General features: G+C 46.9%; 53 protein-coding genes, 1 other RNA gene, 1 pseudogene and 1 riboswitch (1 of these 56 only partly in view). Of the genes and pseudogenes, 43 read left to right on the top strand and 12 right to left on the bottom strand.

The genetic code is table 11. The features are described from left to right. The 12 genes from DXD02_RS10325 to DXD02_RS10380 all read left to right on the top strand — a co-directional run. Window positions 1–84 carry the end of a M55 family metallopeptidase gene (locus tag DXD02_RS10325; protein ID WP_117509917.1) on the top strand. Its footprint begins 717 nt before the window's first position, so the window shows 84 of its 801 coding nt (coding positions 718–801); its start codon lies off the left edge, out of view; its stop codon occupies window positions 82–84. A gap of 43 nt (window positions 85–127) precedes the next feature. Further along, window positions 128–1219 (top strand): M42 family metallopeptidase, encoded by a 1092-nt coding sequence (locus DXD02_RS10330; RefSeq protein ID WP_118666818.1) that lies wholly within the window; start codon window positions 128–130, stop codon window positions 1217–1219. 96 nt (window positions 1220–1315) lie between these two features. Beyond that, window positions 1316–2056 carry a gamma-glutamyl-gamma-aminobutyrate hydrolase family protein gene (locus tag DXD02_RS10335; protein ID WP_055219249.1) on the top strand — a complete coding sequence of 247 codons (741 nt, stop codon included), beginning with the start codon at window positions 1316–1318 and terminating at the stop codon, window positions 2054–2056. Between the two features lie 129 nt (window positions 2057–2185). Continuing rightward, a complete protein-coding gene (locus DXD02_RS10340) occupies window positions 2186–3496 on the top strand; it encodes a CapA family protein (protein WP_119188878.1) in 1311 nt (436 codons plus the stop codon). After that, the gene (locus DXD02_RS10345; RefSeq protein WP_158554999.1) at window positions 3489–5186 is read left to right on the top strand and encodes a M20/M25/M40 family metallo-hydrolase; all 1698 of its coding nucleotides are present in this window, start codon (window positions 3489–3491) and stop codon (window positions 5184–5186) included. Before DXD02_RS10340 ends, DXD02_RS10345 begins: the two co-directional genes overlap by 8 nt. A gap of 72 nt (window positions 5187–5258) precedes the next feature. Beyond that, window positions 5259–6743: a C69 family dipeptidase gene (locus DXD02_RS10350; protein ID WP_117509913.1), complete on the top strand. Its 1485-nt coding sequence runs from the start codon at window positions 5259–5261 to the stop codon at window positions 6741–6743. Between the two features lie 343 nt (window positions 6744–7086). Continuing rightward, window positions 7087–7236, top strand: a complete 150-nt coding sequence (gene rpmG / locus DXD02_RS10355) for a 50S ribosomal protein L33 (RefSeq protein WP_055219257.1) — start codon at window positions 7087–7089, stop codon at window positions 7234–7236. A 21-nt stretch (window positions 7237–7257) separates the two neighbouring features. Continuing rightward, complete coding sequence (gene secE / locus DXD02_RS10360; RefSeq protein WP_022463243.1) at window positions 7258–7458, top strand: preprotein translocase subunit SecE; 201 nt, start codon at window positions 7258–7260, stop codon at window positions 7456–7458. 16 nt (window positions 7459–7474) lie between these two features. Then, window positions 7475–7996, top strand: a complete 522-nt coding sequence (gene nusG, locus DXD02_RS10365; protein WP_022463244.1) for a transcription termination/antitermination protein NusG — start codon at window positions 7475–7477, stop codon at window positions 7994–7996. Between the two features lie 72 nt (window positions 7997–8068). Beyond that, window positions 8069–8494, top strand: a complete 426-nt coding sequence (gene rplK, locus DXD02_RS10370) for a 50S ribosomal protein L11 (RefSeq protein ID WP_022463245.1) — start codon at window positions 8069–8071, stop codon at window positions 8492–8494. A gap of 79 nt (window positions 8495–8573) precedes the next feature. Further along, window positions 8574–9266, top strand: coding sequence for a 50S ribosomal protein L1 (rplA, locus tag DXD02_RS10375; protein ID WP_022463246.1), 693 nt, complete (start codon window positions 8574–8576; stop codon window positions 9264–9266). 274 nt (window positions 9267–9540) lie between these two features. Further along, complete coding sequence (locus DXD02_RS10380; protein WP_117509912.1) at window positions 9541–11541, top strand: glycoside hydrolase family 31 protein; 2001 nt, start codon at window positions 9541–9543, stop codon at window positions 11539–11541. 303 nt (window positions 11542–11844) lie between these two features. On the opposite strand, the gene DXD02_RS10385 is transcribed toward DXD02_RS10380, so the two are convergent. Further along, window positions 11845–12765, bottom strand: coding sequence for an aldo/keto reductase (locus DXD02_RS10385; RefSeq protein ID WP_117509911.1), 921 nt, complete (start codon window positions 12763–12765; stop codon window positions 11845–11847). Window positions 12766–13116: 351 nt separating this feature from the next. Between DXD02_RS10385 and DXD02_RS10390 the strand changes: the two genes are divergently transcribed. Next, window positions 13117–13890, top strand: coding sequence for an SGNH/GDSL hydrolase family protein (locus DXD02_RS10390; protein WP_117509910.1), 774 nt, complete (start codon window positions 13117–13119; stop codon window positions 13888–13890). Between the two features lie 205 nt (window positions 13891–14095). On the opposite strand, the gene DXD02_RS10395 is transcribed toward DXD02_RS10390, so the two are convergent. Continuing rightward, a complete protein-coding gene (locus DXD02_RS10395; protein WP_117509909.1) occupies window positions 14096–14755 on the bottom strand; it encodes a TetR/AcrR family transcriptional regulator in 660 nt (219 codons plus the stop codon). Between the two features lie 350 nt (window positions 14756–15105). Here DXD02_RS10395 and DXD02_RS10400 point away from each other — a divergent pair, with 350 nt between their 5' ends. Further along, window positions 15106–18204, top strand: a complete 3099-nt coding sequence (locus tag DXD02_RS10400) for a hypothetical protein (RefSeq protein ID WP_117509908.1) — start codon at window positions 15106–15108, stop codon at window positions 18202–18204. A 362-nt stretch (window positions 18205–18566) separates the two neighbouring features. On the opposite strand, the gene DXD02_RS10405 is transcribed toward DXD02_RS10400, so the two are convergent. Then, window positions 18567–19499, bottom strand: coding sequence for an AraC family transcriptional regulator (locus tag DXD02_RS10405; protein WP_117509907.1), 933 nt, complete (start codon window positions 19497–19499; stop codon window positions 18567–18569). A gap of 189 nt (window positions 19500–19688) precedes the next feature. Here DXD02_RS10405 and DXD02_RS10410 point away from each other — a divergent pair, with 189 nt between their 5' ends. Further along, the gene (locus tag DXD02_RS10410; protein ID WP_117509906.1) at window positions 19689–21698 is read left to right on the top strand and encodes a glycoside hydrolase family 127 protein; all 2010 of its coding nucleotides are present in this window, start codon (window positions 19689–19691) and stop codon (window positions 21696–21698) included. Window positions 21699–21850: 152 nt separating this feature from the next. On the opposite strand, the gene DXD02_RS10415 is transcribed toward DXD02_RS10410, so the two are convergent. Together DXD02_RS10415 and DXD02_RS10420 are read right to left on the bottom strand one after the other, a co-directional pair. Next, complete coding sequence (locus tag DXD02_RS10415) at window positions 21851–22462, bottom strand: ECF transporter S component (RefSeq protein ID WP_022463255.1); 612 nt, start codon at window positions 22460–22462, stop codon at window positions 21851–21853. After that, on the bottom strand, window positions 22459–23505 hold the full coding sequence (locus tag DXD02_RS10420; RefSeq protein WP_117509905.1) for a nucleoside hydrolase: 1047 nt from the start codon (window positions 23503–23505) through the stop codon (window positions 22459–22461). The genes DXD02_RS10415 and DXD02_RS10420 overlap by 4 nt, the downstream gene beginning before the upstream one ends. A gap of 28 nt (window positions 23506–23533) precedes the next feature. Continuing rightward, window positions 23534–23578, bottom strand: a riboswitch (PreQ1 riboswitch). A 199-nt stretch (window positions 23579–23777) separates the two neighbouring features. Between DXD02_RS10420 and DXD02_RS10425 the strand changes: the two genes are divergently transcribed. The 5 genes from DXD02_RS10425 to tuf all read left to right on the top strand — a co-directional run bounded on the left by DXD02_RS10425 (window position 23778) and on the right by tuf (window position 29238). After that, a complete protein-coding gene (locus tag DXD02_RS10425) occupies window positions 23778–24245 on the top strand; it encodes a hypothetical protein (protein ID WP_117802594.1) in 468 nt (155 codons plus the stop codon). Window positions 24246–24653: 408 nt separating this feature from the next. Further along, window positions 24654–25070, top strand: a complete 417-nt coding sequence (gene rpsL, locus DXD02_RS10430) for a 30S ribosomal protein S12 (protein WP_118666819.1) — start codon at window positions 24654–24656, stop codon at window positions 25068–25070. Window positions 25071–25242: 172 nt separating this feature from the next. Then, entirely contained in the window at window positions 25243–25713 is a 471-nt protein-coding gene (rpsG, locus tag DXD02_RS10435) for a 30S ribosomal protein S7 (protein ID WP_022463259.1), read from the top strand. Window positions 25714–25728: 15 nt separating this feature from the next. Beyond that, entirely contained in the window at window positions 25729–27846 is a 2118-nt protein-coding gene (fusA, locus tag DXD02_RS10440; protein WP_117509903.1) for an elongation factor G, read from the top strand. 198 nt (window positions 27847–28044) lie between these two features. Next, a complete protein-coding gene (gene tuf, locus DXD02_RS10445; RefSeq protein ID WP_118666820.1) occupies window positions 28045–29238 on the top strand; it encodes an elongation factor Tu in 1194 nt (397 codons plus the stop codon). 257 nt (window positions 29239–29495) lie between these two features. Here the strand turns inward: tuf and DXD02_RS10450 are convergent, their stop codons facing one another. Continuing rightward, a complete protein-coding gene (locus tag DXD02_RS10450) occupies window positions 29496–29978 on the bottom strand; it encodes a helix-turn-helix domain-containing protein (protein WP_008790928.1) in 483 nt (160 codons plus the stop codon). 232 nt (window positions 29979–30210) lie between these two features. On the opposite strand from DXD02_RS10450, the gene DXD02_RS10455 reads away from it, so the two are divergent. From DXD02_RS10455 to DXD02_RS10490, 7 genes are all read left to right on the top strand, one after another. Beyond that, window positions 30211–30405: a hypothetical protein gene (locus DXD02_RS10455; protein WP_008373537.1), complete on the top strand. Its 195-nt coding sequence runs from the start codon at window positions 30211–30213 to the stop codon at window positions 30403–30405. Window positions 30406–30416: 11 nt separating this feature from the next. After that, a complete protein-coding gene (locus tag DXD02_RS10460; protein WP_004850597.1) occupies window positions 30417–31508 on the top strand; it encodes a site-specific integrase in 1092 nt (363 codons plus the stop codon). Window positions 31509–31677: 169 nt separating this feature from the next. After that, window positions 31678–32760, top strand: coding sequence for an AAA family ATPase (locus DXD02_RS10465; protein WP_055152729.1), 1083 nt, complete (start codon window positions 31678–31680; stop codon window positions 32758–32760). A gap of 67 nt (window positions 32761–32827) precedes the next feature. After that, window positions 32828–33067, top strand: coding sequence for a hypothetical protein (locus tag DXD02_RS16265; protein ID WP_008793133.1), 240 nt, complete (start codon window positions 32828–32830; stop codon window positions 33065–33067). A gap of 174 nt (window positions 33068–33241) precedes the next feature. Continuing rightward, on the top strand, window positions 33242–33469 hold the full coding sequence (locus DXD02_RS10475; protein WP_008373546.1) for a DUF5348 domain-containing protein: 228 nt from the start codon (window positions 33242–33244) through the stop codon (window positions 33467–33469). A gap of 201 nt (window positions 33470–33670) precedes the next feature. Continuing rightward, window positions 33671–35086 (top strand): plasmid recombination protein, encoded by a 1416-nt coding sequence (locus DXD02_RS10485; protein ID WP_015541741.1) that lies wholly within the window; start codon window positions 33671–33673, stop codon window positions 35084–35086. A gap of 4 nt (window positions 35087–35090) precedes the next feature. Then, window positions 35091–35567: a TnpV protein gene (locus tag DXD02_RS10490; protein WP_008793036.1), complete on the top strand. Its 477-nt coding sequence runs from the start codon at window positions 35091–35093 to the stop codon at window positions 35565–35567. A gap of 464 nt (window positions 35568–36031) precedes the next feature. On the opposite strand, the gene rlmN is transcribed toward DXD02_RS10490, so the two are convergent. Then, the gene (gene rlmN / locus DXD02_RS10500; RefSeq protein WP_002569187.1) at window positions 36032–37021 is read right to left on the bottom strand and encodes a 23S rRNA (adenine(2503)-C(2))-methyltransferase RlmN; all 990 of its coding nucleotides are present in this window, start codon (window positions 37019–37021) and stop codon (window positions 36032–36034) included. A 23-nt stretch (window positions 37022–37044) separates the two neighbouring features. Beyond that, entirely contained in the window at window positions 37045–37224 is a 180-nt protein-coding gene (locus tag DXD02_RS10505; RefSeq protein WP_002588768.1) for a cysteine-rich KTR domain-containing protein, read from the bottom strand. 384 nt (window positions 37225–37608) lie between these two features. Here DXD02_RS10505 and DXD02_RS10510 point away from each other — a divergent pair. From DXD02_RS10510 to DXD02_RS10520, 3 genes and pseudogenes are all read left to right on the top strand, one after another. Next, window positions 37609–37824, top strand: a pseudogene (locus DXD02_RS10510) (helix-turn-helix domain-containing protein); the annotation flags it as partial. Window positions 37825–37856: 32 nt separating this feature from the next. Further along, complete coding sequence (locus tag DXD02_RS10515; RefSeq protein WP_226799365.1) at window positions 37857–38741, top strand: XRE family transcriptional regulator; 885 nt, start codon at window positions 37857–37859, stop codon at window positions 38739–38741. Window positions 38742–39514: 773 nt separating this feature from the next. Then, on the top strand, window positions 39515–39805 hold the full coding sequence (locus tag DXD02_RS10520) for a hypothetical protein (protein ID WP_147399076.1): 291 nt from the start codon (window positions 39515–39517) through the stop codon (window positions 39803–39805). Between the two features lie 111 nt (window positions 39806–39916). Here the strand turns inward: DXD02_RS10520 and asnA are convergent, their stop codons facing one another. The 3 genes from asnA to DXD02_RS10535 form a co-directional block, all read right to left on the bottom strand. Beyond that, window positions 39917–40930 (bottom strand): aspartate--ammonia ligase, encoded by a 1014-nt coding sequence (asnA, locus tag DXD02_RS10525; protein WP_118666822.1) that lies wholly within the window; start codon window positions 40928–40930, stop codon window positions 39917–39919. A 214-nt stretch (window positions 40931–41144) separates the two neighbouring features. After that, the gene (locus DXD02_RS10530; RefSeq protein WP_022463265.1) at window positions 41145–41996 is read right to left on the bottom strand and encodes a sugar phosphate isomerase/epimerase family protein; all 852 of its coding nucleotides are present in this window, start codon (window positions 41994–41996) and stop codon (window positions 41145–41147) included. 133 nt (window positions 41997–42129) lie between these two features. Continuing rightward, window positions 42130–42873, bottom strand: coding sequence for a ThuA domain-containing protein (locus tag DXD02_RS10535; protein ID WP_118666823.1), 744 nt, complete (start codon window positions 42871–42873; stop codon window positions 42130–42132). Window positions 42874–43087: 214 nt separating this feature from the next. On the opposite strand from DXD02_RS10535, the gene ffs reads away from it, so the two are divergent. From ffs to DXD02_RS10580, 9 genes are all read left to right on the top strand, one after another. Continuing rightward, window positions 43088–43350: signal recognition particle sRNA large type (gene ffs / locus DXD02_RS10540), an RNA gene on the top strand. Between the two features lie 194 nt (window positions 43351–43544). Continuing rightward, window positions 43545–44624: a 6-phosphofructokinase gene (locus DXD02_RS10545; RefSeq protein WP_022463267.1), complete on the top strand. Its 1080-nt coding sequence runs from the start codon at window positions 43545–43547 to the stop codon at window positions 44622–44624. A 143-nt stretch (window positions 44625–44767) separates the two neighbouring features. Continuing rightward, the gene (gene dnaX / locus DXD02_RS10550) at window positions 44768–46417 is read left to right on the top strand and encodes a DNA polymerase III subunit gamma/tau (protein WP_055226854.1); all 1650 of its coding nucleotides are present in this window, start codon (window positions 44768–44770) and stop codon (window positions 46415–46417) included. A 33-nt stretch (window positions 46418–46450) separates the two neighbouring features. Further along, on the top strand, window positions 46451–46804 hold the full coding sequence (locus tag DXD02_RS10555; RefSeq protein WP_022463269.1) for a YbaB/EbfC family nucleoid-associated protein: 354 nt from the start codon (window positions 46451–46453) through the stop codon (window positions 46802–46804). Continuing rightward, window positions 46804–47400, top strand: a complete 597-nt coding sequence (gene recR, locus DXD02_RS10560; RefSeq protein ID WP_022463270.1) for a recombination mediator RecR — start codon at window positions 46804–46806, stop codon at window positions 47398–47400. The genes DXD02_RS10555 and recR overlap by 1 nt, the downstream gene beginning before the upstream one ends. 2 nt (window positions 47401–47402) lie before the next feature. After that, window positions 47403–48506, top strand: coding sequence for a LacI family DNA-binding transcriptional regulator (locus DXD02_RS10565; protein WP_022463271.1), 1104 nt, complete (start codon window positions 47403–47405; stop codon window positions 48504–48506). A 280-nt stretch (window positions 48507–48786) separates the two neighbouring features. Continuing rightward, window positions 48787–49440: a fructose-6-phosphate aldolase gene (fsa, locus tag DXD02_RS10570; RefSeq protein ID WP_022463272.1), complete on the top strand. Its 654-nt coding sequence runs from the start codon at window positions 48787–48789 to the stop codon at window positions 49438–49440. Between the two features lie 109 nt (window positions 49441–49549). Further along, window positions 49550–50389 (top strand): transketolase, encoded by an 840-nt coding sequence (locus DXD02_RS10575; protein WP_118666824.1) that lies wholly within the window; start codon window positions 49550–49552, stop codon window positions 50387–50389. Next, window positions 50377–51318 carry a transketolase family protein gene (locus DXD02_RS10580; protein ID WP_055219295.1) on the top strand — a complete coding sequence of 314 codons (942 nt, stop codon included), beginning with the start codon at window positions 50377–50379 and terminating at the stop codon, window positions 51316–51318. The genes DXD02_RS10575 and DXD02_RS10580 overlap by 13 nt, the downstream gene beginning before the upstream one ends. 91 nt (window positions 51319–51409) lie before the next feature. On the opposite strand, the gene yyaC is transcribed toward DXD02_RS10580, so the two are convergent. Then, the gene (gene yyaC, locus DXD02_RS10585) at window positions 51410–51997 is read right to left on the bottom strand and encodes a spore protease YyaC (RefSeq protein WP_055226856.1); all 588 of its coding nucleotides are present in this window, start codon (window positions 51995–51997) and stop codon (window positions 51410–51412) included. A gap of 200 nt (window positions 51998–52197) precedes the next feature. Here yyaC and DXD02_RS10590 point away from each other — a divergent pair, with 200 nt between their 5' ends. The 4 genes from DXD02_RS10590 (at window position 52198) to DXD02_RS10605 (ending at window position 57314) form a co-directional block, all read left to right on the top strand. Then, complete coding sequence (locus DXD02_RS10590) at window positions 52198–53505, top strand: LysM peptidoglycan-binding domain-containing protein (protein ID WP_055226858.1); 1308 nt, start codon at window positions 52198–52200, stop codon at window positions 53503–53505. A gap of 88 nt (window positions 53506–53593) precedes the next feature. Continuing rightward, window positions 53594–54790, top strand: coding sequence for a DUF5711 family protein (locus DXD02_RS10595; protein ID WP_055226860.1), 1197 nt, complete (start codon window positions 53594–53596; stop codon window positions 54788–54790). A 12-nt stretch (window positions 54791–54802) separates the two neighbouring features. Further along, window positions 54803–55492 carry a CvpA family protein gene (locus DXD02_RS10600; RefSeq protein WP_118666825.1) on the top strand — a complete coding sequence of 230 codons (690 nt, stop codon included), beginning with the start codon at window positions 54803–54805 and terminating at the stop codon, window positions 55490–55492. 682 nt (window positions 55493–56174) lie between these two features. Beyond that, the gene (locus DXD02_RS10605) at window positions 56175–57314 is read left to right on the top strand and encodes a hypothetical protein (protein ID WP_055226864.1); all 1140 of its coding nucleotides are present in this window, start codon (window positions 56175–56177) and stop codon (window positions 57312–57314) included. Window positions 57315–57671: the final 357 nt, after the last annotated feature.

Genomic DNA, 57671 nt, shown 5'->3' on the forward strand with positions numbered 1-57671 from the left:
CAGAAGGTAGATACCTTCACAAATAAGCTGGAGACAGATCGCTGGATGGATATTGTCACAGCACATTGCTTTGTTGTATATTAAGAATATAAATCTGACAGAAACCCAAAGAAAAGAGGATAAAACAATGGATATAGAAATGTTTGGTAAGCTTTCCGATGCATTTGGACCAAGTGGATTCGAGGAGGATGTCATCCGTACCATAGCAGATTACTGCAAAGAATTTGATGTAGAAAATGACGCAATGAATAACCTGTATGTGCGGATGCCGGGAACAGAGAAGGATTCCCGTCCGGTCATCCAGCTGGATGCCCATCTGGACGCATGCGGTTTCATGGTACAGAATATCCAGGACAACGGATGCCTTGGCATTATCATGCTTGGCGGCTTTCATCTGACCAGCCTTCCGGCACATGCGGTATGGATCCGCACCAGATCCGGAAAAATGGTACATGGTATTATCTGTGCAAAACCGGTTCATTTCATGACAACAGCGGAACGCAACAGTCAGACTCTGGAAATTGAAAAAATGTATGTGGATGTCGGAGCAACCAGCCGCGAGGAGGTTGAAAACGTTTTCGGAATCCATATCGGTGATCCGATGATGCCGGATGTAACCTTTGAATACGATGCAGAGCATGAAATCTGCTTCGGAAAAGCATTTGACAACCGTGCCGGCTGCGCGTGCATCGTAGATACGATGAAACAGCTGGAAAAGGAGCAGGCTTCTCTTGCAGTTAATGTTGTTGGTGCCTTTGCGGCGCAGGAGGAGGTCGGAACTCGCGGTGCTGTGGTAACGAGCCAGATTGTAAAACCGGATCTTGCCATTGTATTTGAAGGATCTCCTTCCGATGACTTTTTCATCAGCGCAGGACAGGCACAGGGCTGCATGAAGAAGGGTGTTCAGATTCGTATCCTGGACAACAGCTATATTTCCAATACGCAGTTTATTTCACTGGCCGAGGAAGTGGCAGCAAAATGCGGAATCAAATACCAGGAGAGTGTAAGAAGAGGCGGAAGTACAAACGCAGCAAAAATCAGCGTGACAGGAAAAGCAGTTCCGTGTCTGGTGCTTGGTGTTCCATCCCGCTATGCGCACAGCCATTACAATTTCTGCGCAAAAGAAGACCTGGAGGCAGCAAGCGCAATGGCAGCCAATGTCATTCGTGCTTTAGATGAGGAAAAGATCCGTCATATCTGCCATCAGGATGTACTGTAAAATATTCGATAACGAAAGAAAAAGCATGCCGGAAGCGGGTTCACAGGAAAGGTGAAGCCGTTTTCGGCATATCTGGTAAAAAAGGAGAGTTTACAAGTGAGAAAACCGATCATTGGAATCTTGGGAAATACGTATAAAACACAGCCGGGACTTTTTTCAAGTGCGGAGAGAATGTATGTCAACAGCGATTATATCGAATCAGTTCTGAATAACGGCGGAATTCCTATGGCAATTCCGGCAGTTGCCATGAAAGCGGATCCGGAAGGCATACTTGCTGTGTGCGACGGAATTCTGGTTCCCGGTGGAGAGGACTTAAATCCGTGGTATTATGGGGAAGAGCCAAAACCGCAGATCCAGACCATCCGCCCGGAGATCGACGAGGCATGGTTTGCACTTGGACGGGCAGCAAAAGAGATGGGAATGCCTATGCTTGGCATCTGCAAAGGAATTCAGTTTTTAAATGTCCTGTGCGGCGGTGATCTGTACCAGGATATCTATACACAGAAGGAAACTACAATTCTGCATCTGCAGTCCCTGGAGCGGTCGTATCTGCATCACCATGTAGAAATTAAAGAGGGAACCCATCTGGCAGAAATCCTTGGGGCGGGAACCCATGCGGTAAACTCCATGCATCATCAGGCAGTGCGTACGCCGGGAGAGGACATCGTGGTTTCAGCAACGGCGCCGGATGGAACCATCGAGGCGATAGAAAGCCGCAACGGACAGATTGTGGCCGTACAGTGGCATCCGGAAGGGCTGATCCACTCAGCGCCGGAGATGAACCGCCTTTTTGCGGATCTGGTAGAAAGAAGCAGCAGATACAGAGAGAAAAAGTAACGATTTGGAACCATGTAAAAGGAAAGAAAAACCGGGATGGGACTTTTGAACCGTTACGAAAAAATAAGAATGGATAAAGATGCGATTCTAAAAGCAGAGAGCAGGAATCGTTCGGGAGGCAAAAAAAGAATGAACAGAACAATAAGAGTATCGGCGGCGGGTGATATTCTGATTATGAAACGGCTTCTGCCGGGATATCAGGATGTTTTGCCGATTCGCGAATTTCTGATGCAGGGAGAGGTTCGGATGGCGAATCTGGAAACAACGATATCGGACGGCAGCTGTTACGCATCGGCGTATTCCGGCGGAACATGGCTGACTGCAGATGCGAAGTGTCTGGAAGATACCCTGCGTTACGGTTTTAATTTTCTTGGGATTTCGAATAATCATACGATGGATTATTCCTACGAAGGACTTGCATCTACGATCAGCGAACTGAAAAAAAAGGATGTGGCATATGCCGGAGCAGGCAAAAATCTTTACGAAGCATCGCGTCCTGCTATTCTGGACACAACAGCGGGACAGATTGCGGTGATTGATATCTGTTCTACCTTTGAAAATGCAGCCAGGGCGGGAAGCCAGACGGAACGGCAGCCTGGCAGGCCGGGCTTAAATCCGCTGCGCTTTTCGGAAAAATATACCATTACGGAGAAACATGCGCAGGATCTTGCAAAGATTGCAGAGGTGACCGGAATCAACGGACTGCGGGATCTGCACCGGCAGGAGGGATTTATCGCTCCGCTTCCCGAGGGTATCATGGAATTTGGCGGGAAAATGTTTGAAATCAGCAAGGACGGAACAGAGGGAAGAAGCTCCAGCCCGAATCCGATCGATGTGAAACGCACCGTCGATGCAATCCGGGAAGCGAAGATGACATGTGAGGCAGTCCTGGTTATGGTACATTCCCATGAAATCCGTAAGGACAATGACGAGGAAGCGGATTATTTTCTGGAGGAATTTGCACACGCCTGTATCGATGCGGGCGCCAGCGCGGTGATCGGGGGCGGAACGCATCAGCTGAAGGGAATCGAACTGTATCATGACTGTCCGATTTTCTACTGCCTCGGAAATTTTATTTTTGAAAATCAGTATGTACGCCTTCTGCCTGCGGACTACATGGAAAAATATGGTCTGAATATTCACACGGCAGCATCCATCGGAATCGCCAGGCGGCAGGAGCAGTCCTCACATTCCCTCTACGAAATTCCGGAGGTCTATCGGAGTGTGCTGCCGTATTTCGAGATCTGTCAGGGGAAATGCACACATTTGGAGCTTCTGCCGGTCGAGCTTGGTATGGACAGGGAAAACGCAGAAAAAAATATTCCGTACGTAGCAGACGAAAAAACAGCAGAAAAAATTGCAGAATATCTCACCCGCGTGAGCAAGAGATATGGAACAGAATGGGAATACAAAGAAGGAAGGATTGTACTTCATGCGTAAAAAATGGGAAATAGAAGAGGAATACCGAAACTTTTGCCGGAACAACAAAGAACTTGCGCTGCAGACGCTGCGGGAGCTGACACTGACCCCGACGGAAACGGGAAAAGAAGATCAGAGAATCGCATATTGCATGGAATGGATGAAACAGCAGGGCATGGAGTCGGTTCATACGGATGAGCTTGGAAATGTAATCTGGGAGTATCGGCCGGAACAGGAAAAGAAGGTTCTGTATACGGCGCATCTGGACACCGTGTTTTCGCTGGAGGAGCCGCTGGAGATCAAAGAAGACGGAATGATCTGGCGTTGTCCCGGCATCACAGACGATACCGTGAATGTTGTGATGCTTCTGATGGCGGCAAAATACGTTCATGAGACAGAGCCGGAGCTTCCATGCGGTCTGATTTTTGCAGCGGATCTTGGAGAAGAAGGGCTTGGCAATCTGTGCGGAGTTCGCGCGCTTGTCGACCATTATGAAAAAAATCTGTGCGGAATGGCAGCCTTTGATCTGTATCGGGATAAAATGTATCCCATCTGCATCGGGTCTGTCCGGTATCGGATTTCGGCAAAAACAAAGGGCGGTCATTCCTTCCTGAATTTCGGAAGAAAAAATGCTATTGCAGAGCTTGCGGGCCTGATCGGAGAGCTTTACCGTTTTCAGACGGATGCAGCATCTCATACAACATACAATGTGGGAAAAATAGAGGGAGGAACCTCTGTTAATACGATTGCGCAGGATGCCTCCATGCTGTTTGAATTCCGTTCGGAGGATTACAGGAGCCTGGAAGCCTGCGAAACATATCTGGAGGAGACCATAGCAGCACGCCAGAGTGAGGAGGTACAGTATTCCTGCAAGCTCGTCGGAAAGCGGCCGTGCGCAAGAGAAACCGATCCTGTCCAGATGGCACGTATGACGCGGTGCGCACAGAAAACGCTGAAGGCAGCCGATGGGGAAGAGGCGGTATGCTCTGAAGCATCCACAGACTGTAATATCCCATTGTCGCGGCATATTCCTGCTATCTGCGTCGGTTTCTGCCGGGGCGGGGGAGCGCATACCAGAGAAGAATGGCTCGATGCCGCCAGCGTAGAAGATGGCATGTGTGCAGCCGTAGCACTCGTATGCCGGCTTCCGTGGATGTGCTGCGAGAGCAGAGTCGTTGTAAGGGACGGGATAGAGGATCGAAAAGAGAAAGAGGAAATCCGGCAGCTGCTGGAGCTGTGCGATCAGGATTTCGTTCCGCCGCTTTCCCACCGCAACAGTACATCCCAGACGAACTGGGCCGAGACAGAAGAAAAGACGGATGGAATTGCAGAATATCTGGAGAATATCTGCAGTCAGCATGTGGTGCTGTGGAAGGAAGAGGGAGTCGTGCGGGCCTTTATGACCTGGAAGGATCACTTTAACTGTGAGAATCTGGAAGCATATCCGGATTCCTGCTATCTGACCACCCTCTGCGTCTGGCCGGATTACCGCGGACAGGGAATTTCGGAGGTAATGTATGCAGAAGCAGAAAAGGATATCGCAGCAAAATTTCCGGGAAGCCGGATTACTCTCCGTACCTGGTCCACGAACGGGGCCCAGGAGCATATCCTGGACAAGCTGGGATATAGTCTTGTCCGGCGGCTGAAGGATGACAGGGGAGAAGGAATTGATACGGTTTATTTTGTGAAAAAGGAAGAAAACGACAGATAACATGGTGCTTGCAAATCGCAGCTGAAGATGTCATAATCGGAAGCATAAGACAGCAAAAGGAGGGCTATAGCTATGCCTTGTACAACCATTTTAGTTGGAAAGAAAGCATCGTATGACGGTTCCACCATGATCGCGCGAAACGACGATTCTGGTGCAGGCCATTATACATCGAAAAAATTTGTAGTGATTCACCCGGAGGAGCAGCCGAGAACCTATAAAACCGAGATTTCTCATCTGACCATTGAGCTTCCGGACAATCCGATGCGGTACACTGCAGTGCCAAACGCAGAAAAAGGCGAGGGTGTCTGGGCGGCAAGCGGCGTGAATGCAGCGCAGGTCGGCATGACTGCGACCGAGACAATCACATCGAATCCGCGTGTGCTGGGTGCTGATCCGCTTGTCGTTTATCAGCCGGCGGAAGACGGAAAAGAAGAGGTTCCGGGCGGAATCGGCGAGGAGGACCTCGTTTATATTGTTCTTCCTTATATTAAAAGCGCCAGAGAAGGTGTCAAAAGACTTGGCAGCCTGCTGGAGCAGTACGGTACATACGAGATGAACGGCATTGCATTTCAGGACCACGATGAGATCTGGTGGCTGGAGACGATCGGCGGCCATCACTGGATGGCAGTGAAAGTGCCGGATGACCATTATGTGGCCATGCCGAACCAGCTTGGCATCGACCATTTTGATCTGGAGGATGCACTCGGCGAACAGAAGGAATATATGTGCTCAGCAGACTTGAAAGAATTTATTGAAACATATCATCTGGATCTTTCTATGGATGGAAATTTTAATCCGCGCGATGCCTTCGGAAGCCACGATGATTCCGATCACGTTTACAATACACCGCGTGCCTGGTTCATGGAGCGCTGTCTGAACCCGCACACGAAAAAATGGGACGGACCGGATGCCGATTACACACCGGTATCCGACGATATTCCGTGGATGATGGTTCCGGAGAAGAAGATCACCGTAGAGGATGTGAAATACGTACTGTCCTCCCACTATCAGGGAACACCGTACGACCCGTATGCCGCATACGGCGATAAATCGTGGAAGGGAGCATATCGCTCCATCGGTGTCAACCGGACCGATTTCCTTTCTGTCATCCAGATGCGCCCGGATCACAAAGGAGACAACGGCATTTTGCAGTGGATTGCATTTGCGTCAAATACATTCAATGTGCTGGTTCCGTTCTACACCGATGTGACGACAACACCGGAGTATCTTTCCAACACAACGGGAGAGGTTTCCACAGATAATTTCTACTGGGCAAGCCGCATGATAGCAGCAATGGCAGATGCGTCCTATAAGTCTTCTATCTTCCACATTGAACGGTATCAGGAAAAGGTGATGGCAAAAGGCCATGCACTGATCCATCAGTACGATGCGCTGCTTGCAGGGGAGACAGACGAAACAAAACAGACACAATTGAGAGAAGAAGCAAACAACAAAATGGCTGAAATGCTGAAAAAAGAGACGGGTGCAACACTGCACAAGGTACTCTTTGAACTCAGCAACCAGATGAAAAACGCGTATTCCAGATCGGATGCGTAAGGCTTTTTAAGGGAAAGAATAAGAGAATGGTTCTGCGCGCAGGAAAAATTGCGCGCAGAATCATTTCCTGTCCGGAACCGCCTCGAACAAACAGGGTGTTACAGTTCGCCGGACACCGGTGAACGATACGATCCTGATAAAAAATCTCAGCGTACTTTGGTGAATTTTGTTGACAACAGGCAGTTCCTGTGCTACAATAAACCAGCGACATGGAAGAAGGTCTTTTTTTTATGCCTGAAATTGCTGAAGTACGAGCAGCAAAAACAGGGCAGAAATGAAGAGACCGCCGCTGATCCGCAAGGATCACAAGCGATAACGCAAATACACAGTGGAGGTGGAAGTCGTGCGCGTAAAAATCACATTGGCATGTACTGAATGCAAACAGCGTAATTACAACATGACAAAAGAGAAAAAGAACCATCCTGAGAGAATGGAGACAAAGAAGTACTGCAGATTCTGCAAAAAGCACACAATGCACAAAGAAACCAAATAATCTTTGGTAAGAGGTGATCCAATGGCAGAAACTGAAAAAAAAGCATCCAAAAAGAGCTGGTTCAAGGGCTTGAAAGCAGAGTTCAGAAAAATCATCTGGGTTGACAACAAAACGCTGGGCAAGCAGACCGTTGCAGTCGTAGCGATCTCTGCAGTAACCTGCGGGTTAATCACCCTGGTTGACAGCGCTGTAATCGAGTTCGTCAATTTATTGATCAAATAAGGATAAAGGTGTCAGAATGTCAGAAGTAAACTGGTATGTAGTCCACACCTATTCGGGCTATGAAAACAAAGTAAAAGCCAATATTGAGAAAACAATTGAGAACCGTCATCTTGAGGATCAGATTTTGGAAGTACGTGTTCCTATGGAAGAAGTTGTTGAAGTCAAGAACGGAACCAAGAAACAGGTACTCCGGAAATTGTTTCCGGGCTACGTTCTGATCAACATGATCATGAACGACGATACCTGGTATGTTGTCCGCAATACCAGAGGTGTTACGGGCTTCGTAGGACCGGGATCCAAGCCGGTACCGCTTACGGATGAGGAAATGGTGAACCTTGGAATCACCGGTGGTGAGGAAAAGGTTGAGCTTGACCTTGAAGTCGGCGATGCAGTCGTTGTAACAGGCGGCGCATGGAAGGATACAACCGGACTGATTCAGAGTATCAACGATACAAAACAGATGGTTACCATCAATGTTGAGCTGTTCGGCCGCGAAACGCCGGTAGAAATAAGTTTCGCAGAAGTCAAGAAGATGTAAGAAATGCCCCAGGGGCGTTTCGTGGGAGGGAAATTCCCGCAATTACCACATTTATTTAGGAGGTGCCGTAAAATGGCAAAGAAAGTTACAGGATATATCAAATTACAGATTCCTGCTGGTAAAGCAACACCAGCACCACCGGTTGGACCTGCACTTGGACAGCACGGAGTAAACATCGTACAGTTTACCAAAGAGTTCAACGCAAGAACAGCAGATAAGGGAGACCTGATCATCCCTGTAGTTATCACTGTATATGCAGACAGAAGTTTCAGCTTCATAACCAAAACTCCTCCGGCAGCAGTTCTGCTTAAGAAAGCCTGCAACCTGAAATCTGGTTCCGGCGTTCCGAACAAAACGAAAGTTGCTACTATCTCTAAGGACAAAGTTCGTGAGATCGCAGAGATGAAGATGCCAGACCTGAATGCAGCAACTGTTGAGGCAGCTATGAGCATGATCGCAGGTACCGCAAGAAGTATGGGTATCGTTGTAGAGGACTAATTTAGAAGAAGAGTTTACATCTTCTCGTATTGACGTGGGAGGGAGATTCCCGCAACTACCACCAGGAGGTTATTAGACAATGAAACATGGTAAGAAATATTTAGAGGCTGCAAAAGCAGTTGATCGTAGCATTCAGTACGATCCGGCAGATGCTATTTCCACAGTTAAGAAATTAGCTACTGCTAAATTTGACGAGACAATCGAAGTTCACATCAAAACTGGTTGTGACGGACGTCACGCAGACCAGCAGATCCGTGGAGCAGTTGTTCTGCCGCACGGTACCGGAAAACAGGTTCGTGTCCTTGTTTTCGCTAAAGGCGCAAAAGCTGATGAGGCTGTTGCAGCAGGTGCAGAGTTCGTTGGAGCTGAGGAGCTGATCCCGAGAATCCAGAACGATGGCTGGTTTGATTACGACGTTGTTGTTGCTACACCGGATATGATGGGTGTTGTTGGTCGTCTGGGCCGTGTACTTGGACCGAAAGGTTTAATGCCAAACCCGAAGGCTGGTACCGTAACTATGGATGTTACCAAAGCCGTTAAAGAGATCAAAGCAGGTAAGATTGAGTATCGTCTTGACAAAACAAACATTATCCACGTGCCAATCGGAAAAGCTTCTTTTACTGAGGAGCAGTTAAGCGACAACTTCCAGACGCTGATCGGTGCAATCAACAAAGCAAAACCGGCTACTCTGAAGGGACAGTACCTGAAGAGCGTTACTCTGGCTCCTACTATGGGACCTGGAGTTAAGGTTAATACTTTGAAGCTTGCATAATAAATGAAATACTGAGAACCCCCGGGGCTGTAATGGCTCCGGGGGTTCTTTGCGTTGAAAAACGGACGCAGGGGAAAGGCGAATTCCGATTCCTTAAGAAAGAGCTTTATTTCAATGGGAAATAATTGAAAAAGATCAAAATAGTGTTAGAACATGAAAATTAAGATCAAGTATTCTGCCCGAAATGTTAGTATAATACTAAGTAGAAAGCAAACGAAAACAGCAGAGCCCGCGTGCGCTTATGGGGCGGCGGGGGATGGAAAGGGAGGTTTTTATGCAGTATTTTGAAAAACAGGGAAATGCGCTGATTTTCCGGCAGGATGGGGAGACGGTCCGAATGGAGCCGTGGCAGAAGGACAGTCTTCGGGTGAGAGGTACGCTTCTTTCGGAGATAGAAGAGGGAAGCATTGCACTGCTTGATCCGGAACCGGTGGAAGCGGAAATTGAGCTGGTGGATGAACTGAAAGCGACGATCAAAAACGGTAAAATCCAGGCGGTTCTCGAGCTTCAGCCGTGGGGACAGAAGCTGCGGATTACGTTCCTGAATCAGAAGGGCGAGGTGCTGCTCTCCGAGATCGCGAACGGCGGAGCGCTCTGCCTGCGCGCACACGATTACCGTGCATTGAAGGGCGGCGCTTATCAGCTGAAAGTATCCTTCGATTCCAACCCGGATGAGAAGATTTACGGTATGGGACAGTATCAGCAGGAGCGAATGAACCTGAAGGGATGCAACCTGGAACTGGCGCACCGCAATTCGCAGGCGAGCATTCCGTTTTATGTATCGAGCCTTGGCTACGGCTTCCTGTGGCACAATGCAGCAGTCGGTGAGGTTCATTTCGGAACAAACACAACGGAATGGCTGGCACGCACCACAAAGCAGCTCGACTACTGGGTAACCGCAGGTGATACCCCGGCGGAAATTGAAGAGCACTTTGCAGATGCCATTGGCAAAGTTCCGATGATGCCGGAGTACGGCCTTGGCTTCTGGCAGTGCAAACTGCGCTACTACAATCAGGAGCAGGTACTGAATGTGGCACGCGAGTACAAAAAACGCGGCATTCCGCTGGATGTCTTTGTCATCGACTATTATCACTGGCCAAGATGCGGTGATTATCGTTTTGATGAAGAATATTTCCCGGATCCGAAAGCAATGATCGACGAGCTGCATGAGATGGGCATCGAGACGATGGTTTCCATCTGGCCGCAGATCGACTGGAGAAGCGAGAATTACGAAGAAATGAAACAGCAGGGACTCCTCGTGAAGAGCAACGCAGGTGTTGATGTACAGATGCTGTTCCATGGAAATAATGTCTTCCTGGATGCAACAAATCCGAGAACAAGAAAGTATGTATGGGAGAAAGTAAAGAAAAATTATGCAGATCTCGGCATCCGCACCTTCTGGCTCGATGAGGCTGAACCGGAGTTTTCAACCTATGAGTACGAGTGCTACCGCTACGCCGCAGGCCCGGTGGAAGAGATCGGAAATATTTATCCAAGAGAGTATTCCCGTATGTTCTACGAGGGCCAGAAAGAGAGCGGCCAGGAGGATATCGTCAACCTCGTCCGCTGTGCATGGCTCGGAAGCCAGAAATACGGAGCCCTTGTGTGGTCCGGCGATATTTTCTCAACCTACGAGGACTTCCGCAAACAGATCTGCGCAGGCCTTCATATGGGATTGTGCGGCATTCCGTGGTGGACAACCGATATCGGCGGATTCCACGGCGGTGTGACCGAAGATCCGGACTTCCAGGAGCTGCTTGTGCGTTGGTTCCAGTTTGGTACCTTCTGCCCGGTTATGCGTATTCACGGAAACCGAAGACCGAGAGAAGAAATCATCAACAAGGCTGGCGAAGTGCGTGAGGGAACCGGAGCTGACAACGAGGTATGGAGCTTCGGAGAGAAAAATTATGAAATCCTGACAAAATTCATCGGTGTCCGCGAAAAAATGCGCGATTACACGAGAAGCCTGATGGCAGAAGCACACGAAAAAGGAACACCGGTCATGAGAACGATGTTCTATGAGTTCCCGGAAGATGCAGCATGCTGGGACATCTCCGATGCTTACATGTTCGGCTCCGACATCCTTGTAGCACCGATTGTCCGGCCAAAAGCAACGAGCCGTACCGTTTATCTGCCGGCCGGTGCGTCCTGGACGCTGGCAAATACCGGTGATGTTTATGAGGGCGGAAAAGCCTATGAAATTGAGGCGCCGATCGAAACACTGCCGATCTTCCTGCGCAACGGAAAACAGGGATATCTGGTGGGAGAGATCTGATTTAACCGAATCAAGTAAGTCACCTGCTTCGAGTACGAAAAGTAATAAGCAGTGGTTGGGGACTTGCCTGTATCAGGAGGAATGCAAGCTTCTTCTGATAAACTGCGGAGCAGTTATTTGGTTATGGGCAGGCAGCCAATGCGGATTGCAGATAGCTGCATGAAAAAAGAAAAGGAAAAGGGAAAAGCATTCCAGAAGATCGATAAGATCCAAAGGAATGCTTTTCCGATGTTATAAATCAATCACGGATCCGAAAATGGGATTTTAGCCTTGTTCCGCATATGGGCAGGCGGACAGAAAAACTTACGGAAGCGGATGGCCTGCCGCCAGATACAGCTCATACCATTCTTCCCGCGTCAGCGTAATAGCACATGCCGCGATAATCTCTTTCAGGCGGTTTTCACTTGCCGTACCTGTGACAAGCTGCATATTCGCCGGGTGGCGCAGAATCCACGCTGCCGCAATCGTGGTATCACTGACGCTGTATTTTTCGGCCAGTGCACAGATTTTCCGGTTCAGTTCCGGGTACTCGTCGCTTCCAAGAAAACATCCCTTCCATGATGGCATCTGGAACGGCGACCATGCCTGAAGCGTAATGTCGTGAAGACGGCAGTAATCCAGCAGACTTCCATCGTGATCGACAGAACCCGGAGTCTCCATGTTCACTTCCATGCCATTTGCAACAAGGTTGGAAACCGGAATGCTGAACTGTACCTGATTGGCAACGAGTGGCTGGCGGACATATTTCTGCAGCAGTGCAATCTGCATCGGCTTGTGGTTGGAAACACCGAAATGGCGGACCTTTCCGCTCTCAAACAGAACATCAAAGGCGGCAGCTACATCTTCTGGTTCTACGAGCGCATCCGGCCGGTGGAGCAGCAAAAGATCGAGGTAATCCGTCTGCAGACGTTTTAAAATACCATCGACAGATTCCAGGATGTGGTCTTTCGACAGATCATAGAAGCCCTGGCGGATGCCGCATTTGGACTGGAGAAAAATATCCTCCCGTTTCAGGGACGGATCGCCGGAAAATGCCTCACCGAACACAGTCTCGCTCATGCCGCCGCCGTAGATATCCGCGTGATCAAAGAAATATGCGCCCTGCTCCAGAGCGGAGTGGATAAAATGATTCATCTCGTCCTTCGATTTTTCGGAAAGCCGCATGCATCCGACTGCAATGGAAGGAACTTTTCGCAGGTGATTGCCTAAAATTGTTTCTTTCATAGTAGAATTTTCTCCTTTGCAATGCTTCTGTATTCGCAGAGGTTTTCGTAAAGCAGGCGTGGAAGGACTCTGGAAGTACAGAAAGAATAGTAATTACGTTGCTTTTAATATATCATTTAAGTGCACTTGAAAGTCAATGGTTTTTGAGGGAAAGAGAATAAAAAAATCGCCGGAATCGATCAGAATTCGACCAGAACACAGAAAATCCGTATTTTGTTAACAAAATCGGAACAAAATCGACAACAAAGTTTACTTGCATTTTCAGAAAAATGATGTAAGATAGGGGTATTCGAAAAAAAGATCCGACAGGATCTGTGAAGTGGTATTGAATCAGATAATGGAGGTTTTGCGATGGATGCAAAAATAATAGCCGGAATCCTGGCCGCGGGAGGCGCAGCCTTAGCTGTCGGCGGCATATATAGCATGAATAAGAAAACAGGTTATTTTAAAAAGGGAAATTCCGTCCGATACGATGTTTCCCGTATTCCGTTTAAAAAAACAAGTCCGTTAAAAGGAAAAACAGTTGTATTTTTGGGATCCTCCGTGACGAAGGGCTTTGCTGCCCACAACAATTCGTTTGCGGAGTACATAGCGAAGAAAGACAGCTGTACCTGCATCAAAGAAGCGGTCAACGGAACCACGCTGATTGATAATGGTGAGGATTCCTACATCGAGCGTATGCGCGACAGGCTTGATCCAAAGCAACAGGTGGATCTTTTTATCTGCCAGCTGTCCACTAACGATGCAACACGCAACAGCCCGCTCGGTGAAATTTCGGAATCCCGCGATCTGGAGAGCTTCGATGTCGAAACTGTCTGCGGCGCGATTGAGTATATCATTGCATATGCAAAAGAAACGTGGCATTGCCCGGTGATGTTCTATACGAATCCACAGTATGATTCCAAGCCGTACGCGAAGATGGTAGAGGCGCTTCTGAAAATTCAGGAAAAATGGCAGATCGGTGTGATCGATTTCTGGAATGACGAACAAATCAACCGTGTTTCCCCGGAAAAACGAAAACTGTATCTTCAGGATCCGATTCATCCGATGAAGGCCGGCTATGCCGAGTGGCTGGTGCCTGTGATGGAACAGCGGATTGGTGAATATCTGGAACAGCAGGTATAAGCAAAGAGGAAAATAAAAATACTTTCGTGGTTTCTTTTGAAAAGATTCCGCGAAAGTATTTTTTGATTTACAGGAAACTTCGTTGAATTTTCCTGTAAATTAAAAAAGCCCTCCGGGCAGGATCGCACTGCGGCGGAGTGGAATTATGTCGCCAAAGCGACCCGCCGCAGGCGGAGAATCCTGCCGTAGCAGGATTCTTTCTTTTCTACGAGAACAGTGAGGCGGGATCCGCGCCTGCATTTTCCGCGTTTTTTCGTTTCTTACGGATCCGGAACTGTTTGAAAATGCCACAGATGGCAGCGTAAAGCTCCGGTTTTAGTTCTTCAAGCGGAACCGGCTGCTGGTACAGGATAGCGTTGTAGCTTGTACCGCTTACAAGCTCCAGAATCATATAGAACATCAGCTCCGGTGAACGATACGTATATGCTGCATGAGAGAGCAGAGATTCATAGATAGTGTAGATGGCCGGCGTGTCGGCAAACGGAGCAAAGGTAAGAGAATTTTTGAAGAATCCCCAGCTCAGATGCTTGGAAATAAGCGTCACGAGGCTGTGGTTGGCGGCAAACTGGTCGAGGATATTGTCGGTGATAAAAAGCACCTGCTCTTCAAAATCATGGATATCCGGGTGGCGCAGCAGATCTGAGTAGGCGGCCTGAAATACCTGACTCGCCTTATGTGCAATCAGATGATTCCGAATATCGTACTTATCTTTGAAATAAAGATAGAAGGTACCTTTTGCAACGCCGGCGTTATTCACGATATCCGAAATGGATGTTTTACTGAAGCCGTTGTTGATAAAAAGTGAGAAAGCAGAGTCCAGAAGGGACTCACGTTTCATTTGTTTGTTGTTGTCAATTTTTCCCACAGAGAGTCTCCTTTCCTGAAAAATATCACATCATGTGTCATTTACTTAACTACAATTATAGTTAGAATACATGGAAACTGTCAAAGGGAAAATGACTAATTTTCTCATTTTTGTGACTATGCACGAAGAAAAAAATGACCGATCGTCAATTTTGTGCAGTATTTAATGTTGACTAAGAGTCATTTTTGCGTTATAACATTAGATGATTGAAAGGCATAGGAAAAACATCCTCGATCTGAGGGAAACAGTATCCCGCAGTATCTTACTCCGAGCGGGTTTTACTTCTCTTATGATCCTGGATTTCATCATAAAAAACCATTATAAAAACCACAGAAAGGAAGTTTATCACAATGAATAGAAACAGAAAACTGAGAAAACAGATGATGTCTGGTCTTGCTGTTGGTATGGCTGCTGTTATGGGAGCTGCTCCGGTTTATGCAGCGACAGGAGAGGACGCAGCGGTTTCCAAAGAAGAAACCGTATATGTAAATGCAAATGCAGACGGATCGGAAGATCAGATCACCGTATCCAACTGGCTGAAGAACGCAGGAACGGAAAAGAACCTGAAAGATGAGAGTGAACTGAAGGACATCAAAAACGTAAAGGGCGACGAGGAGTTCACCCAGAGCGGAAACGAGCTGACCTGGCAGACAGACGGCGAGGATATCTATTATCAGGGAACAACCACAAAAGAACCTCCGGTTTCCGTGAAGTTCACCTATTATCTGGACGGCAAGGAAATCAAACCGGATGACCTGGCCGGAAAGAGCGGAAAACTGAAAATCAAAGTTGACTATACAAACAACACAAAGACAACGGTTGACATCAATGGCAAGAAAGAGACGATGTACACCCCATTCGTCCTGATGACCGGAATGATTCTTCCGCAGGATACTTTCTCCAATGTCAAGATCGACAATGGTAAAGTCATTTCCGATGGAAGCAGAAACATCGTAATCGGATTTGGTATGCCGGGCCTGCAGGAAAGCCTGGGATTAAATTCCGATTCCCTTGAAGATCTGGTATCCGGTGACAGCGATTTCGAACTGCCGGAAAGCCTGGAGATCACTGCAGATGTGGAGAACTTCTCTCTGGATTCTACCTTCACCGTTGCACTTGACGATGTTCTCGACACCATCGATACCGACAACATCACCGGATACGATGATCTGAAGGATGCACTGAGTGATCTTGAGGATGCTGCAATGGAACTGGTTGACGGTTCCAAGGCACTCTCCGATGGTGTGGATACTTTAAAAGACAGCTACAAAGAGCTGGATGACGGTATCGGAACGTTAAAAGACGGCGCTGACGAGCTGAACAGCGGAGCCGGCACACTGGCAAGCGGAGCCGGCACACTGGCAAGCGGAGCATCGACTCTGGCAAACGGAACTTCTACTCTGAACAGCGGAGCTTCTACCTTAAACAGCGGAGCAGCTACCCTGTCCAACGGAGCATCCACCTTAAGCAGCGGAGCTTCTTCCCTGGCAAGCGGCGTAAACTCCTACACCGAGGGCGCTGATACCCTGAATAAAGCAATCCAGACGTATCTTGGAAAGAACGGTGTGCTGACTGGAAGCGTAACCGAGTATGTAAACGGTGTGAATAAAGTCGTTGCAGGCGTAAAACAGTACACCGACGGAACAACACAGCTGTCCGACGGCGTTGCTTCTTATGTAGCAGGCGAGAAACAGCTTGCAGCAGGCGCTGAGCAGCTTCAGCCTCTGGCAGACGGCCTGACCGAGGTAAACAGTGCAATCGCAACACTGAACGCAGCACTCGACGGAAAAGATGAGAATGATATTTTAGCAGGAGCAAAACAACTCTCCGAAGGACTGACCAGTTTGAACGAGCAGCTGCAGAGCACCGATGTACAGAGCCTTCTGACGATGGTAGACGGTATGACCAGCACCGGTTCTACCCTGATCTCCGAGACCGAGGCACTCTCCGGGGTTCTGAACACCACAATCGCAGGATCTGTCAACAGCATGATGACAAACGGCAACGAGCTGATGAGCCAGATGGATACGCTGTCCAAAGGACTTGAGAGCTACTTAAGCGGTCTGGAGGCACAGATCACGAATCAGGCAACGCAGATGGGAACCCAGATGGCAGCACAGGTTCAGGCATGGGCAGACGGAGCAGCAGCACAGCTGAACCAGGAAGCAACAGCAGCAGCACAGAGCGCAGCTGATACAGCAGCAAGCCAGGCATCCGCCGATGCAGCAAAACAGGCAAATGATCAGCTCTCTGCAGCAGCAGCTACACTGGATGCACAGATTTCCGCAGCTAAGAGCGCTGGAAATACAGAGCTTGCCGATTCCTTAAGTAAAGCAAGAAACCAGATCGGAAGTGTCAGCGTTTCCGCTTCCGCCGGAACCGTTTCGGTTACTCCGGTTACAGCTCCGCAGATTACCCTTCCGGAACTGAACTTCGAAATCGAGCGCCCGGATCTCTCCGGTCTTGCAGCAATGCAGCAGAAGATGAGCGACATCAAGAGCCGATACAGTGATCTGCAGAAGACGGTTGCAGCTCTGATGCCGCAGCTTGAGACCATGAAGAAACAGATGCAGACCATCACCGATAATAAAGCAGTTGTTGAGCAGAATCTTGGTGCAATGCAGAAACTGACCGCAGGTGTGGCACAGCTTGATGCAGGCGGAAGCACTCTGTACAAGGGCATCGATACTCTGTCCGCAGGTGTGAGCCAGCTGTACAGCAGCACAAATGAGAGTTTTGCAAAAGCAACAGCAGGCATCAATGCATTGAACGCAGGATTTACTCAGCTGAGTGCTTACAATGATACGCTGCTTTCCGGCGCAAGCCAGCTGAAAGCAAATGCACCGGCTCTGGTTGAGGGTGTTACGACTCTGCAGGGCGGCACGACACAGCTGACCGCAGGTCTTGGACAGCTGGGAAGCCAGTTAAGCGATGGATCTGCAAAACTTTCTGCAAACAGCGGAAGCTTAAGAAGCGGTGCTTCTCAGGTAGCAGGCGGAGCATCCCAGCTGGCAAGCGGAGCCTCCACACTGGCAAATGGAACTTCTTCCCTGGCAAGCGGAGCTTCTGAACTGAACAGCGGAGCTTCTACGCTGGCAAGCGGAGCATCTACGCTGGCGAGCGGAGCTTCTACACTGGCAAATGGAACTTCTTCTCTGGCAAGCGGAGCTTCTGATCTGAAATCGGGAAGCAGCAAGGTTGTTGATGGTATTGACGAGCTGTCCGATGGGGCGAAAGAACTGGCTGACGGTACGAAGAAGTTTGAAGAAGAGGGTACCAGCAAGCTGAAGAGTACCTTTGAGGATGATCTGGGAGATGTACTGGATCGGATTCAGGCGCTGAATTCGGATAAATGTGCTTATACTTCTTACAGTGGTAAGGCAAATGGAATGGATGGAAGCGTGAAATTTATTATCGAGACTGCAGCAATTGAAGCTGCGGAAGAGTAATGTGATTCCACGGTAGATTGTGAGGCCGCCTGCGGTCGGGATATTTTCCCCGACCGCAGGCGGCATTTACGTTAGGTGGGGTGCAAAAAGACAAAAAATAAGAACAGCCCGCGGATATGCGGGCTGCTCTTTCATAATGAGGGGGGAGATAGTTTTGAATGGTTCATCAACTATCTGAGATATAGTATAGTGAAGAAATGTGAGCAAAGTATGTCTATTTTCTAAAAGAAACAGTAAATTTCTAAAGAATAAGTGAATCCATCCATTGAGTAAATCACTTCCGTCCGCCAAAACGTAGATGGGTCCCCAGGCGCAGCGGAGCGTCCGCCCCCCGCGGTGCCTGGGGGTCGTATCCTCCCGTCCTATTCAAAAGAAAGTTTCCGGTTCCCATAACTCTTCCGGTACTGTCCCGGCGTCATCCCGGTGAGTTTTCGGAAAGCCGTGGAAAAATTATGCGCATCCTGAAATCCAACGTTATAGGCAATCTGAGAGACCGTGTGATTTGTGTCCGTCAGCTCGGCCATAGCGCTGTCCATTTTGGATTTCAGGATGAATTGTTTTAACGTCATCCCGGTGCCCTCGTGGAAGAGGGAGGAGAGGTATTTGTCGTTGTAGCCGAAATAACGGGCGAGTTCGGTGACTTTGAGGGACTCGCTGCTGTGGTACTGGATGTAGCTGATGATGTCCTGCAGGATCTGCGTCCGCTGCGTTTCGGAAGTGTAGGTGCGGTAGAAGGGACTCTGACAGTTGATTTCGCCGAGAACAGCGGCAGTCAGGCTGTTGTTGAGGAACGTGTTGTGGAAACGCAGGGAAGTGTCCTGGAGCTGCTTCATGAGGATGATGACGCGGTTCGGGGAGGAAAGCGTTCTCTGGAGCGGGATGCATAACGTTTCGGGGTAGTTGGATGGAAGCTGGGCGGGAGCGAGGTCCTCAAGGCGGTAGGAGGATGGCGGTGCAGCATGAAACTCATCCAGAACCGATCCGGCGGTCGGGTCAGAAGGAGCGACGATCGGTGCGGAGGGGATACCCGGGATAAAATGGAGCCAGTAGAAAGAGCAGCTTCCCTTTTTCGAGCCATGCTGATGGACGGTCGGCGGCAAAAGAAGATATTCGCCGGGGTGAACCTCGTAAGAGCGGCGTTCGTCCGCGATAAAAAGCGTTCCTTCCGTCACAACCATCAGTTCAAAATTGACGAGATTCCGTGTCAGGTGCATCCACTCCGGGGACGGGGACTGGAATTTGCCGCAGAGGTCGTAGGTAAAACAGGCGGCATCTGGAAATAAAACAGAGATCATATGACTTTTTCAAACCTTTTCAAACATTCTTATATTTTAAACGGAGGTCCGTTTTGCTAAAATAAAACTATAGAAAAACAGGAAAACAGCCGTCAAAAGAAGTGTAACGCTTCCCATCCCTGAAAGCAAGGAAAATATCTTTTTCAAACCAGGAGGCGGCGGAAGACAACGAAAAAGGAGACCGAAAAAATGGATCAGAAAAACTTCAGCAAACCATTATCCCTGGCAAAAGTCCAGGTTACTGATGCATTCTGGAAAAAAGAGATGGAGCTTGTCCGCACCGAAGTAATTCCGTATCAGTGGAATGCCTTAAATGACAATGTTCCGGGAGCAGCACCGAGCTTCTGTATGCGGAACTACCGCCGCGCCGGTGAAGTTGAAAAAGAGCGGAAAGCAAAAGGAGACAAATTTGTTCAGATCAAATACCCTCTGGATACTTTTGAGACACTGCCGAAGGATGGCAAAATGGACGGAAGATTTTATGGCTTCCTGTTCCAGGATACCGATTTTACCAAATGGGTGGAGGCAGTTGCGTACTCCCTGACACAGCATCCCGATCCGGAGCTGGAAAAAACGGCAGATGAAGCAATTGAAGCTGTCTGCGCAGCACAGAGAGAAGACGGATACCTCGATACCTACTATCTGATCAACGATCAGGATATGATTTTTACAAACCTTAAGGACAACCATGAGCTGTACTGCTTCGGTCATCTGACGGAAGGCGCCGTAGCCTATTATCAGGCGACCGGAAAAGACCGTCTCTTAAAAGCAGCAGAGCGTTTCGCGGACTTTATTGCCGGCAAACTCGGTCACGGCGAGGGGAAAAAAGCAGGTTATCCTGGTCACGAAATTGCAGAGATGGCTCTGATGCGTCTCTATGATCTGACCGGCGAGCAGAAGTATCTCGATCTTGCAAAATACTTCATCGACGAGCGCGGAACAAAACCATACTATTACGATATCGAGCGCGGTCTGACCTGCCCGGAGGGCGAGGAACGATATAGCTACAATCAGGCAAACCGCCCGGTGCGTCAGCAGGATGAGGTGCAGGGGCACTCCGTACGCGCCGTATATCTCTATTCCGGCATGGCGGATGTGGCAAGGGCAACGCAGGATGAGAGCCTGCTGAAAGCCTGTGAAACTCTCTGGAACAACATGGTGCATCAGAAAATGTACGTCACCGGCGGAATCGGTGCCACTCATATAGGAGAGGCATTCTCTTTCAACTATGACCTGCCAAACGATACCGCTTACGCAGAGACCTGTGCATCCATCGGTCTTGTGTTCTTTGCTCGCCGCATGCTGGAGATTCAGGCAAAAGCAGAGTACGCGGATGTGATGGAATTAGCCCTCTACAATGGCGTTCTCTCCGGAATGGCGCTCGACGGAAAGAGCTTCTTCTATGTCAATCCGCTGGAGGTACTGCCGGAGGCATGCCACAAGGATGAGCGGAAATTCCATGTAAAACCGATCCGCCAGAAATGGTTCGGCTGTGCCTGCTGCCCTCCGAACCTGGCAAGAACGGTAAGCTCAGTTGCATCTTACGCATACACGGAAAACGACACAACCCTGTTTGTCCACTTGTACATGGGTGGAACAGTGGAAGGAGAAAAAGTAAAAGCATCCATCACTTCCGAATTCCCGTGGGACGGCCATGTTTCCGTGACCTGCGAGAGCGATACCAAAGAGCCGTACACCTTTGCATTCCGCATCCCGGGATGGTGTGCTTCTTATGAAAAAGAGATTCCAAAAGGCGCAGAATTGGAAGAAAAAGACGGGTATCTGTATGTGACAAAAGTATGGGCGAAGGGTGAGACGATCCGCCTGAACTTCCCGATGGAAATCCAGTTTTTGGCATCCAATCCGCTTGTACGCGAGGACGCCGGCCGTGTTGCCGTAAAACGAGGACCGGTTGTTTACTGTATGGAAGAAGCAGACAACGGAAAGAATCTGCATTTGACAAAACTCTGTGTGAATGGTGAAAAAACCGCAGAAGCAGCCGATGAGCTGGGCGAGCACTTTGTGAGCGTAACGGCCGAGGGACGTCGCATGAAGCTGGGCGATGCGGAAAAACAGCCGTTGTATCATCTGTATCAGAAAGAGGAAGAGGAAAAGACGAAACTGAAGCTGATTCCATATTATATGTGGAACAACCGAGGTGAGGGCGAAATGCAGGTATGGATCCGCGCATGTGAATGATTTTATTAAAGAAGAAATAAAAAACTCCGGAAAAGGGATGGCTCCTGATGCAGCCTCCCCTTTTTTCCGGAGTTCTTGTTATGCCAAAATATGAGAATCCTGCAAAAAAGAAAGTGAATTTTTTGCAGGATTCTTTGTGCTATTGGTACAGATTATTTTCTGCTTCTCATAGAAAGACTGCCGAAAGCAGAAGAAACGGCGGGCAGAATCACGAGGACGACTGCAAGGACAATCATTCGATCCACAAAGTCTGTCATGGCCTGTACAACGCAGACAGAGAGAGTCAGATTCATACCGAGGCTGTGAAGCAGCTGCACCAGCACAGTGGAGCCGGAGGAAGTAATTCCACCGAAAACAACCGCGGTGATTGTGGAACTTACCACAGTACCCGGAAGTGAGATCACAAGTGCTGCCGGAAACAGCTTCCAGCCCATGGAGCGGAGGGAAAGACTCTCGCTGCGGGATCCTGCCGTATGGGACGGGCGGAGTCTGCGGAATACAAGGCCGGCAACGAGACCGATGACAAGCTGCACCGGAATATAGTAAAACGCATAGACATCACTCGTCATGCCGGAAATGAGTCCGGAGATCAGTCCCGGAACGAGGCCTGCAGCAGGTCCGAACAGAGCGGCTGCCAGAACTGTTCCGATGGAGTCCAGATAAACCGGAAGACGCAGCAGCAGAGCAATGGTACCGCCGAGAATATTGATGACACCGCAGAGCGCGAGTGTCGTGAGTTTTAACGTACGGTTAGTATTCATCATGCCTCGCCTCCCTTCTGAAACATCGTCTCATGTGGGAAGACCGGCGGTGCGGTGAGAATCTGGTCGAGAACCGGTGCGGATTCCTCCTGCGGCACGCCGAGAACGCGCTCAAAGAACATCAGGAAGAAACGGCGCACATCGACCTGCGTCAGAATGTGGCTGTTCGGTGCTTTCTGATAAAAATTCATGGCATCCACAACCGTCTGTCCGATGCAGAGGCCTCCGGTTTCTACCTGCGTATACGCATCAAAACCGCTGCAGAGCGACGGATCCACAAGATAAGCGGCCGCGAGCGGATCGTTGATCACGCATCCGATGACCTTTTCCTGTTTCCAGTGGAAATCAAAGTAGAAGCGCGTCAGCTCCTCAATGCGGGTTCCGACTCCTGGATTTACGCATTTCATATATTCCACAAGATTCGGCGTCAGGACAATTTTTCGTGTGACATCCAGCCCGATCATATGAAGCTTTTTGCCTGCAAGCTGCGGCAGCTCGGAAAACGCGCGGAATACTTCGGCTGCGGCATCCGGGTCGCACCAGTAATTGTACTCGGCAACCGGGGAGCAGTTTCCATGGCTCTTATAGCTTCCGCCCATGGAGACAAGAGCCGTCAGGTTTGTCAGGCACTCCGGTGCGCGGGAGATGACTTTTGCAAGGTTCGTCATCGGTCCGAGGGCAAGAATGGTAACATCAGGGGTTGTTTTTAAGGTTTCGATCAGGAAAGAAACAGCGTCCTTGTTTGGCGTAAGGCCTTCGGCATCCGGCCAGCCCGATTCGCCGAGACCGTCCATGCCGTGGGTGTCCATCGCGTCCACGTAGTCGCGGACCAGAGGCGTCTCCTCGCCGACATAAACCGGGACATCTGGTTTTCCAATCATAGAAAGAATTTTGAGGGCATTTTTAGCGCCCATAGAAGCGGGTACATTTCCGCTGACTGTGGTGATGCCGACAAGATCCAGCTCTTTCGAAGCCGCGGCAAGCATCAGGGCGAGAGAATCGTCGATGCCCGGATCACAGTCGATGATCAGTTTTCTTGCATTCATTTTCCAATCTCCTTTGATGAAAATTTTGAGATACTTGGTTTTTTATACTGGGAAGTTCACGAACCAGTCCGGACACCCGTAAAAAGGCGGGAAAATCCGATTATATAAATGCACGGGAATGAGTATAGCACAGATTCAAAAAAGAATCCAGCAAAAAGAATCGAGTAAAAAGAATTCAGTAAAAACAAGCCTTGCCTGTTGGAGAAAAATCGAGTATGGTATATAAGCGTAGAACAAATGAGAATATATGAGAATATATGGGAGATAAAAGCATGGCAGATGGATTTTTAGCACCAACGGGAAGATTCTATCCCAAAACAGAAAATTTTCATGCGCAGACCGCGCGGGCAATTCTAGGCCCGGAAGGTCAGACGGACGAGCCGATTCAGGAGCTTTTGCGCCGGGGATATATTTTATTTGTGGGCTTCCACAAACCAGGTGAACCGGAAAATCTCCATGCCGATATGGATTATGTGCTCGGCGGACCGGGACACCCGGCGACAGAAGGACAGAAGGCATGGATTGCGGAACATGTAGAGGAGTTGTCGGGAAAACAGCAGTTTGACATCAACAACGATGAGATAACCTTTCAAAGATTCTACATCAGCAACATCCGTATGTTTCCCTGGTGCAGGGGCTGCGCAGAGGAAAAAGCGCGCGAGCTCTGGGGAAATGCACAGAGTGAGGAAAAACCAAAACGGTGTGATGCGTGCCCGGGCTTTCGAGACCGTCCGCTTTAGAGTATGTCTGAAAAATCATTTCCGCAAACAGCCGGTTTCGTTTTTGTATCGCTGAAGCGACCCGCCGCAGCCGGTGAAGTCTGAAAGCCTGCAAAGCAGGATTCTTTCGTGTACACGTTCTGACGAAAAAAATGTCAGAAAATAATTGGATGAGAATATAATAGGAAGAAAAAACACTTTTATATAGTAATGCAGCAATGGGGAAAATCCGCAAAAAGCCGCGTGAACACGCGATTTTTACGAATTTTCCCCTTGACTTTTGATAGGACAGACGATATAATAAACGAGCGTGCGTAAAAGACGGTTTCTTTTGGCGCGCAAAAAGCTGCAAAGCATTTATGTTGAACAAAAGCAGCCGTATGAAACCCCGTGGGACACACGGAGAAATCTATCAGGAGGTGAAATGGAATGCCAACATTCAACCAGTTAGTAAGAAAAGGCCGTGAGACTTCCGTAAAGAAATCTACCGCGCCGGCACTGCAGAAAAGCTACAATTCTCTGAGAAAGAAATCCACAGATATGTCTTCTCCTCAGAAGAGAGGTGTGTGCACAGCTGTTAAAACTGCTACACCGAAAAAACCTAACTCAGCTCTTCGTAAAATCGCCAGAGTTCGTCTTTCCAACGGAATCGAAGTAACAAGTTACATCCCAGGAGAAGGCCACAACCTTCAGGAGCACAGCGTTGTTCTGATCCGTGGAGGAAGAGTTAAGGACCTGCCAGGTACCAGATACCACATCATCCGTGGTACCCTTGATACTGCAGGTGTTGCTAACAGAAAACAGTCCCGTTCTAAATACGGTGCTAAGAGACCGAAAAAGAAATAATTAAGTAAAACGAGTTCGAGATATATCTAGTATCACAAAAAGCGAAATGTTGTGCGTTATTCCATAAATCCCCACGGCTGCGGATTTATAGAGAAGTTACACGCGCGGACATACTGCAAATAAGTGTGAGTACCGATGATTTAATCGAATGATGGTTAAGGAGGGAAGTAACGTGCCACGTAAAGGACATACTCAGAAAAGAGATGTTTTAGCAGATCCGTTATACAATAACAAAGTGGTAACCAAGCTGATCAACAACATCATGCTGGATGGTAAGAGAGGCGTTGCCCAGAAAATCGTATACGGTGCATTTGCTAAAGTAGAAGAAAAAGCTGGAAAACCAGCAATCGAAGTATTTGAAGAAGCAATGAACAATATCATGCCGGTTCTTGAAGTAAAAGCAAGACGTATCGGTGGTGCTACTTATCAGGTGCCGATCGAGGTAAGACCGGACAGACGTCAGGCTCTTGGCCTTCGCTGGCTGACCGCTTATTCTCGTAAGAGAGGCGAGCGTACCATGGAAGACAGACTGGCAAACGAGATTCTGGATGCATCTAACAACACAGGTGCTTCTGTGAAGAAGAAAGAAGAAGTTCATAAGATGGCAGAGGCTAACAAGGCATTTGCTCACTACAGATTCTAAGAGGAGGAAAATCCGTTGGCTGGAAGAGAATATCCATTAGAGAGAACCAGAAACATTGGTATTATGGCCCACATCGATGCAGGTAAAACAACCCTGACCGAGCGTATCCTGTACTATACCGGTGTTAACTACAAGATTGGTGATACTCACGAAGGAACTGCTACCATGGACTGGATGGAACAGGAGCAGGAACGTGGTATCACAATTACTTCAGCTGCTACAACCTGCCACTGGACTCTGGAAGAGAACTGCAAGCCGAAACCGGGCGCTCTTGAGCACCGTATCAACATCATTGATACCCCAGGCCACGTTGACTTTACCGTAGAGGTAGAGCGTTCTCTTCGTGTACTGGACGGCGCTGTCGGCGTGTTCTGTGCAAAAGGTGGTGTAGAGCCTCAGTCTGAGAACGTATGGCGTCAGGCTGATACCTACAACGTACCGCGTATGGCATTCATCAACAAGATGGACATCCTTGGTGCTGACTTCTACAATGCTGTAGATCAGATCAAGACCAGACTTGGTAAAAATGCTATCTGCCTTCAGCTTCCAATTGGTAAGGAAGATGAGTTCAAGGGAATTATCGATCTGTTCGAGATGAAAGCTTACATCTACAACGACGATAAGGGTGATGATATCTCCATCACTGATATTCCGGAAGATATGAAAGACGACGCTGAGCTGTATCATACAGAACTGATCGAAAAGATCTGCGAGCTGGATGATGAGCTGATGATGCGTTATCTGGATGATGATATCCCGTCTGTTGACGAGATGAAAGCAGTTCTGCGTAAAGCTACCTGCGAGTGTACAGCTGTACCGGTATGCTGCGGTTCTGCATACAGAAACAAAGGTGTTCAGAAACTTCTGGACGCTATCCTTGAGTACATGCCGGCTCCGACCGATATCCCGCCAATCGAGGGTACCGATCTGGACGGAAACCCGATCGTAAGACATTCTTCCGATGACGAGCCGTTCTCCGCACTGGCATTCAAGATTATGACAGACCCATTCGTTGGTAAACTGGCATACTTCCGTGTGTACTCCGGTACTATGAACTCCGGTTCTTACGTACTGAATGCAACAAAAGATAAAAAAGAGCGTGTTGGACGTATCCTTCAGATGCATGCAAACAAACGTATGGAGCTGGATAAAGTTTACTCCGGTGACATCGCAGCTGCAATCGGATTCAAGTTCACCACCACAGGTGATACCATCTGCGACGAGCAGCATCCGGTAATCCTTGAGTCTATGGAGTTCCCGGAGCCGGTTATCGAGCTGGCTATCGAGCCTAAGACAAAAGCAGGCCAGGGCAAACTGGGCGAGTCCCTTGCAAAACTGGCTGAGGAGGATCCGACCTTCCGTGCACACACCAATCAGGAAACTGGTCAGACCATTATCGCTGGTATGGGTGAGCTGCATCTGGAAATCATCGTTGACCGTCTGCTTCGTGAGTTCAAAGTAGAGGCTAACGTAGGTGCTCCGCAGGTTGCATACAAAGAGACCATTACCAAACCGGCAGACATCGACAGCAAATATGCAAAACAGTCTGGTGGACGTGGACAGTATGGTCACTGTAAAGTTAAATTCGAGCCTATGGATGCAAACGGCGAAGAGATTTACAAATTCGAGTCTACCGTTGTCGGTGGAGCTATTCCGAAAGAGTATATCCCGGCTGTAGGCGAAGGTATCGAAGAGGCTATGAAAGCCGGTATCCTGGGAGGATTCCCGGTAGTTGGCGTTCATGCAAATGTATACGACGGATCTTATCATGAGGTCGACTCTTCTGAGATGGCATTCCACATCGCCGGTTCTCTGGCATTCAAGGAAGCTATGCAGAAGGGAGCTCCGGTTCTTCTTGAGCCTATCATGAAAGTCGAAGTTTCCACTCCGGAAGATTACATGGGTGATGTTATCGGTGATATCAACTCCCGTCGTGGTCGTATCGAGGGTATGGATGACATCGGCGGCGGAAAGATGATCCGTGGATTCGTACCGCTGGCTGAAATGTTCGGTTACGCAACAGACCTTCGTTCGAAAACTCAGGGACGTGGTAACTACTCCATGTTCTTTGATAAATACGAGCAGGTTCCGAAAAACGTACAGGAAAAAGTTCTGTCTGCAAAAGCAAAATAATTTGAGAAAACGTACTGGTTGTGCAGTCCTTACCGGCTGCACAGCCTGAATGTATATCTTTTTCAAAGATTTCCCTTGCAAATAGGACAGAAATGCAATATAATCAGACTTAGCAGGTTTACGATTCAGGTGGGTTCCTGCCACCAATTTAGTCTCAAAAAAGCCCACTGGGCGCAATTTTAAGGAGGACATTTTAAAATGGCTAAAGCTAAATTTGAAAGAACAAAACCGCATTGTAACATTGGTACCATCGGCCACGTTGACCATGGTAAAACAACTCTGACCGCAGCTATCACAAAAGTACTTTCTACCAGAGTAGAAGGAAACACTGCTGAGAACTTCGAAGATATCGATAAAGCTCCGGAAGAGAGAGAGCGTGGTATCACAATCTCTACTGCACACGTTGAGTATCAGACAGAGAAAAGACACTATGCACACGTTGACTGCCCAGGCCATGCTGACTATGTAAAGAACATGATCACTGGTGCTGCACAGATGGACGGAGCTATCCTTGTAGTAGCTGCTACAGACGGTGTTATGGCTCAGACAAAAGAGCACATCCTTCTGTCCCGTCAGGTAGGTGTACCTTACATCGTTGTATTCATGAACAAATGCGATATGGTAGACGACGAAGAGCTGCTTGAGCTGGTAGACATGGAGATCCGTGAGCTGCTGAACGAGTATGACTTCCCGGGAGATGACACTCCGATCATCCAGGGTTCTGCTCTGAAAGCTCTGGAAGATCCGGCTGGCCCATGGGGAGATAAAATCATGGAGCTTATGGATGCAGTAGATAGCTGGATCCCGGATCCGCAGCGTGACACTGATAAAGATTTCATCATGCCTGTAGAGGACGTATTCACCATCACTGGTCGTGGTACTGTTGCTACTGGCCGTGTTGAGGCTGGTGTTCTTCATCTGAATGAGGAAGTTGAAATCGCAGGTCTGAAAGAAGAGACCAAGAAAACTGTTGTAACTGGTATCGAGATGTTCCGTAAACTCCTCGATGAGGCTCAGGCTGGTGATAACATCGGTGCTCTGCTTCGTGGTGTTCAGAGAACAGAGATCGAAAGAGGACAGGTTCTGGCTAAACCAGGTACCGTTCACTGCCATACCAAATTTACCGCTCAGGTATACGTTCTGACAAAAGACGAGGGTGGCCGTCATACTCCATTCTTCAACAACTATCGTCCGCAGTTCTACTTCCGTACAACTGACGTAACAGGTGTTATCACTCTTCCGGAAGGAACTGAGATGTGCATGCCTGGCGATAACGTTGAGATGACCATCGAACTGATCCACCCGATCGCTATGGATCAGGGTCTTACCTTCGCTATCCGTGAAGGTGGACGTACTGTAGGATCAGGACGTGTTGCTACAATCATCGAGTAATCACTGACTAATATATATTGAGTACCGCAAGGTACATTGTGTCCAAACGTAAGATACCCCGGAACCGTAAGGTTTCCGGGGTTTTTCTGTACTCTAAGAAAAGAATTATTCGTAAATTTATCAGGTTAGTAATAGTGAAACATTTATCAGCAAGATGAAATACAGATAAATTTATAATTAAAAAATAAGACCAGCGGTGCCAAAACGGTGCCAAAAAGAAACTCCTGCGAATGTTTGCTATTCACAGGAGTATTTTTTTACCAGCCTTTGATCTGTTTGATTTGTTCAGCACGTTCTGGATCACGATGATATTGTAATTTCAGACGGATAGTTTCCACAACTTCCTGTCTGGATTCATCATCAAGCTGATAGAACGATGTAAGCAGATTATCTACATCAGGCATACTGTTCTTACCGAAAAGGTACATCAGCGGATACATAGAATTTTTTAAGTAAGTCTTTACACGACTTGCGTCTAATGCTCCGTTCAAACCGTCTGGAAGTGTAGGATAAATCTCTTCTTCCTTAATTGTGCCAGAAAATGGACTGGCAGAACATATCTCATTCACATCAATTTGCAATTCATTCGCAAGTCTTAATGCAAAATCAAATCGAATATTGGAATCTTTTTGAATAATTGAATATAAGGTTGTAGCACTGATTCCGGTTGCCTTTGCAATTTTGCGGACATTTGTGCCTTTTTCATCAAGATATTTCTTTAAATTTTTACCGTCACCCATAGAATCCTCCTTTTTCATATATTAGAAAATTACGAAAAACATAAATCTATAAAATATCATAACACAGACGTGGAATAAAATAAAGAAAAAATAGTGTACGAAGTTCGTAAAAATGTGTTTACGAAATATTGACAACGATAGAAATACATGATATTATCAATTTACGAAAATCGTACAGATATAGAAATACAGTAAACGTATTCTATATCTGGAGAGGAAAGGAGGAGGCAATATGGCAAGTTACAATTATATGATGAGTGCTGATGAAGTGGCACAGGAATTAAACTGCTCAAAATCTCATGCCTATAAACTGGTGAAAGCTATGAATAAAGAATTATCTGCACAGGGATATATTACGATGGCTGGAAGAATACCAAAGGCGTTTTGGGCAAAAAAGATGTATGGCTATGAAATAGCAGAAAATTAGGGAGGATCAATATGGCTTACAGAGAAAAAGACACAAAAAAATGGACAGCCCAGTGGTTTGAGACAAATGTCATGGGTGAGAAGAAAAAACGCAGAAAGCGTGGATTTGAAACAAAGCGAGAAGCATTGGAGTTTGAACGAAGCAAAAAGTTGAGCAATGAGCGAAGTATGGATATGAAGCTGAGCGATTTTATTGAGATTTATTTTTCAGACAAACAAAATGATCTGAAAGATCGAACAATCAAAAATAAAAGATATATGATGCAACAGCATATCGTTCCATACTTCGGAAATCAGATGATGAGTGAAATCAAGGCTTCACAGATTATTCAGTGGCAGAATGAAATTCAGAAAAAAGGCTATTCAGATTCTTATCTGAGAATGATTCAGAATCAGTTGACCAGTCTGTTTACACATGCAGCTAAAATCTATGACTTGCCGGTTAATCCATGCAAGAAAGTGAAACGAATGGGAAATTCAGATTCAAGAAGTTTGAACTTCTGGACACTGGACGAGTACAAACAGTTTATACAGACAATGGAGCCGGGAACAAGATATTATCTTATGTTTGAGATGCTGTTCTGGACTGGATGCAGGATCGGGGAGCTGCTTGCGATTACAAAAGCTGATATCAATTTTGAAAAGAATCAGCTTAGTATCAATAAGACTTATTACCGGACAGGAATGCAGGATATTATCACAGAACCGAAAACAAAACAGTCCTTTCGGACAATCGAAATTCCGGAATTTCTGAAAGAGGAAATTAAGGAATTTGTAGATGGTCATTACGGAATGCCGGATACAGAAAGATTATTTCCGGTTGTTCAGGAAGCGGTACAGCATAAGATGAAACGGCAGATTGAGCTGGCAGGAGTGAAGAAAATTCGAGTGCATGATATCAGGCACAGCCATGTGGCTTATCTTATTGAGAAAGGTGTGGAACCGTTATTGATTCGGGACAGATTAGGTCATAAAGATATTCGTATCACATTGAACACTTATGGACATCTTTATCCAAATCAGCAGAGAAAGATTGCAAATCTTCTGGATAATGAAAATGGAAATGCTGTTACCGGATTGGGAGAAGAAAGAGATGAATGTTGAAAAGGCAAAAGAAAAAGCCCAGATAAATAATCTGAGCAAGTTCTCTGATAATCAGATTCACTGATATACCATCTTGGCAGATTCAGTATATCACGAATCGGGAAATACGACAATTCCCGAATATCTGTTCATCAGAGACTTGCCCGGAAGGGCAGGAGGAGATGATGGAATGAATATGAATGAAAAAAATAAAATTGAGAATTGTAGAATAGAACCAAAACTGAAACTGATCAATATGGATTCAGTAGAGGTGGAACAGGTAGAATGGCTGCTTTATCCGTTTATTCCTTATGGAAAAGTGACCATTATACAGGGAGATCCAGGAGAAGGCAAGACAACGATGGTACTTCAGATTATTGCAAAACTGACCAGAGGAGAGCCGATTCTTCCTGTTACTGATAAAACGAAAACAAAAGAAAAACGAAGTGATGAAGTCGATAGTGAGAATGAAGATTTAGATGCTGAAGATAATATGCAGGAACAGTCTTCTGTGTCACCTGTAAATGTAATCTATCAGACAGCAGAAGATGGACTTGGAGATACTATCAAACCCAGATTACTTGCTGCAGGTGCAGATTGTTCAAAGGTGCTGGTGATTGATGACAGTGACCAGCCACTGACAATGGCAGATGTCAGATTGGAAGAAGCAATCGTGCAGACAAAAGCAAAAATGGTTGTTCTTGATCCGATACAGGGCTTTCTGGGAGCGGACGTAGATATGCACAGGGCAAATGAGATCAGACCACTGATGAAGCGTATCGCAGTGCTGTCAGAAAAATATCACTGTGCAGTTATTTTAATCGGTCATATGAACAAAAACAGCAACGGCAAATCTTCTTATCGAGGACTTGGCTCCATTGATTTTCAGGCTGCTGCAAGAAGTGTTCTGATTGTCGGGCGAGTGAAAGATGAACCGGAAGTAAGAGTGGTATGTCATACGAAGAGTTCTCTTGCACCGGAAGGAACGTCCATTGCATTCAGACTGGATAAGAATAATGGGTTTGAATGGATTGGAGAATATGATATCAGTGCCGATGAACTTCTTAATGGAGACGGAAGAGGACAGAAAAGTCGGAAAGCAAAAGAATTTCTCCTTGAGATACTGGCAAATGGAGGAATGACTCAGAAGAAAATTGCAGAAGAAGCAGAAGCCAGAGGAATCAAAAGTAAAACGCTATGGAACGCCAAACGGGAACTTGAAATTGATTCCGTAAAACGTGGAAAGCAATGGTATTGGATGTTGCCAGAATAAAAATGGAAGATGGCAAGATTACCATTTCTTAAGAAGAGGGGATCTTGCTACCTTGAAAGGAGAATAGATGCAAAATAAAAGTGTACAGATTCCATACGAGTTATTCTTTCAGCTCTTGCAATATTTTTTGATGGATAACTACGATGGTGAAGAAATAATACGGTTGGGATTGGAGAAAAAACTGGATGCAATGGTGAATCGTGAAGTATACAGCAAATCCAAAACAGCACCAACGGAAGAAGAAAGAGAAAAGTTCCGGAAGGAATATCTGGACAGACGGGGAATACCGGAGAACTTTCGATGGTAAAGGTTCTTTCTGAACACTTTATTACAGGAGCGTGTCACGCACCTGTAGATAGCAGACAAGGAGAATGTTGGTAAGGTGTAGTCGGGAGTTGACTGGCGTAGAAGAGAATTTTCAAAAGGGAGCCCTGATTCAGGGCGCCCCTGCGGAAACGGTAGATGAAAGGAGATTGGCACAATGAGAGAAGGAAGATTAGGATATAACAGTTATAACAAAAGATATGGATTATTATCATCAGATCTATGGATTGATACAGGATTTCACTGTGGAGAATGCCTGGAAGTGTTGCTTGATGATGAATGGGTTCAGACCAGAATGGAAATGAATCCTGCAAGAGAATGGTATCTTGTAGGGACACCGTATTGTGGTGATTTGGAATATATTCGGGCAAGGATACCGGAGTAAAGGTCTCTGTACCCCCGGAGGGCGCAAGGGTACTTTTGATGGACGGTACGGCTGTCGAAAGTGCTTTTGCGTTACTTTTGACAAAAGTAACAAAACCGCCGTATCCGGCGAATATTTCTTTTTATACTATAGCTGGCAAAGATACAAATTTATGTGCCATGTCTGGCACTGGTTTTAGAAAGCGGGGTGAGGAATATGACGATGAAACGAACAATCAGTGGTATGATCGGGACAGGGTCTCTGGCTCATAACAGACGAGATTTTATAGCAGAAAATGTTGATCCAGACAGAGTGCAATTAAATATTTGTTACCGGAATGAGAATCTGAAAGAAGTCTATAAAGAGCTGTTTGATGAAGCTGTAGAACGGTATAATGTCGGGAAAAGAAAAGATCGGCAGATTACAAATTATTATGAAAAGATTCGCCAAGGAAAACAGGAAAAGTTGTTCCATGAAGTGATTTTCCAGATTGGAAACCGAGAAGATATGGCTGTTGGAACAGAAGCAGGAGATCTGGCTGTAAACGTACTGGATGAGTATGTAAAAGATTTCCAGAAACGGAATCCGACACTTCGGGTATTTAGTTGCTATCTGCATCAGGATGAGGCTACTCCACATCTCCATATTGATTTTATTCCTTATGTGACGGACTGGAAAGGAAAAGGAATGGATACCAGAGTTTCACTGAAACAGGCATTAAAAAGTCTTGGATTTCAAGGTGGAAATAAGCATGATACGGAACTGAATCAGTGGATAAATCATGAAAAAGAAGTTCTGGCAGAGACTGCAAAGCAGTATGGAATTGAATGGGAACAGAAAGGTACTCATGAGGAACATCTGGATGTCTATAACTTCAAGAAAAAAGAACGGAAAAAGGAAGTACAGGAATTGGAGCAGGAGAAAGAGCATCTAACTGCTGAAAAAGAAGAATTAACAGCACAAATTGCAGAATCCAGAGCAGATATCCAGAATTTAAAAGACGATAAGGAACAGGCAATCAAGGCGAAGCAAGAAGCAGAACAAAAGGCAGGGAGCGCAGAAAAAGAACTAAAAAGCCTGGAAGATCGCAGAGAACAGCTACAACCGATTATGGATAGTGTGAGCAAAGAAATCAAAGAATATGGAACGGTTAAAATGTTACTGCCGGAGGCGGGCACGCTAGAACGGGCAGTAACCTATCGAGATAAAAAAATTAAACCACTGTTTCTTCAAATAAAGAATAAGGTTGCTGTAATGGCGGCTCAGGTTAAAGAACTTACGAAAGAGGTGGAAGGTTGGAAGAGAAAATATCAAAAGGTGAAACAAAAATATAATGCTATTCAGAGAGAACTGGATGATATACGTAAAGATAATCAGAAATTGTCAGAAGAAAAAGATATATTACAAGGTGTTTCTGATAGGTATGATCGTGTTGTGCGTGTTCTTGGAATAGAAACTGTAGATACAGCAGTACAGCAGGATATTCAAAACGAGAAAGTCCTGGAAGAAAAGCGACGGATGGAACAAATGCCGAAGGGAAATATTCATGAAAGATTGGCATGGGGAATGAAAAAAAGCGAGATGGAGAATCAGCAGCGTAAGAAAACTAAATCAAAAAACAGAGAAATGGAGAGATAAGATTATGGAAACACACATTTATGATGAAAAGAACGGATTAAGCTATACTTTGCATGGAGATTATTATTTGCCGGATTTGGTATTGAATGAAGAAGAACCGATATATGGGAAATATGGAATGCTGAGGAAACAGTTTCTGAAGGAACACAGATTAGCAAAATATCAATATTTGTTGTTGACTGGAAAGCTGACGGAACACCTGAATCAAATTGATCAGGAGAGCAGAGAGCAGGTGGAAATGCTTATGGAACAGATGGCAGAAAAACAGGGCGTAACTGAAGAATTAAAGGTACAGAATCGGACGAAGTGGGTTAGACTGATGAATAATATAAAAGCTAGTGCAGAAGAAATGGTGTTGAAACTTCTGAAAAGCACATTGTTTGTAAAACTCCCTGCTATTAGGTTCCACATTCTCACCTCCTTTCTCGTTGGAAAGTTGGTGGTGCTTCCCCCTTTTCGCGGGGCAATACGGCGTTTTTGAAAAACGCCGAAGATTTTTTGAAATTTTTTCAAAAAATTTTTTGAGCAGCAAAATACGCCTGTCCGAAAAGCCCGGACAGGCGTATAGGTATTGTAAGCAGTATTTAGATGATTAGACAGTTCATAGTCAAGGGTAGAGAGGTTCCCGGCGGTGGTCGGGCTTTTTTTGATATGTCAATGACCGTCGGATTTTGTCGATAGGGTATGTGCTTCATGGCGGCTACCTCCTTTAGCCGCCGCTTTTAACAGTGATACCGCGTCATTTCATTAGAAGATAAAAAGAAACGGCGGCTTTGATTTTTCAAAGCTGCTGCGGAAATCAAAGAACGACAAGCAACAGTTCTGATTTTGCTCCAATATGGTTATTAGGGGCACAAATTAAAATCAAAAAAGAGCCGATAACAGCAGTATTTCAAACTGCATATTATCGGCTCTGCGTCTGTGCGTCTGGCTCTTTTAATTAAATTATTTCTGTTGTTTTTTGGCTTTATTATATGTATTAGCTAACTGTCCACAAGCTGCTTTAATCTCTCTACCATGAGAAACTCTCATGGTAACTTCAAGTCCTGTTTGCTCTAATTGATGTTTGAACGCAACCATTTCTTGTTTTTGTGGTGCTCTAATTTTTGAATTACTCGTCGGGTTGTATTGCAGCACGTTAATCATAACATTTTTGCCCTTAAACCATTTTGCAAGTTGCCTTATATCTGAGGAACGGTCATTTATACCTGGTAAAAGCAAATACGCAAATACCACTTTTCGATTATGCCTTTGAGAATAGGACAATGCTTGCTTAACAACATCTTCAATAGCGTACATGTGCATATGAGGAATGATACAGTTTCTCGCAGCCTGTGTTGCTGCATGTAAAGATATTGTCAACTGAATTTTTAGATGTTCTTCGCGCAATTTTTTTAATTGATTAACTGGACCAACTGTTGATACGGTAATGCCGTCGGTTGGAAAGTTAAGTCCATTTCTATCTCGAAGAATATGGATTGCTGCAATCAAGTTGTCGTAATTGAATAAAGGTTCTCCCATTCCCATAAAAACGATACGATTTACTTTTTGACGTATCAATACAACCTGCTGCACAATTTCAGACGGTGTTAGATTACGAACAAAACCATTGCGTCCGGACTCACAAAAAATACAGCCAACAGAACAACCAACTTGCGTACTTACGCAAACAGTCCCACCATCTCGCCGTTTAATAAAAACCGTTTCAATATACCTGTTATCTTTCAATTCATAAACATACTTTTCAGTATCGCTACTTTTATAGACTTTTTTTGTTGATATTGATAGATTTTCTTTGTGAAATGGCTGTTTATACAATTCCGTATATAAGGCTCTTGCTTTATCCTCTCCAATTACTTCCGACATTTCTTTGTAAGTAAATCCGTATGGGTCATTCAATATTTCCGTAGGTGTACTTTTAGGTAAGTGTTTCATTTAAATATCCTTCCTTTTCAAAATTAAAAAGTTTGTTTTTCAGAGTTTTTGATTATGATTTCTAGTTTTTCAACATCAACGATATGCGTTAATTTACATTTAGGGCAGAAAAGAGGAAAATTTCTTAATACCGTATTATAAAATACTTGAACCCTCGTCTTTCCGTTACAAATTGGACATTTTATCCAATATTTTTCAAGCATAATATTTCTCCTTTTGCGCAAAAAAATGCAGGTCAATTCTCAACATGAGCATTGACCTGCATTTATACATATAATACTACAACAAAATTAAGGCATAGTTTTTATACTATGTCTATACGTCGTTAGTTTTGTTGTATAGCATACGCAAAATAAGCATGACAAAAAAGCCCATATTGAAAATGGGAAAAATCTTTTTTGATTTCAATGCTTATCGAATACGCATGCTATGTAACATAAACATTCCCCCCCTTTTATATAATATTATATACAAAAGCAGCTTGTTGTCAACATATATATATATGAATTATTTTGGCTAACTGATAGAACTATGTAGACATATCCAAGAAGAAAGGGGAACAGTAAAATGTAAGAGGGTGAATAACTATGGCAAAAAGACCAGTACCAAAATACGACTTCAAGGCTTTTGGGGCAGCGATAAAGGCAGCGCGTGAAGGACGCAAGGAAAGCCGCAAGAAAGTAGGCGACGAAATGTTTATCTCGCCGCGCTACCTTGCGAACATTGAGAACAAGGGGCAGCACCCAAGTTTACAGATATTCTTTGAGCTGATACAGCGTTACCATATATCCGTATCTCATTACTTCCAGCTTTGGCACGACTATTGAAAATTGATATGAATGAATTGTTTTCGTTTCATGAAGAATTGACAGAAAAAGAGATTGGACAATTTGTGAATGAACTTTCGGAAGTTTCATTGGACAGCTTTACAGAGGCTTTCGAGATGGCATCTCGTAAAATACAGGAGTATCCTCATTGCGACTTATTAATATATACGATCGCAACCGTTCTGAACGGATCTTTGACTTTGTCAGATCTTAATGACGAAGAACGAATGGAATATAATACAGCTATTATTGAGTGGCTGGAACGAACAGCAGATAGTCAGGATGAAAGAGTGAGAAATTCAAGCGTTTTTATACTTGCAACAAAATATGTCCAAATGGAGAAATATGAAGAAGCAAATGCCCTTTTGAAAAAAATTCCTGATACTGTAATTGATGCAACGATTATGAAAACAAGTGTATTAGCACATCAGGAAGGAACAGATACTGCTGCATTATTCTTAGAAGGGAAATTGCTACAGGCAGTTATCAATATCCAAAGCTACTTGTATAAGTTAATAGAAATGGAAGAAGAGACAGGAAATCATGATAAAGCAGAGAAAATTGCTGAGATTACAGATCACATGATATCATTGTTTGGACTATGGAATTATGGCAACACAGTTCCATATCTGCTGATTGCTGGATATCGAAAAGATGTAGAAAAATGTATCCAGTTAATTAAGCGATTATTAAGTGAATCACAGAAGCCTTGGAATATGACACAATCCCCTTTGTATTACAGGTATGAAGATACTGCACAGGGAAAAGCTTTTTCGGGACTTGGAAAAAATTTTGTTCGTGAATTGTATTCGGAAATTGAAAATAAGAAAGAGTATGAATTCTTGAGGGGGAATAAGGAACTCGAATCAATTTTTGAGGAACACTTGAAATAGGTTGTAAAAATGTATGGAAATAGATGTAGTTGAGAAAGAAGAAAATTTTTGACATTTCCACAGATGCGTGCTAATATGATTATAGAAAAAGAGTGCTACCGATAGACGGTTAGTCCACATACTTATTGATTACAAAAATAACCGTTCAGTTTGCAGGCTGGGGCGGTTATTTTTGTGGTTTATGATTATCTTTGCCTAATGTATATCCGATACTAAAGCAGGTTAAGCCGAAGCTCACTACTGCTATGAAGTCCACAATACTCATTGGCTTAGCCCTCCTTTCCACTGGATTCCTTTACAGGTTTCTATGTAATCAGAGGGTCACAGTCCCTCTGGAGAAGGACTAACCGCCTACCGTTATGGTAGCACCCATGTTTCGATTATAACAGTTAAAAATTACCGGTGCAATATAAAGTTGGTAGAGAAGTATCTAGTATCTACAGAAGAGAATCGGTTTGAGTATTCTCCGGTGCCAAAACGGTGCCAAGAAATCAGGCAAATCAAAATAGGTGGTGCAATTCAGCTGTTTTTCACTGTATTTTGGAGAGAAAACCATAAAAAATATGAGATAAAACGGGATTAAAGTATCGTGAAGGTGGCCGTACCGTTGGATCAGGCCGTGTTGCTACTCTGATCGACTAATTATCGGTAGACTATTCTAAATAAAATATAATTGTATCGAAAGATACTTGTGCTCAAACGTAAGAGACCCCGGCGCCGTAAGGCGGCCGGGGTTTTTCTGTCTGTATATAGATGATCAAGAACCGCAAAAGTTGAGAGCTGCAAAACAACCGTATGTAATTCCAATCGAAGCAGGTGCCCATACGATTGCGATTACAAGAAAGCCTATGGGAAAAATCGGAGCCGGTGATGTTGCAAATGCAGCCTTTGGAGCTGCTCTTGGCGGCGGACTGGGAGCTGTTTTAGGCGGCCATTTAGGCAAAAAGGCAGTTGGAGAAGATGGATTAAAAAATGCAAAAGTAATAGAGGCCCATGAGGAGGAAACATTTTCTTGTGATGTAAAAGCAGATCTTCGCGGAATGCCGAAGGTTACGTGGATGTAAGATAAAAAAATAAGAAAAAAGAAGAATTCCTGTGCGGAAATACTGCATGGGAATTCTTCTTTTTGATCTTCTGAAAGAAGAACAGAAATTTGAGAAAAGACAGAGAATTTCTTACAGAAGCTGAATATTCATCACATCCATCACCTCTCGTGTCTCCATCGGCCATACCGAGCACTGTACCTCTCCGATGTGCGCTTTGCGCAGGAAAAACATACAGATACGGGACTGTCCGATACCGCCGCCGATTGTCTGCGGAAGAGTGCCGTTCAGAATGGATTTCTGGAAGGGGAGCTTCGCGCGGGACTGGCATCCGCATTCCTTTAACTGGGCGCGGAGAGCATCTGCATTGACGCGGATTCCCATGGAGGAGAGCTCAAGAGCGATGTCAAGTACCGGATAATAAACGATCAGGTCGCCGTTTAAGGACCAGTCGTCGTAGTCCGGGGAACGTCCGTCCTGACGATCACCGGAAGCAAGCACGCCGCCGATCTGCATAATAAAGACAGCACCTTTTTCTTTGGTGATTGTATACTCTCTTTCCTTTGGAGTCAGATCCGGATAGCGATCCTCAAGTTCCTGGGAAGTGATAAAGAAAATTTCATCCGGCAGAATGGTTTCGATGTAGTCGTACTGGTCTGCCATATGTTTTTCCGTGTTTTTCAGTGCCTCATAGATATCTTTTACGGTACTCTTTAAGAAATCAAGATTGCGTTCTTCCGGGGACATGATTTTTTCCCAGTCCCACTGATCCACGTAAACGGAGTGAATGTTGTCGGTCACCTCGTCCTGGCGGATGGCGTTCATATCGGTGTAGATGCCTTCTCCCTCAGAGAAGCCGTATTTGTGAAGCGCGTACCGTTTCCATTTTGCCAGAGACTGAACAATTTCAGCGGTTTTCTTGGTACCCTGATCCTTTAACTCAAAAGAAACCGGGTGTTCTACGCCATTCAGATTGTCATTCAAGCCGGTTTCCGGCTGTACAAAAAGTGGAGCTGTTACACGGAGCAGATGCAGACGATGTGTCAGCTCATGCTGGAAATAATCCTTTACTGTTTTAATCGCCACCTGTGTATCGTGGAGGTTTAATGCAGATTTGTAACCCTGCGGAATAATAATTTCTCCCATTACTTTAAAACCCTCTTGTTTTAGATTTGCTTTTCGAATCATGCCTTCTCAAAAAGCTTCAAATTTAGTTTACCATGTTTTCCCTGGAAAGCAAGGAAAAGATACGAAAAAACCAAAGATAGTAAAGAATTCTTTCGACATATTTTCCTTGCTGAATTTCTCCCCGGAAATACGAAATTTTCCGAAAATCAGAGCGCTTATGAAAGAGGCGGAATTATTCGGAAACCCACTGGCGCAGAAACGCTGCGGACTGTTCGATGAACGATAACTGATCCGGCGCATCGAAATGCTCGATGGCGAGATAACCATCGTAATCGCACGCTTCTAAATCTGTAAGAAGCTTTGCCATCGGCAGATATCCCGTTCCGGCCGGTGTCTGGCCAAGGCCGCGGCAGAAACGTCCGTGAACGAGCGGACTTTCGGCACGATCCTTACAGTGAACATGGACAATATAATCCTTCAGAAGCCAGGCAGCATACGAAACATCCTCATCACTGAAAGCAAAATTTCCGATATCAAGCGTATACCGCAGCCCCGGCACGTGCTCCATAAACCAGAGCAGCGGATATGTGCGTGCAAACGGCTGTAAAAAACCGTCAAAGTCCTCTAAGGTAATCGAAACGCCACGTAAAGCCGCATATTCGGCGAGTGAGGAAAGCGCATGTACCATATTTTGAATCGATTTGTTTTCGGCCATAAAAGTACTCGTTGCCTCATAGGTGCTGCTGCAGGCTGCAAGCTCTGCCGCTTCGGCAGTTTCAAGCGCGCCTGCAACAAACAGGACACGCGAAACCTGCTGCGATGCCGCAGTATCGAGCATCTGCTGTGCTCTGCCAAGATCCGTATCATGGGAAAAATCAAAGGTTTCATGCATACAGCTGATCACCAGCCCCGCATCGGAAAGCATCGGGGCAATGACCTCTCTTTCTGATGCAAACAGACTGTAGTTCATCTCAACAGCCGAAATTCCCTGCTCCCTGCAGAACGCGAGCACTTCCGGAATCGTCTTACCGGACTGCTCACACGCCTGTAGAATGTGTTCGTAAAAAACGGAAAGCTTTCTCATATAACATTTCCTCCTGATTTATGCAATGTGTACACAGATTCCATCCGCGTATTGCAGAACATTTTTGATCGTGAAATCAGACCCCTGTTTTGAAAAAATCAAACGGGATACAGATATCGGTAAACTGCAGCTGCTATTTTTGGTGTGAAGAAAGATACACTTCCTCCGTAGATGGATTCACCCATGCATTATCCAGTGGTGCCGGTCTTCGTACTACAGGAACGCACCAGCGCACCCCATTTTTGATAATCTTCTGAATCACCGGCATATGGTAAATGGGGTATTCCTCGTGTCCTGGCTGAAAATAGAAAATTTTGCCCAGCCCACGTGTAAAGGTGCATCCGCTGCGGAACACCTCACCGCCTGCAAACCATCCCGTAAATACCACATCATCCGGTTTGGGAATATCAAAAAACTCCCCGTACATCTCTTCCTCCGGAATATCCACCCATGCCGGAATTCCCTGCGCGATCGGATGGGTCGGACACGTACAGAACAGTCTCTCACGATCCCCATGCCGCCACCGAAGCGTCATACTTGTTCCGAGAAGCTTCCGCATAATCTTGGAATAATGCCCTGAATGCAGAACTACCAGCCCCATTCCGGCTAGCACATGACGCCGAACCCGCTCGGCCACATCGTCCGAGAACTCCTCCTGCAGCATATGATTCCAGAACACCAGCACATCGGTATTTGCCAGCACTTCTTCCGTCAGCCCATGCTCCTTCTCGTCAAACACAGCCGTCCGAACCGAAAGCTCCTCCTCTTGTCTCAGAAACTTTGCAATACAGGTGTGAATCCCGTCCGGATAAATCTCTTTCACTTTCTCCTGCGTTCGCTCCTGCTGAAACTCATTCCAGACCGTAACTCGTATCATTCGTCCATCCTCCTTCTATAAGAAAAAAATGTATCATTTTCAAAAAATTATCGATAGCAAATCTTGAAAATAATGAAAAAAGCAGTCGTTCACACTCTGCGGTACTGAATTTTTGCGTTATTTTCTGGCCTTACTATAAATTATACTCGTGCTATACCAATATTTCAATTCACAAATTCCTTGACATCCCCTCCGAAATCCCGTATACTAAACAATGCGCAGCCGGGGAGATAGCGGTGCCCTGTACCCGCAATCCGCTACAGCGGGGGTGATGCCAATCCGAGGGCTTTTTCATTGCGAAGCTGCCTTCTATAAGTGACGTTGACGTCTGGGTCTTACGCAACAGGACTCCATGAACCGTGTCAGGGCAGGAATGCAGCAGCACTAAGTGGAACCTCCTGTGTGCCGTGAGGGTGCCTGGGCCGAGTAGGCTGTAGGAGTAACGTTCGTGGTGAGAGTTCGAAGTGCGGCGCGCATAAAAAAGAAAATCCAAGGAAGCCTGAACCCCAGACTTCCTTTTTTCGTACAAAAAATAGAAACTCCCGCGCTTTCTTCCCCCGAACTATTGTGAGAACGAAAAAAATAGGGTATAATGTAAACATTCCATAATACTGCCAAGAAACAAGAAGCAGTCGTGAAAATCTAATAAAGAACAGGATGGGAAAAGTCATATGTTAAGAATTGGTCTGTTAACAAGCGGCGGAGACTGCCAGGCATTAAATGCGACCATGCGCGGAGTCGTAAAAGGCCTTGCAAACAATGTAAAAGATCTCGAAGTATACGGATTCATGAACGGCTATAAAGGCCTCATCTACAGCGATTACCGCATGCTCAGTGCAAAAGATTTTTCCGGTATATTAACACAGGGAGGAACTATTCTCGGAACCTCACGTCAGCCGTTTAAGCTGATGCGTACCCCGGATGCAAACGGTCTGGACAAAGTGGAAGCAATGAAGCATACCTACCACAAGCTCCTTCTGGACTGCCTTGTCATTCTTGGCGGAAACGGAACCCAGAAAACAGCAAACCTCTTGAGAGAGGAAGGACTGAATATTATCCATCTTCCGAAAACCATCGATAATGATATCTACGGAACGGATATGACCTTCGGTTTCTACAGTGCCGTCAATATTGCATCCGATGCGATCGACTGCATCCATACAACAGCCTCCTCTCACCAGAGAGTTTTTATCGTAGAGGTTATGGGTCATAAAGTAGGCTGGCTGACGCTGTACGCCGGAATCGCAAGCGGCGCAGACGTTATCCTGATTCCGGAAATTCCATACGATATTGAAAAAGTATGCGAGGCCATCAACAGACGAAAAGAGCGCGGAAGCGGATTCACCATTCTTGCCGTTGCCGAGGGTGCAATTGCAAAAGAAGACGCAGCACTTCCGAAGAAAGAGCTGAAAAAACGTCAGGAAGAAATCGCAAAGAAATACCCGTCCGTATCCTACAAGATCGCAGAAGAAATCGAGGCAAAGACAGGCATGGAAATCCGCGTCACCGTACCGGGCCACATGCAGCGAGGCGGCAGCCCGTGTCCGTATGACCGTGTCCTTTCCACAAGACTCGGATCCGAGGCAGCACAGCTTATTCTGGACAAACAGTACGGCTACATGGTCGGAATGGTCAACGGAAAAGTAAAGAAAATTCCGCTGGGCGAGTGCGCCGGAAAATTAAAGACCGTAGATCCGAATGCACAGGAAGTCCTGCAGGCAAAACGGATGGGAATCAGCTTCGGCGATTGATGCGTTCCCGAAAAAGGCAAGGAAAAAGAACGGAGGCCTTAAAGCAAGAAGAACAAGGTCTCCGTTCTTCTGTTGCACTGCTGTCCAAAAGAAACTGCCGGCGGCAGGCTTCCATGCCGATGCAATAAAAGGAGAAAAATTTTATGAGCTATACTGCTCTGTACCGAAAATTCCGTCCTTCCACCTTTGAGGATGTAAAAGGACAGGATCACATTGTAACAACATTAAAAAATCAGATCCGCGCGGACCGCATCGGTCATGCGTACCTGTTCTGCGGAACCCGCGGAACAGGAAAAACGACGATCGCCAAGATTCTCGCCCGCTCGGTCAACTGCGAACATCCCGTGGACGGAAGCCCGTGCAACGAATGTCCGACGTGTAAGGCGATTCTGGCGGGCGTTTCCACGAACGTCATCGAGATCGACGCGGCATCGAACAACGGTGTCGACAACATCCGTGAAATCCGTGAGGAGGTAGCCTACCGGCCGACACAGGGACGGTATAAAGTCTATATCATCGACGAGGTGCATATGCTTTCTACCGGAGCGTTCAATGCACTCTTAAAAACCCTGGAGGAGCCGCCGTCCTATGTCATCTTCATCCTGGCGACCACAGAGGCAAACAAAATCCCGGTGACGATCCTTTCCAGATGCCAGCGGTACGATTTCCGCCGCATCACGATCGATACCATCGCGGCGCGTCTTAGTGAACTGATGGAAAAAGAGGGCGTGGACGTCGAAGAAAAAGCCATCCGCTACGTCGCAAAGGCGGGCGACGGCTCCATGCGAGACGCGTTAAGCCTCCTGGACCAGTGCATCGCCTTCTACCTCGGGCAGAAGCTGACGTACGATAAAGTCCTTGAGGTTCTCGGAACTGTTGATACCGAAATCTTCAGCCAGATGCTCCGTACGATCCTCGCCGGGGATGTAACGGGAAGCATCCGCACGCTGGAAACCCTTTTAAACCGCGGAAAAGAGCTGGGACAGTTCGTTACCGACTTTACGTGGTATCTGCGGAATCTGCTGTTGGTAAAAAGCGCAGATGAAACCGAAGAACTGCTCGACGTCTCTACAGAAAACCTGAAGCTCTTAAAAGAAGAGAGCACGATGGTAGACGATGAGACGCTGATCCACTATATCCGCGTTTTATCCGAGCTCTCCGGCCAGCTCCGCTATGCGGCGCAGAAGCGCGTGCTCGTTGAGGTGGCGCTCGTCAAACTCTGCAAACCGCAGATGGAGCAGAACCTCGAATCCGTGCTGGAGCGTCTTAGGATTCTCGAAGAAAAAATGGAGCGCGGAATCCCGATGATGGTGACAAATGCACCGGGAGCAGGAAACGGCAGTGCAGGAGGCTCCGGAGCGGCCGGAGACGGCTATGCGGCGGCAGAAACACCGCAGAGTGCACCGGCACCAGTGAAAGCCGCACCGGCGGATTTACAGCGCATCAGCGCGTCCTGGAAGGCAATTGTCGGCCAGACAAGCGGCATGTTCCGCCAGTTTCTGCAGGGCGCCGTTCCGAAATACAACAGCGAGACGGGCGACGCCAAACTGTTTGTTGAGTTTGCAGACCAGCTCGCATCCATCTACGTTGAGCGGCCGGAGGCAGCCGATGAGATCCGCACCATTATTGAACAGATGACTGGAAAAACCGTAGAGGTCCAGCTCATTTTAGCAGACCAGCATGCAAACGCCGCGCTCTCCACGATTTCCGTGGATGATGCACTGACGCAGGCGATTCATGGAATCCCGGTCGAGGAGGACGACGAGAGCGACTTCGACGACGGGGAAGAATAGATTAAAAACAAATTTTTCAGGAGGATATTACCCATGGCAAAAAGAGGAGGATTCCCGGGAGGAATGCCGGGCAACATGAACAATCTGATGAAGCAGGCTCAGAAAATGCAGAAGCAGATGGAAGAGAACCAGAAAGCGCTCGAGGAGAAAGAGTTCACTGCGACAGCAGGCGGCGGAGCCGTAGAAGTAACCATTTCCGGTAAAAAAGAAGTAACCAAAGTTAAAATCAGCGAAGATGCCGTAGATCCGGACGACGTAGAAATGCTCGAGGATCTGATCATGGCAGCAACCAACGAAGCACTGCGCAAAGTTGAGGACGAGGCAGCCAAAGCTATGGGCAAACTCGCCGGCGGACTTGGCAGCATGGGCGGAGGATTCCCGTTCTGATGGATTACTACAGCGGATACATCAATCAGTTGATCGAGCAGCTGTCCCATCTGCCTGGAATCGGTGTGAAAACCGCACAGAGGCTGGCATTTCATATCATGAATATGCCGGCCGACCAGGCAAAACGGCTGGCCGATTCGATCACAGAAGCAAAATCCCACGTTCAGTACTGCAAGTGCTGCCAGACGCTGACCGACAAAGAACTGTGCCCGATCTGTGCCAATGTCAAGCGCGATCACAGCGTGATCATGGTGGTGGAGACGACGCAGGACCTTGCGGCGTACGAGAAAACCGGAAAATACGACGGTGTTTACCACGTCCTGCACGGGGCAATCTCCCCAATGCTGGGAATCGGGCCGGACGACATCCGGTTGAAAGAGCTGATGCAGCGTCTCCAGGGCGATGTCTCGGAGGTTATCGTTGCCACGAACTCCAGCCTGGAGGGCGAGACAACGGCCATGTACATCAGCAAGCTGATCAAGCCGACCGGAATCAAGGTGACGCGGATTGCAAGCGGCGTTCCGGTGGGCGGCGATCTGGAAAATATTGACGAAGTCACCCTTCTGCGTGCGTTAGAGGGCAGAACGGAGCTGTAATTATGGGCAGAAAAAAAGTGACATCCAGTGATGTCGCAGCAGCCTCAGGCGTATCCCAGGCGACGGTCTCCATGATCCTGAACCGGCGGGAAAACGTTTCGTTCTCGCGGGAAACAGTAGAAAAAGTGGAGGCGGCGGCAAAAGAGCTGGGCTACCAGATTCCGCGGCGGAAGATGAGAAGAGAGTCGAACGGCAACAAGCTGATCGTCGTCTTCTGTCCGACGCTGACGAATCCTTACTATGTGATGCTGCTGCACGGCATCGAAGAAGTTGCAAAAGAGAAGAATTACGGGGTCTTTGTCTGCAATACGCAGAGGGACCTGAAAATCGAAGAGAATTATCTTCGGATGATGAAGAGTGTGCGCCCGCGCGGCATTATCTACACCTGCAATCCGAGCAGAAGCTGCAAGGAAAAAGTGGAGGAGCTGGCCGCGGAGATTCCGCTTGTCATCATCAACAACCGGGAAGAGCTGCTGGAAATTGATGCGGTTGAGCTGAACAATGCAAAACCCGGCAGGCTGATGGCACGCCACCTGCTGGAACTGGGACACCGGCATGTGGCGTTTGTTTCACCTCCGCTGACTTCCAAACAGGGCCAGCGCCTGAAACGCGTGGAGGGCTTTGTGCGCGAGTTTGAGGAGGCAGGATACGGCGACGGCGTGATCGTCAAATCGGCGGATGAGGACCTCGACGAGGTGATCCCGAGTATGGATTCTGAGTACAAGATGGGCTATTATCTGACGAAGGAACTGCTGCGGGAGGACAAGAACCTTACGGCAATCGTCGGCATGAATGATATGATCGCGTTCGGGATCATGGACGCCGTGCTCGAGAGCAAACTGCGCATTCCGGCGGATATTTCCGTAGTGGGATGTGACAACACTGTCTATTCCAGCTTCCGCTCGATTTCCCTGACGACGATCGACCACTATGTGCCATTGAAGGGCCGCGATGCGTGCGATATCATCCTGCGGAAAATCCAGTCTCTTCGGGAAAGCCAGGACGGCAATGAACCCTTAAGCACGTATCATGTCGAGTATGAGCCGAAACTGATCGTGCGGCGCAGCACTTCGTATGCAAGAACCGAAAAATTAAAAAATAAATAGGACGGCTGAAGTTATTATTAATAATTTTGAATAAAACAGCTCCGGCGCAAACCGGGAAAACACAAAGAAAAGGAAAAACCGGAAAAAATGAGAAAAAATCCGCCAGAGTTATTTATGAAATAGTATTTATAAATAATAAAATTAATTAATAAAAATGAGGCCGACTTGACGGAAAAACCAAACATATCTATACTGGAGATAACAGAGAAACGGAGCCGTTCTGCGGAAAACAACAGGCCCCGAAACCGTACGAAAGTATGAATATGGGAGGAAAAACAACATGAGATTTTTCATCGACACAGCAAAAGTAGAGGACATTAAAAAAGCAAACGACATGGGCGTTATCTGCGGCGTTACCACCAACCCGTCCCTGATCGCAAAAGAAGGACGTGACTTCAAAGAGGTCATCAAAGAGATCACCGAGATCGTAGACGGACCGATCAGCGGCGAGGTAAAAGCTACCACAACAGATGCAGAAGGCATGATCAAAGAAGGCCGTGAGATCGCAGCCATCCATCCAAACATGGTTGTTAAAATCCCGATGACCGTAGAAGGACTCAAAGCTGTTAAAGTTCTGAGCGCAGAGGGCATCAAGACAAACGTAACCCTGATCTTCTCCGCAAACCAGGCACTTCTGGCTGCAAGAGCAGGTGCAACTTATGTTTCCCCATTCCTTGGAAGACTCGATGACATCAGCACCCGCGGCGTTGATCTGATCCGTGAAATCGTTGAGATCTTCGACGTAGCCGGCATCGACACCGAGATCATCGCAGCAAGCGTCCGCAACCCGATCCACGTAACCGACTGCGCACTGGCTGGTGCAGACATTGCAACTGTTCCATACAACGTAATCGTACAGATGACCAAACATCCGCTGACCGACGCCGGAATTGCAAAATTCCAGGCTGACTACAAAGCTGTATTCGGCGAATAAGACCTAAACATGATTGCATAAAAGCTGGAAATATGGTATTGTGAACGAAGTGAACAATAGCGATATTTCCAGCTTTTGATTCCGATCCAACTAAACAAGGAGAAAAGACATGAACAAGTTAGAACTTCAGAAGACGGCCAATGAGATCCGCAAAGGGATCGTCAGCGGCGTTCATGCAGCAAAGGCCGGCCATCCGGGCGGATCTCTGTCTGCAGCCGATATTTTCACGTATCTGTATTTTGAAGAAATGAACGTGGACCCGAAAAATCCAAAAGATCCGGACCGCGATCGTTTTGTACTTTCGAAAGGCCACACAGCGCCGGGACTCTACGCAGCACTGGCTGAAAAAGGTTACTTCCCGAAAGAAGACCTGCTGACCCTTCGTCACCTTGGCTCTTACCTGCAGGGACATCCGGATATGAAACATATCCCGGGCGTTGATATGTCAAGCGGTTCCCTCGGACAGGGAATCTCCGCAGCAGTCGGAATGGCACTCGGTGCAAAACTGCAGAACAAAGCATTTCGTGTTTATACACTTCTTGGCGATGGTGAAATCCAGGAAGGACAGGTCTGGGAGGCAGCCATGTTTGCCGGAGCAAAACATCTGGACAACCTCATTGTGATCGTAGACAACAACGGACTTCAGATCGACGGAAACGTAGCAGATGTCAACAGCCCGTACCCGATCGACAAAAAATTCGAGGCATTCAACTTCCACGTAATCAACGTAGCGGACGGCAACGATTTCGATCAGCTGAAAGCTGCATTTGATGAGGCGCGCACCGTAACAGGCATGCCGACCGCCATCATCACAAAGACCGTAAAAGGAAAAGGCGTTTCCTTCATGGAGAACCAGGTAGGCTGGCACGGAAAAGCTCCGAACGATGAAGAGTACGCAATTGCTATGGCAGAACTGGAAAAGGCAGGTGAAGCGTTATGTCAGAAGTAAAGAAAATCGCAACAAGAGAAAGTTACGGTAATGCACTGGTTGAGCTTGGCGCAGAGCATGACAATCTGATCGTACTCGACGCTGACCTTGCAGCAGCAACCAAGACCGGTGTGTTCAAAAAAGCATATCCGGACCGCCACATCGACTGTGGTATCGCAGAATGTAATATGATGGGAATCGCTGCCGGTCTTTCCACCACAGGCATCGTTCCGTTCGCAAGCACCTTCGCGATGTTTGCCGCAGGCCGTGCGTTTGAGCAGGTGCGCAACTCCATCGGATACCCGCATCTGAACGTAAAAATCGGTGCTACCCATGCCGGAATTTCCGTAGGAGAAGACGGCGCAACACATCAGTGCAACGAGGATATCGCCCTGATGAGAACCATCCCGGGCATGGTCATCCTGAACCCGGCAGATGATGTAGAGGCAAAAGCCTGCGTGAAAGCAGCTTATGAATACAACGGACCGGTTTACCTTCGTTTCGGACGTCTGGCAGTGCCGGTGATCAACGACAGACCGGATTACAAATTTGAGCTCGGAAAAGGCGTTGTTCTCCGTGAAGGCAAGGATGTCACCATCGTTGCAACAGGCCTTTGCGTAAGCTCCGCTCTGGAAGCAGCAGAGAAACTTGCCGCAGACGGCATTGATGCCAAGATCATCAACATCCACACCATCAAACCGCTGGATGAGGAGCTGATCGTTGCAGCAGCAAAAGAGACTGGCAAAGTCGTAACCGTAGAAGAGCACTCGGTGATCGGAGGACTTGGAAGCGCAGTCTGCGATGCACTGGCAGAGAAATGCCCGGTTCCGGTGAAAAAAATCGGTGTACAGGACGTCTTCGGAGAGTCCGGCCCGGCAGCCGCTCTTCTTGCAAAATACAAACTCGACGGCGAGGGCGTTTACGAGCAGGTAAAAGAGTTCTGTAAATAAGATTTTTCGAAATAAATGACAAAAGAAAACAGGCAGAGGCCACACCGGAAAATGGTGCAGTCTCTGCCTGTTTTGCTGTCTGCAGTTTTTCTTAAAGCAGAAGTTCGCTTGTCCCGGCCGCCTCAAGTTCCCGGCAGGCGAGCAGGATTCCCTGCGAGATGGATTCCGCCATATGGAAAATCGTGGCAAGCCGGGTTGTCTGCAGAAGAAGCTGTTCAAAACTGCCCGATACATTCACAATGCCTGTGATAAAAATATCCCCGACCTCGGGCAGCGTCTTCCCTGCCCCCGCGCCCGGCCGGATCGCCCCGTTTCCGATCGTGATGTATCCCTGATGACGCCGCGAACCAAGCGAAGCATCAATCGCAACGAGCAGTGCCTCCGGGTGGCGGGAATGGATGTACGAAATCCGGTCCGGTAGATTCAGGGCGTGCACCGGGTCATCCAGCGTTCCATAGACATGAAAAATGCGGCTGCAGTACGGCGAAAGCTGGTACCCGATCAGCGGTCCTAAGGAATCCCCAGTGATCCGGTCGCTTCCGATGCAGAGAAATACCAGTTCACGGAACATGCGTCCGTCCTTTTGAATGCAGTAAGAAAACAGCGACGCCAGCTCTTCGCTGGCGCTGCGGCTTCGCTCATTGATGTAGTAAACTTCGGCGTCTTTTTTTCGAAACATGACCGGTACCTGCCTTTCAGAAGAATCATCCACAGTTTAACCGTATATGGTATAAACTATTCCTGCAATGAAAAAAACATGACATGCCCTCCGGTGCAGAAAAACGGGAAAACAGTCGGAAAAAACCGTGACAGCCCTGCCCCAAAACGATCTTTTTCGCGGAACATCCGTGATAAAGTAGGCAAAAAGGGGTGAAAAGCATGATTGAGATTGTCTATAAAGAAAACAAAGAGCAGGCGAACGGCAACGAGGGATACTTTCATCTGCCGAAAAATATCCGCCAGGTCGGTGATACGAACGGCAGGGAGCGGATTTATCTGGAAGATTATGTCGGAACCTTTCTGAAAAAATATTTTTCCGCACCAGAGGGACGTGCCGCCATGCTGTTCGGTGAATTTAAGTGGGCGGACGGAATTTCCTACTTTTTTATCCGCAGCGCGGCCGCGATTCATACGATGGAGCCGGCGCCGGATCACCTGGTCTTCGATGATGCAGTATGGACGGAGGTCCACGATGTGATGGAAAAATATTTCAAAAACCAGCAGATCCTCGGCTGGGCACTTTCTCTTCCGGGATACGGGGAGGATCTGAATGAACAGATCATCCGAGCGCATCTGAACCACTTCGGCGGAAATGACAAGACGCTGTTCCGCGTCAACGGACAGGAAAAAGAGGAAACCTTCTATACGTACGAGGGCGGCACCCTGCGGAGCACGGGAGGCTTTTACATTTATTATGAAAAGAATGAGCCGATGCAGTCGTATCTGATCGATCAGAATCAGAACCGGTCGATCGAAAACGGAGAGAGCGTGCCCGACCGCGCTGTCAGCGATTTTCGGAAGATGATTGAGGAGAAGAGCGGGGAGGAGCCGGAACACGATCACAGAAAGCCGATCCTCTATGCGATGACAGCATGCGCGGCTGCGGCGCTTCTTGTGACGGTGACGCAGAAATACGGAGATGCGCTGCCGTTTCCGGGGAAAACAAAGGAGCAGACGGTAGCAGTGGCGGGAAACGTACAGGGAGAGAAGACACAGACGGCGGAGAGTGCAGCGGAAGCATCAGCGGCGGAAGAGGGAAACACAGGGGAAAATACTTCGACACCGGAAAGCACAGGAACGGAACTGGAAACGGAAAATGAGAGCGGGAGCGCGGCGGTAAGTGAGGAGCAGAATTTATCCGGAACGGATCCGGCAGGCAGCGGAGAGCAAAGCACATCCGGCGGGGAGCAGACTGGTGCAGCGGAGAACAATACCGGTACGGTGCAGACAGATCCAGCACCGGGAGCAGAGCCATCGTCCGCCCCGGGAACTGCTTCCGGCAGTGAGACGGCAGAAACCGCCGCGCAGGTCTGGCAGGAGTACACCGTACAGAAGGGGGACAGCCTCTCGAAAATCAGTGAGAGATATTACGGAACGATGAGCAGAGTGAAAGATATCTGCGAACTGAACCAGATCGCGGTAGAAGATCTCATATATGCGGGGCAGAAAATATACCTCCCCAAATAGAGAAAAATATGGTACACTAGAGCGGAATCAAACTGCGGCCGAAAGGGCGGCAGAAAATAAGTCCGAAAAGAACATAAGGGGAATGAAAATGGACGGAAAAAACAGAGAAGAACAGGAGAACGGAGCAAAAGTCCGGGATCTTGAGGAGTATAAAGCAGAAAACAGAAAAAGAAAACGCAGACGCCGGATCACCGTTGGAATCCTTGCAGGAGCCATTCTCGCGGCCGGAATTGGTACAGGGGTATGGCTTCAGCTGCGTACTTTTCAGGGATACGACACAGTACAGGCAACAGAGACCGAGGACACCGATACGTATATGTTTCAGAAATCCGGAAATAAGATCGTGCGCTACGGTATCGACGGCATCGAACTGCGCGACCGGGAAAATCAGACCCTCTGGAGCGATCATTATACCATGGAAAATCCGCAGATGATATCCTGCGGCGATGCAATTGCCATTTACGATAAAAACGGAACCAAAATTGTTGTATACGATGCCGATGGAAAGGCCGGCGAAATTACCGCGTCGTATCCGATCGTGAAAGCATCCGTTGCAGGCCAGGGCGTCGTTGCGGCGATTCTGGAAAACAACGGGGAGAGCTGGATCAAATACTATAATACCGATGGAACGGAGATCGCCTCCTCTCACCCGAACATGGACAGCCCGGGCTATCCGATGGATCTCTCACTTTCCGCGGACGGACTCTGGATGGCGGTTTCCTACGCTTACGAAGACGGCGGCAAGATGAAATCACAGGTCGCTTTCTACAATTTCGGAAGCAGGGGCGAGGATCTGGTGGACAATCTTGCAAGCTCATCGAGCTACACCGATATGCTGTGCCCGCAGATCGAAACCGCGGGAACATCCTCATGGGTTGCCTTCTTTGACAACGGCTTCCGCGTTTATGAAGGAACAAACAAGCCGAAGGAAACGGTGAGCGTATCGGAAGATGGAGAAATTTTAAGTTGCGCGTATGCGGACGACCGCGTGGTTCTGATTCTGCGCGGGGAGAGCGACGATCATCCTTACCGGATGAAAATCTACAATCTGAAAGGAAAGCAGCTTGCGGATGAAAATCTGGATTTCTATTACCAGAACCTTCAGATAGAAGAAAAACAGATTCTGCTGACGAACCGGCAGGAGCTGTGTGTATATACCTTAAATGGAAGAAAGAAGTACAGCGGCGTGGTCAGCGAAACACAGATTCACGAGATCCTCGGCATGGGGCAGAACCGGTATCTGCTCGCGGAGGAGGACGGCGTTTCGATGATCCGGCTGAAATAGGAGAAGAAAAACATGAATTGGCTGAGATACGTATTACTTGCGGTGTGCATTCTTTCCGCGCTGGCTGGATATCGAAAGGGGCTGGTCCGGACAGTGCTGTCCATGGTGTCCCTGATTCTGGTGACAGGACTGGCGATCTGGATGAATCCGTATGTGACGGATGTGCTGAATGAGCGAACGGAGCTGCCGCAGTATGTGGAGAAGAAATGTTTAGAGACATTTGAAAACAATGAATTTCTGTCGGGGGAAAACCAGGATGTGCAGAAGAAATGGCTGGAGAGCATGGGCGTGCCGGAGGAGCTGGTGAACCAGATTCTCGGAAGCGGCGCGGTGCAGGAGTACCAGGAGGAACAGTTGCACAGTCTGGCATCCTATGCGGCGAAAGCAGTATCCGAAAAGATTATGAAAGGAATCGCTTTCTTTCTGACCCTGGTGCTGGCCGTTGCCTTGGTGACGATTGCGGTGAAAATTGTGGAACTGATCGCGGAAATTCCGGGGATCAGCTTTTTGAACCGCATGGGAGGAGCAGGACTTGGTGTCGTGCGTGCGGTGCTGTGGATCTGGATTTTCTTTGCGGTGGTGTACTGCTTTCAGGCGACACACTGGGGGAATGTATGCATGAAGCAGATCCAGGGCGATATGGCGCTGGCATGGATTCGGGAGAATAATCCGGTGCTGATGCTGTTGAAGAATGTATTATAAGATGAGAAAAAACGGTTCCTTGTGGGGCCGTTTTTTGGTGGGAGGGGGGACGAGGAAAAGCGGGCGTCGTGTGGGCGGCGGATGCGGTGGGAGGGGAGAAACGTGCCGGGGTGCGGGGCTGTGATTTGGGTGGGGCGGAGACCTTGGCGTGGATGGGACGGAACGGGGGAGCACCGAGACAATTCGTCAGGAAAACTGATGTTTTCCCGACTCAGTGTCTCTTGAAATCCGGCTTTGTGAGCCGGATTTCATCTCCCCCGTTCCGTCCCGTCCGCGTCAGGTTCCGCTCCCACCCAAATCAATGCCCCGCGCCCCGGCACGTTTCTCCCCTCCCACCGCATCCGCCGCCCACACGCCGACCGCTTTTTCTCTGAAGTTGAGAGCGGAAGAATCTGCTAGATAGAAGGGGATAAGAATGGAAATGAAAGAACAAATAGGATATTAGTGGAAAAAGTTGAGAGTTGTGGAAAATATGGGGGTTGAACTGATATGAAAAGAAATATCTATAAATATACGTATTTATATAAAAAAAATTACATGTTTTTGTGAAAAAAATATTTATGTGAATTTATAATGAATAAAAACTGAAAATATGTACAAAAAGCACATTGAAAAAAGAAGAAATATAGATATAATGTAAGTATGTAGACGAAAAAGAAAAGCTGAACAAGACTATTTGCATATGAAAAATAAAAAAAACGATGGAAAATATGTAATTATAGATGACGGGACAGCAGGGGGGCTGTTTCTGAGTGAGAATGAATACTATGTTGATGAGAATAAAAAAGTTGTTTTGTGCAATTCTGAAAAAAAAGATAATCTGTTTAGAAAGAGATATAAACTAACACATGGCGATAAGTGTTATAGTATCATCAAATATTTTTGCCCAGAGGTAGAATTTATCTCTATAAAAATTATGGAAACAGGGGAAAGAGGTAGCATTGATTCATTCAAAGCGGCGTTAGAATGGTGCTTAAAAGAAAAGATAAAACTTGTGCATATGAGTGTTGGAACAACAAATTATATAGATGCAAAAAAGATAGAAAATATTATAAAACAAATGGTTTCTAATAAAATGATATTATGTGCAGCGCTATCAAATACAAACTTTCCTACATGGCCGGCATGCTTTGATGGGGTTTTCGGGGTAAGAAATTATATTGCTAAATTGCAGGAAAAAGAAATTTCGGTGTCTAAATCATTTCCTTTTTCGGAAATGAATTCGATACAGTTAAATTTTGATGACGTTTTAAAGAAGATTGTTGGGAAAGAATACAAATCAAATAGTTTTGCAGCTCCGATTATTACTGTGCTTTTGATATGTTATTTAAGGAAAAATAAAAAAGGTTCATACCAAGATGCAAAAAAATTTATTATGAATCATATAAACAAATGTATCTATGAAAAAGAATTGGAATGGAATGGGATTGTGAATAATAAAGCGTGGTCAATTCCGATAATTTTAACACGTACTGTTATTGGGGCAAAGTTGTTATATGAGTGTTTTGGGAAGGAAGACTATGAGTGTATAGTATTAACATCAGAAAAGAACCTAAAAGAGTCTTGCGTGGCAGAAATTCCATTAGAATTTTATACGCATGGGAATGTGACAGAGACGTTAATAATGGCAGTAAATACAATATACAATCCAGATGTGCTTATTATTCAAACGGATAAAAATATATTTGAAAGTAATAGTTTGATAGATTTTGAGGTTTTTGATAAAAAAGGATGGAATGTGAAAACAAGGATGGAGCAAATGCAGTTTGAAAATTGTTATAACGCATATAAATGGATAATAATGCAACTTTTAGACGACTAAAATTTACTGGATTACTTTTGCGATCGCAATGGGTAATAAAATTATGCTCGAAGGGAGGTATTCAAATGAAGAAAACGCTTAAAAAGAAAGAACATAAGGGAAGAAATAATGTGAGTGTTTATGCAAATGGACCGTGTTCATGCACATGCTTTTCTACGTGTGGGTCTGCCTATGTTCAGAAAGCTCAGGCGCAGAATCAGTTATACACAAGTGTATTTGGATCTAATGCTAATCACTAAAATGTAAGAAAGATGAGGGCTGCTACAGTGTTAATTAGTGGTAGTCCTCTAGTCCTCATTTTAATTAGAGGATAAGTTTAAAAGTTGATTTAAGCATTATAAAAAATCGTTTAAGAAT

The organism is Blautia sp. TF10-30, from assembly GCF_003481245.1.
GTDB lineage: Bacteria > Bacillota > Clostridia > Lachnospirales > Lachnospiraceae > Fusicatenibacter > Fusicatenibacter saccharivorans.

Coding starts and splice junctions, on each gene's coding strand:
- DXD02_RS10330 (WP_118666818.1), top strand. CDS start 128: ATGGATATAGAAATGTTTGGTAAGCTTTCCGATGCATTTGGACCAAGT.
- DXD02_RS10340 (WP_119188878.1), top strand. CDS start 2,186: ATGAACAGAACAATAAGAGTATCGGCGGCGGGTGATATTCTGATTATG.
- DXD02_RS10345 (WP_158554999.1), top strand. CDS start 3,489: ATGCGTAAAAAATGGGAAATAGAAGAGGAATACCGAAACTTTTGCCGG.
- DXD02_RS10350 (WP_117509913.1), top strand. CDS start 5,259: ATGCCTTGTACAACCATTTTAGTTGGAAAGAAAGCATCGTATGACGGT.
- secE (WP_022463243.1), top strand. CDS start 7,258: ATGGCAGAAACTGAAAAAAAAGCATCCAAAAAGAGCTGGTTCAAGGGC.
- nusG (WP_022463244.1), top strand. CDS start 7,475: ATGTCAGAAGTAAACTGGTATGTAGTCCACACCTATTCGGGCTATGAA.
- rplK (WP_022463245.1), top strand. CDS start 8,069: ATGGCAAAGAAAGTTACAGGATATATCAAATTACAGATTCCTGCTGGT.
- rplA (WP_022463246.1), top strand. CDS start 8,574: ATGAAACATGGTAAGAAATATTTAGAGGCTGCAAAAGCAGTTGATCGT.
- DXD02_RS10380 (WP_117509912.1), top strand. CDS start 9,541: ATGCAGTATTTTGAAAAACAGGGAAATGCGCTGATTTTCCGGCAGGAT.
- DXD02_RS10385 (WP_117509911.1), bottom strand. CDS start 12,765: ATGAAAGAAACAATTTTAGGCAATCACCTGCGAAAAGTTCCTTCCATT.
- DXD02_RS10390 (WP_117509910.1), top strand. CDS start 13,117: ATGGATGCAAAAATAATAGCCGGAATCCTGGCCGCGGGAGGCGCAGCC.
- DXD02_RS10400 (WP_117509908.1), top strand. CDS start 15,106: ATGAATAGAAACAGAAAACTGAGAAAACAGATGATGTCTGGTCTTGCT.
- DXD02_RS10405 (WP_117509907.1), bottom strand. CDS start 19,499: ATGATCTCTGTTTTATTTCCAGATGCCGCCTGTTTTACCTACGACCTC.
- DXD02_RS10410 (WP_117509906.1), top strand. CDS start 19,689: ATGGATCAGAAAAACTTCAGCAAACCATTATCCCTGGCAAAAGTCCAG.
- DXD02_RS10415 (WP_022463255.1), bottom strand. CDS start 22,462: ATGATGAATACTAACCGTACGTTAAAACTCACGACACTCGCGCTCTGC.
- DXD02_RS10420 (WP_117509905.1), bottom strand. CDS start 23,505: ATGAATGCAAGAAAACTGATCATCGACTGTGATCCGGGCATCGACGAT.
- DXD02_RS10425 (WP_117802594.1), top strand. CDS start 23,778: ATGGCAGATGGATTTTTAGCACCAACGGGAAGATTCTATCCCAAAACA.
- rpsL (WP_118666819.1), top strand. CDS start 24,654: ATGCCAACATTCAACCAGTTAGTAAGAAAAGGCCGTGAGACTTCCGTA.
- tuf (WP_118666820.1), top strand. CDS start 28,045: ATGGCTAAAGCTAAATTTGAAAGAACAAAACCGCATTGTAACATTGGT.
- DXD02_RS10450 (WP_008790928.1), bottom strand. CDS start 29,978: ATGGGTGACGGTAAAAATTTAAAGAAATATCTTGATGAAAAAGGCACA.
- DXD02_RS10455 (WP_008373537.1), top strand. CDS start 30,211: ATGGCAAGTTACAATTATATGATGAGTGCTGATGAAGTGGCACAGGAA.
- DXD02_RS10460 (WP_004850597.1), top strand. CDS start 30,417: ATGGCTTACAGAGAAAAAGACACAAAAAAATGGACAGCCCAGTGGTTT.
- DXD02_RS10465 (WP_055152729.1), top strand. CDS start 31,678: ATGAATATGAATGAAAAAAATAAAATTGAGAATTGTAGAATAGAACCA.
- DXD02_RS16265 (WP_008793133.1), top strand. CDS start 32,828: ATGCAAAATAAAAGTGTACAGATTCCATACGAGTTATTCTTTCAGCTC.
- DXD02_RS10475 (WP_008373546.1), top strand. CDS start 33,242: ATGAGAGAAGGAAGATTAGGATATAACAGTTATAACAAAAGATATGGA.
- DXD02_RS10485 (WP_015541741.1), top strand. CDS start 33,671: ATGAAACGAACAATCAGTGGTATGATCGGGACAGGGTCTCTGGCTCAT.
- DXD02_RS10490 (WP_008793036.1), top strand. CDS start 35,091: ATGGAAACACACATTTATGATGAAAAGAACGGATTAAGCTATACTTTG.
- rlmN (WP_002569187.1), bottom strand. CDS start 37,021: ATGAAACACTTACCTAAAAGTACACCTACGGAAATATTGAATGACCCA.
- DXD02_RS10505 (WP_002588768.1), bottom strand. CDS start 37,224: ATGCTTGAAAAATATTGGATAAAATGTCCAATTTGTAACGGAAAGACG.
- DXD02_RS10515 (WP_226799365.1), top strand. CDS start 37,857: ATGAATGAATTGTTTTCGTTTCATGAAGAATTGACAGAAAAAGAGATT.
- asnA (WP_118666822.1), bottom strand. CDS start 40,930: ATGGGAGAAATTATTATTCCGCAGGGTTACAAATCTGCATTAAACCTC.
- DXD02_RS10530 (WP_022463265.1), bottom strand. CDS start 41,996: ATGAGAAAGCTTTCCGTTTTTTACGAACACATTCTACAGGCGTGTGAG.
- DXD02_RS10535 (WP_118666823.1), bottom strand. CDS start 42,873: ATGATACGAGTTACGGTCTGGAATGAGTTTCAGCAGGAGCGAACGCAG.
- DXD02_RS10545 (WP_022463267.1), top strand. CDS start 43,545: ATGTTAAGAATTGGTCTGTTAACAAGCGGCGGAGACTGCCAGGCATTA.
- dnaX (WP_055226854.1), top strand. CDS start 44,768: ATGAGCTATACTGCTCTGTACCGAAAATTCCGTCCTTCCACCTTTGAG.
- DXD02_RS10555 (WP_022463269.1), top strand. CDS start 46,451: ATGGCAAAAAGAGGAGGATTCCCGGGAGGAATGCCGGGCAACATGAAC.
- recR (WP_022463270.1), top strand. CDS start 46,804: ATGGATTACTACAGCGGATACATCAATCAGTTGATCGAGCAGCTGTCC.
- DXD02_RS10565 (WP_022463271.1), top strand. CDS start 47,403: ATGGGCAGAAAAAAAGTGACATCCAGTGATGTCGCAGCAGCCTCAGGC.
- fsa (WP_022463272.1), top strand. CDS start 48,787: ATGAGATTTTTCATCGACACAGCAAAAGTAGAGGACATTAAAAAAGCA.
- DXD02_RS10575 (WP_118666824.1), top strand. CDS start 49,550: ATGAACAAGTTAGAACTTCAGAAGACGGCCAATGAGATCCGCAAAGGG.
- DXD02_RS10580 (WP_055219295.1), top strand. CDS start 50,377: ATGTCAGAAGTAAAGAAAATCGCAACAAGAGAAAGTTACGGTAATGCA.
- yyaC (WP_055226856.1), bottom strand. CDS start 51,997: ATGTTTCGAAAAAAAGACGCCGAAGTTTACTACATCAATGAGCGAAGC.
- DXD02_RS10590 (WP_055226858.1), top strand. CDS start 52,198: ATGATTGAGATTGTCTATAAAGAAAACAAAGAGCAGGCGAACGGCAAC.
- DXD02_RS10595 (WP_055226860.1), top strand. CDS start 53,594: ATGGACGGAAAAAACAGAGAAGAACAGGAGAACGGAGCAAAAGTCCGG.
- DXD02_RS10600 (WP_118666825.1), top strand. CDS start 54,803: ATGAATTGGCTGAGATACGTATTACTTGCGGTGTGCATTCTTTCCGCG.
- DXD02_RS10605 (WP_055226864.1), top strand. CDS start 56,175: ATGAAAAATAAAAAAAACGATGGAAAATATGTAATTATAGATGACGGG.